The organism is Sporichthyaceae bacterium (genome assembly GCA_036269075.1).
Taxonomy (GTDB): domain Bacteria; phylum Actinomycetota; class Actinomycetes; order Sporichthyales; family Sporichthyaceae; genus DASQPJ01.
The window spans coordinates 57,365-114,913 of record DATASX010000045.1 but is presented as its reverse complement, the minus strand read 5'-3'; the positions used below and the strand labels follow the sequence as shown (position 1 = coordinate 114,913).

Sequence of the window (57,549 nt, the reverse complement as noted above, 5' to 3'; positions counted from 1 at the left end):
GCCGTCGACGCGCTCAGCGAGCGTGAGCAGGTGCTGGTCCGGCTCTACTACTTCGAGGCGTTCACCCTGGCCGAGATCGGTCAGGTGCTCGGCGTCACCGAGAGCCGCGTGTGCCAGATGCACGCCAAGGCGGTCATCGCGCTGCGGGCCGCGCTCGCCTGATCACCCGCCCCAACGCGGGCGCGGCCGCGACGGCCAGGCCACCTCCGGTCGCCGCCCCGCCCGCGACGACCAGCCGCCGCACCCGGCCTGCCGGCCGTGCTGGCTGCCGCGCGACACCGGCACCCCGAGCCTCTGCCTGCGTCGCCGCTGTCTGCGTCGCCCAGCCCGACTCAGCTCCCGGAATCGGACGGTCCAGGAACGGCAGCAGCACGGGCGCGTTCGGCGCCCGCAGCAGGCTCATCGGGTCCTCGTAGCGGCCTGCTCTGCGCAGCCCCCAGTGCAGGCAGGACGTCGCCCCGCAGTGCCCCGCCGGCGGCTGCAGGACCCCGACCGGGGCCCCGGCGGCAACCCCCGCGCCGACCAGGACCAGGGGCGCGACCGGCTCGTACTCGGTGCTCGTCGTCGCCCCGTGCCGCACCACGACCACAGCCCGCCCGCCGACCGGACCGGCGAAGGCGACCGTCCCCGCCCCGGCCGCGCGCACCACCGACCCGGGCGCCGCCGCCAGGTCCACACCTCGGTGACCCGCACCGTACGGCCCGAGCGGCCGAGCGAACGGCCGCACCACCACGATCGGCCCCAGCAGCGGTGGCTGCCAGGCGCGCGCCCCGGCAACCGCGACCCCCGGGACCACCAGGACCGCAGCTGCCACGGCCCCGAGAGGCAACGCGTGCGCCATTCCGCGATCGTCGTCCGGGCAGCACCGCACCGCCGGCGCCGGCGCGCCGGCTGTGGACACCGCAGCCCTGTGGACAGGCCGACGCGGCTTCATGGTCGCAATGTCGTAGACTTCCGTCGGCGGCTCGGACCTCTGGGCCGTACTTCGCACGTCCTCCGGATGTCTCGAAGCCCCCTGGGGGCTCCGTCGGCACGCCGGTGCGCGCTCTCGGTCGGCTGTTCGCAGCCGGAGCTCGCGTCGGGACGTCAGGGCGTCGGTCGCCGACCGGCGCGTCGAACCGAGAGACGTCTGCCGGTAGCGGCAGGCAAACAGGAGAGAACACCCATGGCCGTCGTCACGATGCGCCAGCTGCTCGAGAGCGGTGTCCACTTCGGGCACCAGACTCGCCGCTGGAACCCGAAGATGAAGCGTCACATCTTCACCGAGCGCAACGGCATCTACATCATCGACCTCCAGCAGTCGCTGTCGTACATCGACCGCGCCTACGAGTTCGTGAAGGCCACCGTCGCGCACGGCGGCTCGATCATGTTCATCGGCACCAAGAAGCAGGCCCAGGAGGCGATCGCCGAGCAGGCGACCCGCGTCGGGATGCCGTATGTCAACCAGCGTTGGCTGGGCGGCATGCTCACCAACTTCTCCACGGTGCACAAGCGGCTGCAGCGCCTCAAGGAGCTCGAGCTCCTCGACTTCGACGACGTGCCCGGTTCGGGCATGACCAAGAAGGAACTGCTCGGCCTGCAGCGCGAGAAGGAGAAGTTGGAGAAGACCCTCGGCGGTATCCGGGACATGGCCCGGGTTCCGAGCGCGGTCTGGATCGTCGACACCAAGAAGGAGCACATCGCAGTCGGTGAGGCCCGCAAGCTGGGCATTCCGGTCGTGGCGATCCTCGACACCAACTGCGACCCGGACGAGGTCGACTACAAGATCCCCGGCAACGACGACGCGATCCGGTCGATCAACCTGCTCACCCGGGTCGTCGCCGACGCGGTCGCCGAGGGCCTGATGGCCCGCTCCGGTGGCTCGCGCAATGACGAGAAGCCCGCCGGGCAGGTGGCGACCGACGAACCGCTGGCCGAGTGGGAGCGCGAACTGCTCACCACCACCGAGGTGGCGGCCCCTGCCGAGCAGCCCGCCGCTGAGGCGCCTGCCACTCAGGCGCCCGTTGCTGAGGCGCCTGCTGCTGAGGCGCCCGCTCCTGAGGCGCCTGCTCCTGAGGCGCCTGCTCCTGAGGCTCCTGCCGCCGAGCAGCCCGCCGTCGAGGCGCCTGCCACTGAGGCGTCTGCCGCCGAGGTCCCCGCGACCGAGGCCTGACCGAGTTCGCGCGGGTCGGGTCCGCCCGGCCCGCGCACTTCGGACCGACTGTCCCCAGCACCGAGTACAGAAGGATTAGGACGAGCATGGCCGATTTCACCGCCGCGGACGTCAAGAAGCTCCGCGAGTCGACCGGCGCCGGGATGATGGACTGCAAGAAGGCGCTCGAGGAAATGGACGGCGACTTCGAGAAGGCCATCGACCACCTGCGGACGAAGGGTGCAGCGAAGGCCGCCAAGCGCAGCGCCGAGCGCACGGCGAATGCCGGGCTGATCGCGGCTGCCGGCAATGCGCTGGTCGAGCTGAACAGCGAGACCGACTTCGTCGCGAAGAACGAGCAGTTCCAGGCGCTGGCCGACGAGATCGTCGCGCTGGTCGACTCCTCCGGCCTGTCCGACCGGGAGTCGGTGCTGGAGGCCAAGCTGGCCGACGGCCGCACCGTGCGCGATGCGATCGTCGGCACCGGTGCGGTCATCGGCGAGAAGCTGGAGCTGGGTCAGGTGGCGCGGTTCGACGGCGACGTCGCGATCTACATGCACAAGAAGAGCGCCGACCTGCCCCCGGCGGTCGGCGTGCTGGTGGCCTACAGCGGCGGAGACGTCGGGGCCGCCCGCGGTGCTGCCATGCAGATCGCCGCGATGCGCCCGCTGTACCTGACCCGCGACCAGGTCCCGGCCGACATCGTCGAGCACGAGCGGCAGATCGCCGAGGCCACGGCCCGCGAGGAGGGCAAGCCCGAGGCGGCCCTGCCCAAGATCATCGAAGGCCGGGTCACCGGGTTCTTCAAGGACGTCGTGCTCCTGGAGCAGTCCTCGGTGCAGGACAGCAAGAAGAGCGTCAAGGCGATACTCGACGAGGCAGGCGTGAACGTCACCGCGTTCGCCCGGCTCGCGGTGGGCGGCGCCTGACCGGTGTCGCGGATCGGGTGCAGCCCGACTACCCGGCGCCGTCGAACCACACGAGCGAAGAGGGGCATCACGTGCCGGAAGCAGCAGGATCACCCAGCTACCGGCGCGTGATGCTCAAGCTCTCCGGCGAGGTCCTCGCCGGCGAGAAGGGCATCGGCGTCGACACCGGCGTCGTGTCCGCGATCGCCGCCCAGGTGGCGGAGGTGTCGATCGAGACCGGTGTCCAGATCGCCCTGGTGCTCGGTGGTGGGAACTACTTCCGTGGCCGTGAGCTGTCCGAGGCCGGCATGGACCGGGGCCGCGCCGACTACATGGGCATGCTCGGCACCGTCATGAACTGTCTGGCGTTGCAGGACTTCATCGAGAAGTGCGGCGTCGAGACCCGGGTGCAGACCGCGATCACCATGGGCCAGGTCGCCGAGCCCTACGTCCCGCGCCGCGCGGTGCGCCACCTGGAGAAGGGCCGCATCGTCATCTTCGGTGCCGGGCTCGGCCAGCCGTTCTTCTCCACGGACACCACCGCCGCGCAACGTGCGCTGGAGGTCGGCTGCCAGGCCGTGCTGATGGGCAAGCAGGGCGTCGACGGGGTCTACGACGCCGACCCCAAGACCCATCCCGACGCGGTGCGGTTCGACACGCTGAGCTACTCGGAATTCCTGGCCCGCGGGCTCAAGGTCGCCGATGCGACCGCGATCAGCCTGTGCCGGGACAACCTGCTGCCGATCGTCGTGTTCGACCTCTTGAGTGAGGGAAACATAGGTCGCGCCGTCCGGGGTGAGAAGATCGGGACGGTCATCGGCGGGGATGCCCACTGATGCCGTCGGCGCCCGGGAATCGGCACAGCATGACTAGGAGTCAGAAATGATCGACGACATCCTGCTCGAGGCCGAGGACAAGATGGAGAAGGCCGTCGAGGTGGCCAAGGAGGACTTCGCGGCGATCCGTACCGGCCGGGCCAACCCGGCCATGTTCGCCAAGATCATGGTCGACTACTACGGCACCCTGACGCCGGTGAACCAGCTGGCCTCCTTCACCACCCCGGAGGCCCGGATGGTCATCGTCGCGCCTTACGACAAGGGTTCGCTCGGCGCGATCGAACGCGCGATCCGCGACTCCGACCTCGGCGTGAACCCCGGCAACGACGGTTCGATCATCCGCGTCGTGCTGCCGGTGCTGACCGAGGAACGCCGCAAGGAGTACATCAAGGTCGCCCGGAACAAGGCCGAGGACGCCCGGGTGTCCGTCCGCAACATCCGCCGCCATGCCAAGGACAACCTGGAAAAGATGATCAAGGACGGCGACGCCGGCGAGGACGACGTACGTCGCGCCGAGAAGCACCTGGAGGAAGTGACGCACCGTCACGTCGCCAGCGTGGACGACATGGTGAAACACAAGGAAGCCGAACTGCTCGAGGTCTGAGGCCATGACGAGCCGGACCCGACCGATGCTCTCCGTCACGCAGGCGCGCCGGTGAGCGCCCCGGAGCAGGCACCGCCGGCAACTGACGGCGCGTCAGGCAAGAGCCGAGCCGGCCGCAACCTGCCCGCGGCGATCGGCGTCGGGGTGACCATGGGCACCGCGGTGATCGTGTGCCTGGCAACCAGTCGTAAGGCCTTCGTCGGACTGGTCGCCCTCGCGATCCTGATCGCGCTCTGGGAGTTCAACGCGGTCCTGGCTCAGCGTGGCATCCGGATCCCGTTGGCCCCGCTGGCGATCGGTTCGGTGGCGAGCCTGGTCGCGGCTGAACGTGGCGGTACCGAGGCGCTGGTGGTCGGCTTCGCGCTCACTGCGTTGGGCGCCATCGGGTGGCGCCTGGCCGAGGGACCCGCCGGGTTCGTCGCCGACGTGACGGCCTCACTGTTCACCGCCGCCTACCTGCCGCTGCTGGCCGGCTTCGCGATCCTGATGGACGCCGAGCGCGACGGGCCACGCCGGGTCGCCACCTACGTGATCCTGGTCGTGTGCAACGACGTGGGTGGCTACGCCGCGGGCGTGATGTTCGGCAAGCATCCGATGGCACCGCGGATCAGCCCGAAGAAGTCCTGGGAGGGCATGGGCGGTTCGCTGCTGACCTGCGCCCTCGGCGGCGCGATCTGCATGTCGGCGATGCTGCACGGCCACTGGTGGCAGGGCGCCCCGCTGGGCCTGGCGCTCGCGGTCGCGGCCACCCTCGGCGACCTGGGCGAATCGCTGCTCAAGCGCGACCTGGGCGTCAAGGACATGGGCAGCCTGCTGCCCGGGCACGGCGGGATCATGGACCGCCTGGACTCGCTGCTGGCCGCCGCCCCGGTGGCCTGGCTCCTGCTCGCCGGCTTCCACGCCCGCTGACGCGCCCCCTACCCAACGCATCTTCTGTCGTGTCAGGCGCCCTACCCGGCGCCGGAAGGGCGCGGGACACGACAGAAGATGCGTCCTGTCGGGGTGGGGTCAGGCCAGGAGGCCGGGGGCAGGGAAGGCCGCGGTCAGCTCGGTGACTTCCTTACGCACCCGGGTGATCGTGTCCTCGTCCCCTCGCACGGCCGCGGACACGACCTCGTCGAACCAGCCGGCGATCAGCTCCATCTCGGCCGGGCCCATGCCGCGTGAGGTGACCGCCGGGGTACCGATCCGCACGCCGGAGGGGTCGAACGGCTTGCGCGGGTCGTAGGGGACGGTGTTGTAGTTGGTCTCCAGCCCGGCCCGGTCCAGCGCCTGCGCGGCCGGCTTGCCGGCCAGGCCCTTGCTGGTCAGGTCGATGAGCACCAGGTGGTTGTCGGTGCCCCCGGAGACCAGCTCGAACCCGCGGGCCGACAACCCTTCGGCCAGCGCCTTCGCATTGCTCACGATGGCCGCCGCGTAGCTGCGGAACTCATCGGTGGCGGCCTCGTGCAGCGCGGTGGCGATCGCGGCAGTGGTGTGGTTGTGCGGCCCGCCCTGCAGCCCCGGGAACACGGCCTTGTCGATGGCCTTGGCGTGCTGCTGGTCGCACATCAGCATCGCGCCGCGCGGCCCCCGCAAGGTCTTGTGCGTGGTGGTGGAGATCACCGGGGCATGCCCGACCGGCGACGGGTGCGCGCCCCCGGCCACCAAGCCGGCGATGTGCGCGATGTCGGCGGCCAGCACGGCGTCGATCTCGCGGGCGATCTCCGCGAACGCCGGGAAGTCGATCGTCCGGGGGACCGCGGTCCCGCCGCAGAAGATCAGCTTCGGACGCTCGGCCAGCGCGATCTCGCGAACCTCGTCCATGTCGACGCGACCGGTGTCGGCGCGCACGCCGTACCGGACCGGGGTGAACCAGGTGCCGGTGGCCGAGACCGACCAGCCGTGGGTCAGATGCCCGCCCATCGGCAGCGCCATCCCGAGGACCTTGTCGCCGGGGGAGAGGAACGCCAGGTAGACGGCCAGATTCGCGGGCGAGCCGGAGTACGGCTGGACGTTGGCGTGGTCGACGCCGAACAGCGACTTGGCGCGCTCGACCGCGAGGGTCTCGATCTGGTCGATGACCTGCTGGCCCTCGTAGTACCGGCGGCCCGCGTAGCCTTCGGAGTACTTGTTGGTCAGCACGGTCCCGGTGGCCTCCAGGACCGCCCGGGACACGTAGTTCTCCGACGGGATCAGCTTGATCGTGTCGGCCTGCCGGCGTTCCTCGGCCGCGATCAGCGCAGCGAGTTCGGGGTCGGATTCCCGCAATGTCGGGTCGGCGCTCACTGGTGGACCCTCGCTTCGCGAGGGTCCACCAGTGAGCGAAACGCTGCTCCCTCAATTCGTTCGCTCGCAAGCTCGCTCACGTGTCCTCCTGGCGTTGGCGAAGGTGCGGAGCCCAGGCGCACGGCCCCGCCAGACATGCTCCCCGGCGGTCGATTCCGCCCGTGGCGCCAGTCGCGATGAAGGCAACGCTACCGGCCTGGGAGAATGACTGCTCGACATGCCTGCTCCGGGAGAACTGACCTTCACCGCCCCGCGGCGGGGTAAGCCCCCGCGGCACCTCGCCGACCTCGACGCCGCGGCGCGCAAGGCCGTGGTCACCGAACTCGGCCAACCCGGTTTCCGGGCCGGACAGGTTTCCCGCCACTACTTCGTGCACCGCAGCGCGAGCCCGGCCGACTGGTCCGACGTCCCGGAGCGGGCGCGCGCGCCGTTGGCCGAGGCGTTGCTGCCGCAACTGCTCGACCCGCTGCGCTCGCTGGTCTGCGACGACGGCCTGACCCACAAGACGGTCTGGCGGTTGTTCGACGGTGCCCAGGTGGAGAGCGTCGTCATGCGCTATCCGGACCGGGTCACTGTCTGCGTGTCCTCGCAAGCCGGCTGCGGCATGAACTGCCCGTTCTGCGCCACCGGCCAGGCCGGCCTGACGCGCAACCTGTCGGCCGCCGAGATCGTCGACCAGGTCGTCGCCGCCGCCCGCGCGCTGGACACCGGAGCGCTGGCCGGGGGCCCCGGCCGGGTGTCGAACGTCGTGTTCATGGGCATGGGTGAGCCGTTGGCCAACTACGAGGTGGTCACCTCGGCACTGGCTCGGCTCATCGAACCCGCGCCGGATGGGATGGGCCTGTCCCGCCGGTCGATCGTGGTCTCAACCGTCGGCCTGGTCCCGGCGATCGAGAAGCTGGCCGACTCGGGCCTCGGCGTGACCCTGGCCCTCTCGTTGCACGCCCCGGACGACGAATTGCGCGACACGCTGGTCCCGGTCAACCGGCGCTGGCCGGTGGCCGAGACCGTCGGCGCGGCCCACGCCTACTGGAGGAAGACCGGCCGTCGTGTCTCGATCGAGTACGCGCTGATCCGCGACGTGAACGACCAGGCCGATCGGGCCGAGCAGTTGGGCCGCCTGCTGGTTGCGGCAGGCCGGGCCGAAGGTTCGTCCTGGGTGCACGTCAACCTGATCCCGCTGAACCCGACCCCGGGCTCGCAGTGGACCGCCTCCCGCCGCCGCGACGAGGCGACGTTCGTCCGGGTGCTGCAACGGCACGGTGTCGCGGTGACCGTCCGCGACACCCGGGGCCGCGAGATCGACGGCGCCTGCGGGCAACTGGCCGCCACCACCCCGGGTCCCGGGTCATGAAGACTCCCGCGGAGGCGCTGGGCCGTCACCTGACCGACTGGTTCGCCGGGCACGCGATGTACTCGATCTCGCCGGGACCGGAGGCGTTGGACCGGGTGCCCGGACTCGACGTCGTCGAGGTCGCGCCGGGCCCGGCCTTCGGGCTGGTCAGCTACGTCAGCCTGGGGTGCTGGGCGGCGGTGCAGAAGCGCGGTGCCGGCGTCGAGTTCGTGCTCACCGCTCGCGAGCCGGACCCGGCCCACGTGGCCACGGTCACCGCGGCGGCGGTCGCGCACTGCGGCACCCCGGCCGGGCGGTTGGACCGGGGCAGTGTGGTCCCGCTGGGCCGGGCCTGGTCGCCCGGCTCGGAGTGCGATCACTTGCTGGTCACGCTGCCCTACCCGTACGGCCCGAACTTCGAGTTCTTCAGATGGGGCCGCAACAGCACCCGGATGCTCTGGCTGCTGCCGATCACCGCGGCCGAGGCGGCGTTCGTCGCGGTCGAGGGGGTCGAGGCGTTGGAGGCTCGCCTGGAGGCGATGGGCCTACCGTTCGCGGATCCGGTGCGCCCCTCCGTGGTGTGAACCGCACTCGGCACGCGAGGATGACGCCATGGGTGCCTACTCCGATGCTTTCCGACGTGCGATCGACGACCGCGACGGTTTCTGGACGGAAGCAGCGGCTGCTCTGGACTGGGTCCGTGCCCCGCAAGTGGTGCTCGACGAGTCGGCCGCCCCGTTCGTGCGCTGGTTCCCCGACGGAGAACTGAACACCTGTCACAACACACTGGACCGGCACGTCGACGCCGGCCGTGGGGAGCAGGTCGCGCTGATCCACGACAGCGCGGTCAGCGGGGCCGTCCGCAAACTGACGTATCGCCAGTTGCGCGACGAGACCGCCCGGTTCGCCGGCGCACTACGGGCGCAGGGCGTGCGCAAGGGCGACCGTGTCGTGATCTACATGCCCATGGTCCCCGAGGCCGTCGTCGCGATGCTCGCCTGCGCCCGGCTGGGCGCCGTGCACTCGGTGGTGTTCGGCGGGTTCGCGCCGCGTGAGTTGGCCGCGCGCATCAACGACGCCGAACCGGTCGTGATCGTGGCTGCCTCGTGCGGGATCGAGCCGACCCGGATCATCGAGTACAAGCCCATGCTCGACGAGGCGATCGAGATCGCCGAGCACAAGCCGTCCGCGTGCGTGATCCTGCAACGCGAGCAGGCCCCGGCGAGGATGACCGACCGGGATGTGGACTGGCACGAGGTGATGGCCACCGCCGAGCCGGTCGAATGCGTCACCGTGGCCTCGACCGACCCGCTCTACATCCTCTACACCTCCGGCACCACCGGACGGCCGAAGGGGATCGTGCGCGACAACGGCGGGCACGCCGTCGCACTGCTGTGGAGCATCAAGAACGTCTTCGACGTGCACCCGGGCGAGGTCTGGTGGACGGCGTCGGACGTGGGATGGGTCGTCGGGCACTCCTACATCGTCTACGCGCCGCTGCTGCTCGGGGCGACCACGGTCCTCTACGAAGGCAAGCCGGTCGGCACCCCGGACGCCGGTGCCTTCTGGCGGGTCATCGCCGAGCACGGCGTGATGTCCCTGTTCACCGCGCCGACGGCATTCCGTGCCATCAAGCGCGAGGACCCCGAGGCCAAGTTGATGGGGGAGTACGACCTGTCGCGGTTGCGGGCCCTGTTCCTGGCCGGTGAACGGCTCGACCCGGACACCTACCGGTGGGCGACGGAGAAGCTCGGCGTCCCGGTGGTCGACCACTGGTGGCAGACCGAGACCGGCTGGCCGATGGTGGCCAACCCGCTCGGGCTGGAGCGGCTGGAGTTGAAGGCCGGCTCGCCGTCGGTTCCGATGCCGGGCTGGGATGTCCAGGTGCTCGACGGCGCCGGCAACCGGTGCAAGCCCGACGAGGAGGGCGCGATCTGCGTCCGGCTCCCGCTGCCGCCCGGCTCGCTGCCGACGCTGTGGAACGACGACGAGCGCTTCCAGTCCTCCTACTTGTCGGCCTACCCCGGCTGGTACCTCTCCGGCGACGGCGGCTACGCCGACTCCGACGGCTACGTCTACGTGCTCGGTCGCACCGACGACGTCATCAACGTGGCCGGCCATCGCCTGTCCACCGGGACCATGGAGGCCGTGCTGGCACAGCACCCGGCGGTCGCCGAGTGCGCCGTGATCGGGGTGTCCGACGAGCTCAAGGGCCAGGTGCCGCGGGGTTTCGTCGTGCTCAAGGCCGGCGTTGTCGTCGACGAGGCGGAACTGGCGGCCGAGTTGATCGCCGCGGTGCGTCGCGACATCGGGGCGGTGGCCGTCTTCAAACAGGTGGATGTCGTTCCCGCGCTGCCCAAGACCCGGTCCGGCAAGATCCTTCGCAAGACGATGCGAGGCATCGCCGACGGCCGCAACGAGCCGGTGCCCTCGACGATCGAGGACGCCTCGGTCTTGGACAAGCTGCGACCGATCCTGCGAGGTTGAAAGGTAAGACGTTGGAATCCTCCACCGCCGCGGCCGTGCTGGCCGCGGCACCGAAGCAACTGTTCATCGACGGGACCTGGCGCGACGCCTCCGGCGGCCGCACGCTCGATGTCGTCGACCCGGCCACGGAACTGACGCTGTGTCAGGTCTCCGACGCCGGGCCCGGTGATGCGCTCGCGGCACTGGGTTGTGCCGCGGCGGCCCAACGGAGCTGGGCCGCCGTCGCGCCGCGCGAACGGGGCGAACTGCTGCGTCGGGCCTACGAGGCCGTGCTGGCCGCCCGCGACGACCTGGCGCTGCTGTTGACCCTCGAACAAGGTAAACCGCTGGCCGAGGCCGCGGCCGAGGTGGCCTACGCGGCCGAGTTCTTCCGGTGGTTCGCCGAGGAGGCGGTCCGGGTCGCCGGCGACTTCCGGCTCAGCCCGGACGGGCGCACCCGGGTGCTCACCATGCAGCAGCCGGTCGGGCCGTGCCTGTTCGTGACCCCGTGGAACCTGCCGCTGGCGATGGGCGCCCGCAAGATCGCCCCGGCGCTGGCCGCCGGGTGCACGGTGGTCGTCAAACCGGCCGAACAGACCCCGCTGTGCATGCTGGCCCTGGTGCGGATCCTCGCCGAGTGCGGGCTGCCCGCCGGCGTCGTGAACGTGATCGTCTCCGCCGACCCGGCCGGGGTCACCAACCCGCTGCTGGCCGACCCGCGGCTGCGCAAGCTGTCGTTCACCGGGTCGACCGCGACCGGGCGGATGCTGCTGGCCCGGGCCGCCGACCAGGTGCTGCGGGTCTCGATGGAACTCGGCGGCAATGCCCCGTTCCTGGTGTTCGCCGACGCCGACGTGGAGTGCGCGGTCGAGGGCGCGATCCTGGCCAAGATGCGGTTCAGCGGACAGGCGTGCACCGCGGCCAACCGCTTCCTGGTCGACAACCGAGTGGTCGAGGACTTCGCCGCCCAACTGACCGAGCGGATGTCCGCTCTGGTGGTCGGCCCGGGCACCGAGCCCGGCGTCGACGTCGGCCCGCTGATCGACGAAGCCGCGGTGGCGAAGGTCCAGATGCTGGTCGACGACGCCGTGGCCAAGGGCGCGCGGCTGCTGCTCGGCGGCAAGCCGCTGCCCGGGCCCGGCCACTTCTACCCGCCCACGGTGCTGGCCGACGTCCCGGACACCGCACGGATGCTGAAGGAGGAGGTCTTCGGCCCGGTCGCCCCGATCCGCGCGTTCGCCTACGACGCCCAGGCGATCGAGGAGGCCAACGCCACCGAGTACGGCCTGGTCGCCTACGCCTGGACCGCCGACCTGGACCGCGCCCTGCTGCTGGCCGAACAGCTCGATGTCGGGATGGTCGGCATCAACCAGGGTCTGGTCTCCAACCCGGCCGCGCCCTTCGGCGGCGTCAAGCACTCCGGACTGGGCCGCGAAGGCGGATTCGAAGGCATCGGGGAGTTCCTGGAGACCAAGTACGTGGCGCTGTAGACGGCCCAGGACATGTTCGGGAGTCCGGGCCTGGACCGCTCGAAATTGTCGGACGCCCCACGTACCGTTCCGGACATGGCTGAACTTCCCGAGATCGAGGCACGGCTTACCGCCGTCGAGGCTCGTCTGGACGTCGTGGCCGCGGATGCCGCGGCGACGCGGCATCTGGCTGCTGCTCGCGACCGCGACCTCGCCGACTTCGGAGTGAAGGTCGATGCGAACCGGGCGGTCATCAGCGCGCTCGGCGAGCAGACGGCCGCCCGCTTCGACCGCCTGGAGGAGCGCTTCGACGGCCTGGAGGGGCAGATGCACGCCGGGTTCACCCAGATGCGGGCCGGGTTCGACCAGGTAGCCGGTGGGTTCGAGCACATCGGCGGGTTGCTCGACGAGCTGGTTCGACGCGAGCCGCCCACCGGATGAGAGCGTGCAGTGGCGGACGACCTCCGGCGGCCGCCTCGTCGGGCCGCCGGAGGACTGTCAGGTCTCGCCCTACTTGTGGGCCAGGTCCGCGCAGGCCAACTTCGGCGGCTTTGCCTCGTCCGTAGCGGCTCCCGCGGGCCGCTTGAGGTGAATCACCACCGACTTGGCCGACGAGTTGGCCTTCATCGTGCTGCTCGCGGACGCCGAGCCGGCGCCCTTCGGCGTGACGGCCACCGGTGTCAGCCAGATCTCGTTCGGCGGGGCCATCGGGCCCTTCGGGTCGAACTGGAAGTGCGTGCCGCCCTCGGCGGTCGCGCAGGGCTGGTTGTGCACGTGTGCGACGTAAACCGCCTTCGGATCCAGCCCGGTCGCGGCCAGGCTGACCTTCGTGCCCGCCGCCGAGATGACCATCTTGGCCGTGCCGGTGATGGCAGCGGTGCCCGCCGGCGCATCGGCGACATTGGCGAACGTGCCGGAATAGCTGCCGGCCGCCAGTGCGGCGGCGGCAGGGCCGCCGGCCGCCGGGCCGGGCGGATCCGGAACGACTCCGGCATGCGCGGCGGCAGGGCCGAGCGCCCCGACGGCTGCGAGCGCCAACGCGGCGGTCACCGCCCGCGCCCCGATCCGTACCGAAAGATTTCCTGTGACCGTGTTCGAGAAGCGCCGTGCCCGCATGTCGATCGCCTCCACGAGGTAATTAACCAACGATCGTTGTCAATCTACGCAGGTTGGTATATCTCACCGACTCGGCGCTGCGCCAGACCTGAGCCGTCAATCCGGCCGCCGACCGGGAAGAATGGGTCCCGTGACCTCGACCGCCGACCGCCGCGACGTCGTCCTGCTCGGCTCGACCGGCTCGATCGGCACCCAGGCCCTCGACGTGGTCCGGCACGCCCCCGAGCGGTTCCGCGTCGTGGGGCTCGGGGCCGGGGGCGGCAACGTCGAGTTGCTGGCCGCGCAGGCGCTCGAGTTCGACGTCGACGTGGTCGCGGTGGCCCGGGCCACCGCCGTCGGTGACCTGCAGTTGGCCCTCTTCGCCGCCGCCCAGCGCGCCGAGTTCTCCGCCGGTCAGGCGCGGCTGCCGAAGATCCTGGCCGGCCCGGACGCGCTGACCGAGCTGGCCGGGTGGGGTTGCGACGTCGTCCTGAACGGGATCACCGGCAGCATCGGCCTGGCCCCGACCTTGGCCGCGCTGACCGCCGGCCGGACGCTCGCGCTGGCCAACAAGGAGTCGTTGATCGTCGGTGGCCGGCTGGTCACCACGGCTGCCCGTCCCGGCCAGATCGTCCCGGTCGACAGCGAGCACTCGGCGATCGCCCAGTGCCTGCGCGGCGGCGCCCGCGGCGAGGTGTCCCGGTTGGTCCTGACCGCCAGTGGCGGTCCGTTCCGCGGTCGCCGAGCCGCCGATCTGGTCGCCGTGACCCCCGAGCAGGCCCTGGCGCACCCCACCTGGCAGATGGGCCCGGTGGTCACCATCAACTCGGCGACCCTGGTCAACAAGGGCCTGGAGCTGATCGAGGCTCACCTGCTCTTCGACGTCGCGCTGGACGCGATCGAGGTCGTCGTCCACCCGCAGTCGATCGTGCACTCGATGGTGACCTTCGCCGACGGTTCGACGATCGCCCAGGCCTCGCCGCCGGACATGCGGTTGCCGATCGCGCTCGCCCTGGCCTGGCCGGACCGAGTACCCGGAGTGGCGCCGGCGTGCGACTTCAGCGCCGTGCGCCGCTGGGACTTCGAGCCGTTGGACACCGAGGCGTTCCCCGCGGTGGAACTCGCCCGGGAATGTGCCCGCGTGGGCGGTACGGCGCCGGCGGTCTTCAACGCGGCCAACGAGGAGTGCGTGGCCGCGTTCCTGGACGGGTCATTGGCTTTCCCGGAGATTGTCCGGACGGTGGCCGCCGTCGTGTCGGATCATCAGAACGTGCCGGACGCCGGCACGCTGTCGCTCTCCGACGTGCTGGCGGCCGAGTCGTGGGCCCGCGTGCAGGCGCGGCGTAGGGTCGGGAGCATGAGCGCGCAATGAGCACAGCGGGGGGTGGCGCGGGATGGCGCTGATCGGTGTGCTGCTTTTCGTCTTCCTCCTGGTCCTGTCGGTCGCGATCCACGAGTTCGGCCATCTGCTGACCGCGAAGGCCTTCGGGATGAAGGCGACCGAGTACTTCATCGGGTTCGGTCCGAAGATCTGGTCGTTCCGGCGCGGCGAGACCGAGTACGGGCTCAAGGCGCTGCCGGCCGGCGGCTACGTGAAGATCGTCGGGATGACCGACCTCGAGCAGGTCGCCGAGGCCGACGCCCCGCGGGCGTTCTTCAAGTTCGCCTCCTGGAAGCGGCTGGTCGTGCTGTCCGCCGGGTCGATCTCGCACATGATCACGGCGTTCGTGATGTTCATCGTGGTGCTTTCCGCGTTCGGTTCCTCGGTCGCCAGCACGACGATCGGGACGGTGCAGCCGTGCATGCCGGCCGGCTCCACCTCGAGCGACTGCACCGCCGCCGACCCGGCCTCCCCGGCCAAGGCTGCCGGGTTGCAGTCCGGGGACAAGGTCCTCGTCGTCGGCACGACGAACATCACCAACTGGGAGCAGGCGGCGCGCGCGATCCGCGCGGCCGGGGCCGGCCCGCTGGCGATCACCGTCGAGCGCTCCGGCCGGCAGCTCACCCTGAACCCTGACCTGATCGCCCGGTCGCGCCCGGACCTGGACAACCCGGAGAAGAACGTCACCGTCGGCGTCCTGGGCATCGAGCCGAGCGAGCACACCGTGCGCGCCGGGCCGTGGGCCGGCATCAAGGGCTCCGGCCGGCTGATCGGGGAGACCGCCAAGGCCAGCGTCCTGGCCCTGGCGCACATCCCGGCCAAGATCCCGAACCTGATCTCCTCCCTCGACGGCGGCCACCGCGACCAGCAGGGCCTGGTCGGCGTGGTCGGCGCGGCCCGGATCTCCGGGGAGACGTTCTCCACCCAGCACGCCACGATCGGCGACCGCCTGTCCAGCGTGCTGATCAACGTGGGCGCACTGAACGTGTTCATCGGCCTGTTCAACGCCCTTCCCCTGCTGCCTCTCGACGGTGGCCACATGGCGGTGGTCGGCTACGAATCGGTGCGCCGGCGGCTGTACCGGCGGATCGGTCGCGCCGACCCGGGCAGGGTCGACATGACCAAGCTCCTGCCGATGGCGTATGCATTTCTCGTGGTCCTCGTCGGGTTGACGGTCCTGCTGGTCGCCGCGGACCTGGTCAATCCGGTCAAGCTCAGCTGAGAGGTTTTTCGTGACGGTTTCGCTCGGCATGCCGGCCCCGCCCGCGCTGCAACTGGCGACGCGGCGCAAGTCCCGGCAGATCCGGGTCGGCTCGGTGCTGGTCGGCGGCGAGGCCCCGGTCTCGGTGCAGTCGATGTGCACGACCTTGACCGCGGACGTCAACGCGACCCTGCAGCAGATCGCCGAACTGACCGCCGCCGGCTGCCAGATCGTGCGGGTCGCGGTGCCCAGTCAGGACGACGCCGACGCGCTGCCGGAGATCGCCCGCAAGTCCCAGATCCCGGTGATCGCCGACATCCACTTCCAGCCCAAGTACGTCTTCGCCGCGATCGAGGCCGGTTGCGCCGCGGTCCGGGTGAACCCGGGCAACATCAAGAAGTTCGACGACAAGGTCGGCGAGATCGCCCGGGCGGCCAAGGCTGCCGGGTGCTCGATCCGGATCGGCGTCAACGCCGGATCGCTCGACCCGCGCCTGCTGGCCAAGTACGGCCGGGCCACCCCCGACGCGTTGGTGGAGTCCGCGTTGTGGGAGGCCTCGCTCTTCGAGGAGCACGACTTCCACGACTTCAAGATCTCGGTGAAGCACAACGACCCGGTCGTGATGATCGACGCCTACCGCAAGCTGGCCGCGGCCTGCGACCACCCGTTGCACCTCGGCGTCACCGAGGCCGGGCCGGCCTTCCAGGGCACGATCAAGTCCGCGGTCGCGTTCGGCGCGCTGCTGTCCGAAGGCATCGGCGACACGATCCGGGTCTCGCTGTCCGCGCCGCCGGTCGAGGAGGTCAAGGTCGGCAACCAGATCCTGGAGTCCCTCGGGCTGCGCGAGCGGGGCCTGGAGATCGTCTCGTGCCCGTCCTGCGGCCGGGCCCAGGTCGACGTCTACACCCTCGCCGAGCAGGTCACCGCCGGCCTCGACGGCCTGGAGGTGCCGCTGCGGGTCGCGGTCATGGGCTGCGTGGTCAACGGCCCGGGTGAGGCCCGCGAGGCCGACCTCGGAGTCGCGTCCGGCAACGGCAAGGGCCAGATCTTCGTCCGCGGCGAGGTCATCAAGACCGTGCCGGAGGCCGCCATCGTCGAGACCCTGATCGAGGAAGCCCTGCGACTGGCGCAGGAGATGGGCGCGGCCGGCGTAGCCTCGGGGGAGCCCACGGTCTCGGTCGGCTGACCGAGGCGGGGCGGGTGATCGGCCGGCCGGAAGGAGTCGACCTTGCTCGACACCCTCTCGGTCCGCGTGCTCGGGCTGGCCGACCTGACGGCCGCGGTCCGGATCGCCGAGCGCGACCCGGTCGCCAACGTGTTCATGCTCTCCCGGTTGCAGGCCATGCGCCGCGGCGGCTCCTACGCGGCCGGCGAACTGTGGGGGCACCAAGTCGCCGGCGAGCTGCGCAGCCTGTGCTTCCTCGGCGCCAACGTGGTCCCGGTCGAGGCCGACGAGACCTCGTTGTTGGCCTTCGCCGAACGCGCTTCCCGGATACCCCGGCGCTGCTCGTCGATCGTCGGCCGCTCCGCACAGGTGCTCCGGCTCTGGGAACTGCTCGAGCCCACCTGGGGACCGGCCCGCGACATTCGACCGCGCCAACCCCTGCTGCAGCTGGACCCGACCGCCGGCGACGTTCGCCCTGACCCGGGCGTGCGGCGTGCCGAACCGGGCGACCTGGCCGCGTTGGTCCCGGCCTGCATCGCGATGTTCACCGAGGAGGTCGGGGTCTCGCCGCTGCTGCTCGACGGAGGAGCGATGTACCGCGCCCGGGTGCGGGAACTGGTCGAGGCCGGGCGCGCCTACGTCCGCGTCGAGAACGGCGAGGTGGTGTTCAAGGCCGAGGTCGGCACGGCGGTGCACGGGGTCTGCCAGATCCAGGGCGTGTGGGTGAACCCGCGCTATCGACGGCAGGGATTGGCGGCGCCCGGGATGGCCGCGGTAGTGGCCTTGGCGCGCGACCACGTCGCTCCGGTGGTCAGCCTCTACGTCAACGACTACAACCACGCCGCGCGCGCCGTGTACGAACGGGTCGGGTTCCGCCAGGTCGGCGAGTTCGGTTCGGTGCTGTTCTGATGGCGGGAGCCGGCCCGCCGTGGTGCTGATCGAACCCATCGACCTGCTCGCCACCGCGAGCGACTCGGCGGCCGTCCAGGCGGCAGCGCTCGGGCCCGTCCCCTCCGACCGGTTCGCCGTCCTCACCCGGCATGTGCGCTACCCGGACTTCGCCGCCTTCGGCGCGCTGGACTGCGGCCGGTTGGTCGGCTTCGCCTACGGGGCGCAGTGTGTTCCGGGGCAGTGGTGGTTCGACCAGATCAGTCGTGGCCTGTCCGCGACCGGCCACGGCGCCTGGTTGCCCGATGCCTACGCGGTCACCGAACTGCATGTGCTACCCAGCCATCACGGCGCCGGTGTGGGGTTCCGGCTGTTGACCACGTTGCTGGCCCGGACCCCGGCGTCGGTGGCGCTGCTGTCGACCTACGACACCGAGTCGCCCGCACGGGTCTTCTACCGCCGGTTGGGCTTCCGCGACCTGGTGACCCGGTTCCGGTTCGACGTGACGCCGCAGCCGTTCGCGTTGATGGGCGCTGTACTGCCGCTCGCGGCGGTAAGCGCCGACGGGGCGGGATCATCCGTGGAAATGCCGCAGCCGGCGGCCGAATCGTCCTAGGCTGGGCGGGGCACTTCTGTCCGGCGCCGTCCCGGCCCGCGTGGTTTTCCAGGCCGAACGGTCGGGCACCGACCAGGCCATGGGGGACCACCGATGAGCGAGCCGACGAGGAACCGCACGGTGCAGTGGTGTGCTGCTGCGATGGCCGGGGTCCTGGTCGGCCTGGTTCCGCTGTTCGACGACAGTCCGCCGGCCCGCGTGCTCGCGGTGCTGCTGGTCGCGGCCTCGATCCCGTTCGGCCTGCTGCGGCAGCGCCAGCCCTGGGTTTGGGCCCTGATCGTCGCGTGGCCGACGGTCACCCTCCGCTTCTCCCAGGCGGGCTGGCACTCGATCTTCCTGGTCGTCTACTCGATGGTCGGTGTCTACCTGGGCGACTGGATCGTCCAGTGGTGGACCGAGGCGCACCCGCCCGCGCGCCACAACCCGGCGGACAACGCCGGCGGCGAGGTCGCGGCCGACGGCTCGCGGGTAGCCGCCGACGGCCTGCCACCGGAAATGCCGGGCCGCTTCTGACCCCCGGGCCACCGGTTGCTCGGTCCGGGCGGACGCTCAGGCCGGCGGCGGTGCCGGGCTCGCGGTGGGGGTCGGGTCGCTGACCAGCCCCGGGAATCGGGGCGCGGCGTGCTGCCAGGCGGTCTGCTGGACCGCGATGTCCTGCAACGACCGGGCGGCGAACGTCCGGGTCTCCGCGGTGCTCGCCGCGATCAGGTCACCGAAGGCCAGGGCCACGTCGCGTTCCAGGTCCGCCGCGACCTTCGCCGCAGCCGCGGCGCCCTGGACCGGGGCTTCGGGACGGTAGGCCGGGGCCGCCTCAGTGGGTGTCCCGCCGGCCGCGATGACCAGGGCCCGCAACCTGTCGCGGCGCGCCCGGTGCGCGTCCAGCGCGCTCAGCCCGTCGTCGCGGGCGTCACCGGTCAACTGCCCGAGCACCAACCCGTACCCGTAGATCGCGGCGTGCTCGGCGGCCAACGCCTGCTGCAGGGCCGCCGGCGAACTGCTCACTCGACCGCTCCCGGGGTCTTCGCGGGCACCGGCTTCCGAGTCTTCCTCGGCGCCGGCTGTGCTGTGGGCGCCGGCTGTGCTGTGCGCGCCAGCTCGGTGAGCACCGCGCTGTGCGCAGCCTCGCACCCCCCGATCGAGGCGAGCAGTCGGGCCAACTCGGGCCCGTGGGCGTTGCCGCAGTCGCCGATGCGGGCGTTGGCTGCGGCGCGCTCCGCCCCCGCCAGGCCGGCCAGAGCCGTCGCCGAAGCGCCGGCAGAGGGGGTCGGGGTCGGGGTCGCCGCGGGAGCCGGGGCCGGTGCGGTGCCACCGGCGGCAGCCAGGTGCCCGCCATGGTCGGCGCGCAGCGGAGCGAGCTTCACCGCCAGCTCCGGGAACTGCGCGAGCACGGCGTCGTACTGGGTGATCAGGCCCGCCTCGACCGACCGCAACCCGGCCAGCAGACCCGGGTCCGGATCGGCCGATCCATTCCCGCCGCTTCCGCCGCCGTTCGGGGAGGCCGACCTGGACTTGGAACAGGCGCTGGCGGCCGCCAACACCGCCGTCGAGAGCGCAGCGCCCAGCAGCGTCCGACGCGTGGGTCCGGGCGCCGAGCAGGCGGCGGCGCCGCGGTCGAGGGAGTGATCGCGGTCGTCGGGCACTCGGGGACGCTACCAATGCCTGCCGGGCCGGTCGGGCGGACCCGCCGCCACTTGCGGAGCACTAGTGTTGCGGCGGATGCCACATTCCGCACGGGCCCGCCGACCCGGATCGGTCCCCAGGAGAGAGCTCCGATGAGCGACAAGCACGAGGCCAGGCGGTTGACAGCCGCGTTGCGCCCGCTGTGCGACGCCGCGGGCCTGGACCTCGAGGACCTGGCGGTTGCGCCGGCCGGACGGCGGAGCGTCCTGCGAATCGTCGTCGACCGCGACGGGGGAGTCGACCTCGACGCGGTGGCCGAGATCAGCCGCGAGATCTCGACCGCGTTGGACTCCGACGGGCTGATGGGCGACGTGCCCTACGTGCTCGAGGTCAGCAGTCCCGGCGTCGACCGGCCGTTGACCGCGCCGGCGCACTGGCGGCGCGCGGTGGGCCGGTTGGTTGCGGTGGACCTGCGTGCCGGTGGCAGCGTGGCGGGACGGTTGACCGGCGGCGACGAGAGCGGCGCGGACCTGCTGGACGAATCGGGGGGTACCACCCGGCGCGTGGAGTACGCGGAGGTGGCCCGGGCGCGGGTACAGGTGGAGTTCTCGCGGGTCGGGTCGGGCGACGCGGATCCGGCGAATATCGAGGAACTCGACGGAGAGGAGGTTCGCTGAGATGGACATCGACATGAGCGCCCTGCGCGCGCTGGAACGGGAGAAGCACATCTCGTTCGGTCTCCTGGTCGAGGCCATCGAGGCGGCCCTGCTCATCGCCTACCACCGCACCGAGGGCTCGCAGCAGCATGCCCGCGTGGTGCTGGACCGCGCCAACGGACACGTCATCGTGTGGGCGCAGGAACAGGACGAGGACGGCACGCAGGTCGGCGAGTACGAGGACACCCCGAGCGACTTCGGCCGGATCGCCGCCACGACAGCGAAGCAGGTGATCCTGCAGCGTCTGCGCGACGCCGAGGACGAGATGACCTACGGCGAGTACCTCGGCCGCGAGGGCGACATCGTCTCCGGCGTGATCCAGCAGGGCCGCGACCCCAAGGCGGTGTTGGTCGACCTCGGCCGTGTCGAGGCGATCCTGCCGCCGCAGGAGCAGGTGCCCGGGGAGGACTACACGCACGGCTCGCGCATCAAGTGCTACGTGGTCGGGGTTCGCAAGGGAATGAAGGGACCGTCGGTGACGCTGTCCCGGACCCATCCGAACCTGGTCCGGCGATTGTTCGCCCTCGAGGTCCCGGAGATCGCCGACGGGACCGTCGAGATCGCCGGGATCGCCCGCGAGGCCGGGCACCGGACCAAGATCGCGGTGCGTTCCACCAAGCCGGGTGTCAACGCCAAGGGCGCGTGCATCGGCCCGATGGGCGCTCGCGTCCGCAACGTGATGAGCGAACTGCACGGCGAGAAGATCGACATCGTCGACTGGTCCGACGACCCGGCCGAACTCGTCGCCCATGCGCTCTCCCCGGCCCGGGTCAGCCACGTCGAGGTCGTCGACGCCACCGCGCGCGCCGCCCGGGTGGTCGTGCCCGACTACCAACTGTCGCTGGCCATCGGCAAGGAGGGCCAGAACGCCCGCCTGGCCGCACGGTTGACTGGTTGGCGCATCGACATCCGGCCGGACACCCAGGGCACCGACCCGTCCGGTGCCCCCGTGGACCCGGTTGACGGGGTCGCCGATGCGGACGCCGACGGGCAACTCGACCGGGACCCGGCCGACGGTTGAGCCGGGCGGCCGGCCACCGCGCCGACCGCCGGATGCGCCCGTCCACCGGCGGCGCGCTAGACTGGCCTTGGTCCAACGCACGGAGCCGAGTCCCGGCGTGCCCACAGTGAGGTCGAAAGTCGTTGACTCCGACCCGTCTCTGTGTGGGATGTCGTGAACGGTGCGGCGCGTGGGACCTGCTGCGGGTAGTCGCGGTGCAGGGTGTTTGTGTCCCTGATCCGCGGCGTCGACTCCCCGGTCGCGGAGCTTCCGTGCATCCGGCCGTCGAATGCCTGAACCTCGCCCTGCGTCGTCGGGCGTTCCAGCGAGCCCTCCGGGTCGCCGGTGCGCTGGACACCTCGGCCCTGGAGGAATATCTCCGGGTCCGCTGCGCCGGCGGGCCACAGCAGTAGCACCGAGTACAGCTCCACGCGATGTCAACTCGATTTCGGCAACTCGATTTCGGGCCGTAGGAACACCGTGAAGGCAGGTCGAATGCGATGAGCGCTCGATGAGCACGCAGCGATGAGTACCGGCACCAGTTAGCGGTCCGCGGCCCAAGCCCGGACCAGAGGGAGAACAGTGGCCAAGGTCCGGGTCTACGAACTCGCCAAGGAGTTCGGCGTAGAGAGCAAGGTCGTCATGGCCAAGCTCCAGGAACTGGGGGAATTCGTCCGTTCGGCGTCCTCGACGATTGAGGCGCCGGTCGTGCGCAAACTTCAGGAAGCTTTCCCGGGAGAGGCGCCGGCGAAGCCGGCCCGTCGACCGGCGGCCAGACCGGCTGCACCGGTCGAGGCGGCACCGCCCGTGGTGGAACCGGTGACGGCAGCCCCGGCTCCGGCCGCAGCGGGGCCGGCCGCACCCCCGGCACCGTCCGAGGTGGTCAGCGCACCGGCTGCCCCGCTCGCGCCCACGCACTCGGCCTCGGCTCCCATGCCGACCCGGCCGGCGCCCGGGCCCGCGGCACCGGCCCCCGCACAGGCTCCGGCCGCACAGGCACCGGCGGCTCCGCCCGCGGCCTCGCGTCCGGCACCCAACGCTTCGGACGACTCGCGGCCGGGCGCGCCGCGTCCCGGTCCGGCCCGGGCTCCCGGACCGCGTCCGGGCAACAACCCCTTCTCCTCCTCGGCCTCCGGCATGGCTCGGCCGCAGTCCCGGCCGCGGCCGGGTACGCCCGGTGGTCCGGGCGGCTCCGGCGCGCCTGCCTCGCCCGGGGGTCCGCGTCCGGCGGGCGCCGGTGGCCCGCGGCCCAGCGGCGTCGGTGGCCCGCGTCCGGGTGCCCCCACCCCCGGTTCGATCGGTGCTCGCCCGAGTGGACCCGGCGGTGGTCCCGGCGGTCGTCCCGGCGGTCCGGGGGGCCGGCCGGCCGGTGCCGGCGGTGCCCCGCGTCCCGCTGGTGGCCCCGGCGGTCGTCCGGGTGGCGGTGGCTTCGGCGGTCGTCCGGGTGGTCCCGGCGGTGGCGGTGGCGGCTTCGCCGGTCGTCCGGCCGGACCTGGCGGTGGCGCCGGCGGTGGTGGCTTCGCCGGTCGTCCGGGTGGACCGGGCGGTGGCGCCGGTGGGCGTGGCCGCGGCGGAACCGCGGGTGCCTTCGGTCGGCCCGGTGGGCGTCCCACCAAGGGCCGCAAGTCGAAGAAGCAGCGGCGTCAAGAGTTCGACAACATGCAGGCGCCGTCGATCGGTGGCGTGCAGCTTCCGCGTGGTCAGGGCCAGACGGTCCGGTTGCCGCGCGGCTCCTCGTTGACCGACTTCGCCGAGAAGATCGGGGCGAACCCCGCCTCGTTGGTCGCGGTGATGATGCACCTCGGTGAGATGGTCACGGCCACCCAGTCGGTGAACGACGAGACCCTCGAACTGCTCTCCCAGGAGCTCAACGTCGTCCTGGAGATCGTCAGCCCGGAGGACGAGGACCGCGAGCTGCTCGAGACCTTCGACCTGTCCTGGGGCGAGGACGAGGGCGGAGAGGAAGACCTGGTCATCCGACCGCCGGTCGTCACCGTCATGGGTCACGTCGACCACGGAAAGACGAAGCTGCTGGACGCGATCCGCAACACGAACGTGGTGGCCGGTGAGGCGGGTGGCATCACCCAGCACATCGGCGCCTACCAGGTCATCGCGCACGAGGGCGAGGACCGGCAGCGGCGGATCACTTTCATCGACACCCCGGGACACGAGGCCTTCACCTCGATGCGTGCCCGTGGTGCCCAGGTCACCGACATCGCCGTGCTGGTGGTGGCGGCCGACGACGGCGTGAAGCCGCAGACGATCGAGGCGTTGAACCACGCCCAGGCGGCCGGTGTGCCGATCGTGGTCGCGGTCAACAAGATCGACAAGGAGGGCGCCGACCCGGCGAAGGTGCGCGGTCAGCTCACCGAGTACGGGCTGGTGGCCGAGGAGTACGGCGGCGAGACGATGTTCGTCGACGTCTCGGCCAAGCAGGGCATCAACATCGACGGGCTGCTCGACGCGATCATCCTGACCGCCGACGCAGCCCTGGACCTGCGGGCCAACCCGAACCAGGACGCGCAGGGCGTGGCGATCGAGGCACACCTGGACCGCGGTCGTGGTCCGGTGGCCACCGTGCTGGTCCAGCGCGGCACGTTGCGTCCCGGCGACTCGATCGTCGCGGGCGATGCGTTCGGTCGCGTCCGGGCGCTGCTCGACGAGCACGGCCAGGTGCTGACCGAGGCCGGGCCCGCCCGGCCGGTCATGGTGCTCGGCCTGACCTCGGTGCCCGGTGCAGGCGACAACTTCCTGGTCGTCGGCGAGGACCGGGTGGCTCGGCAGATCGCCGAGCGGCGTGAGGCGCGCGAGCGCAACGCGCTGCTGGCCCGCCAGCGCAAGCCGCGGGTGGCGCTGGACACCTGGCAGGACGCCCTCTCGCAGCAGCAGCGTTCCGAGCTGCTGCTCATCATCAAGGGCGACGTGTCCGGTTCGGTCGAGGCCCTCGAGGACGCGCTGCTCAAGATCGAGGTGGGCGACGACGTGTACCTGCGTGTCATCCACCGCGGGGTCGGTGCGATCACCGAGTCCGACGTGACCCTGGCGTCTGCCTCGAGTGCGGTGATCATCGGCTTCAACGTCCGGGCCGAGGGCAAGTCGCGCGAACTCGCCGAGCGCGAGGGCGTCGACATCCGCTACTACACGGTCATCTACCAGGCCCTGGAGGAGGTCGAGGCGGCCCTCACCGGCATGCTCAAGCCGGAGTACGAGGAGATCCAGCTCGGCACCGCCGAGGTCCGGGCGGTGTTCTCCTCGTCCAAGTTCGGCAACATTGCCGGGTGTCTGGTCCGCAACGGCACCATCCGCCGTGGCACCAAGGCCCGTCTCATCCGCGACGGGGCGGTGGTGGCACCGAGCCTCACGATCGACTCGCTGCGTCGGGAGAAGGACGATGCCACCGAGGTCCGCGAGGGCTTCGAGTGCGGTATCAATCTCGGGAACTTCAACGACATCAAGGTCGACGACGTCATCGAGACCTACGAGATGCGGGAGAAGCCGCGCGGCTGAGGTTTCCATCTTCTGCCGTGTCGCGCCCCCCTCAGAACGATCGAAGGGCGCGCGACACGGCACAAGTTGAGACGGTCGTGGGGCGTGACGGCGGAGGACGCGTGTTCGTCGGCAGCCTGAGCATCGACATGCTCCTGGGCGATGTGCATTCGCTGAAGGACAAACGCGGCGTGGTTCGGCCGATCCTGGCCGAGCTGGTCCGCAAGTACCCGGTGTCCGCCGCCGAGGTGGGCGATCAGGATCTGCATCGTCGTGCCCTGCTGGGTGTCGCCTGTGTCGCGGGCGAGGCCCAGCACTGCCGGGACGTGCTCGACTCCTGCGAGCGACTGGTCGCGGGCCGACCGGAGGTCGAGATTCTGAGCGTGCGTCAGAAGCTTTACGGAGAGGACGACTGATGAGTTCGGCGGCGCTGCAGGCGCGGGCCCGCAAGTTGGCGGACCGGATCAAGGTGATCGTCGCCGAGACCCTGGAGCTGAAGGTGAAGGACCCGCGGCTGGGATTCATCACGATCACCGACGCCCGGGTGACCGGCGACCTGCGTGAGGCCACCGTGTTCTACACGGTCTTCGGCGACGACGACGCCCGCACGGCCACGGCCGCGGCGTTGGAGAGCGCCAAGGGCGTGCTGCGCACCGAGGTCGGTCGCCAGACCGGCGTGCGGCACACCCCCTCGTTGGCGTTCGTGGCCGACGCCCTGCCGGACACCACTCGCACTTTGGACGCTGCGTTGGCCCGGGCCGCGGCCGCCGACGCGGAGGTGCAGCGGCGGGCCGAAGGGGCGGACTACGCCGGCGAGCCTGACCCGTACCGACACCCGGCCGTCGAGGACGACGAGGCCGTCGAGGCCGACGAGGCCGTCGAGGCCGACGACCTCGGCGGCAGGTGAACGCCAAGCAACCCGGCCCCGGCGGGATTGTCGTCGTCGACAAGCCGGCCGGCTTGACCTCGCACGACGTGGTCGCCCGGGTGCGGCGACTGGCCGGCACCCGGAAGGTCGGGCATGCCGGGACGCTGGACCCGATGGCGACCGGTGTGCTCATCGTCGGAATCGAGCGCACCACCCGACTGCTCGGCCACCTGGCCGGCGGGGAGAAGTGCTACGAGGCCACGATCCGATTCGGTGAGAGCACCGACACCGACGACGCGACCGGCACCTCGACCGGCCGGCACGACCCGACCGGGCTGTCGGCCGAGGCTGTGCGGGCCGCGGCGGTGCAGTTCACCGGCACGATCATGCAGGTGCCCGCGCAGATCAGCGCTATCAAGGTGGCCGGGGAACGGGCGTACAAGCGCGTGCGGGCCGGTGAGGACGTCGAACTGACGGCACGTGAGGTGACGGTCAGTCAGTTGGACCTCGGCGAGCTGCGCCCGGCCGACGGGATGCTCGACGTCGACGCCGTCATCACCTGCTCGTCCGGCACCTACATCCGGGCGTTGGCCCGCGACCTCGGCGCGGCGCTCGGCTGCGGTGCACACCTGACCCGGCTGCGGCGGACCCGGGTGGGGCCGTTCGGGATAGCGCAGGCCCGCACCCTCCAGGAGCACCAGGACGAGCTCGCGGTGGTCCCGTTGGACCGGGTCGCCGAAGTCTCGTTCCCGGTGCGCCGGCTGGACGCGACCGCGGCGTCGATCATTGCCCACGGTGGCTGGATCCCCGCCGCCGAACCGGCGCCGGAGGGTGCGGTGGCCGCCTTCGACCCGACCGGACGATTCATCGCGCTGCTCGGCGACTCCCGGGGCCGGTCCTGGCCGACCACCGTGTTCGTCGGTCCGGACGACCTCCAGCAACTGCGGCCGAGCGCCGATCCGACGTCCGGAACGGACCTCGCCGAGTCCTGAGGAAAACCGGCGACCAGGGGCGCGCCCTCGGCGTTCCCGCCCACATCGCTCGGGCGGCTCAAGCCGCTGGGAGTGGTCCTGGCACGGCGCTAACTTCGTTCGGTGAACCCTTCGGCCAAGACGCGCGTCCCGGTATCCGGCCGGGCCCCGGAAGTTTTGGCGTCTTCCGGCAACGGCGCGCCCGGCGGCGGCGCGGGGTATCCCTACCTGCTCCGCGTGGCCAACACCCGGTGGTGGCATCCACTCGCGGGCTCGACTGTGCTTGTCCTGGTCTGGGGAATCCCGGCGACGGTGCTGGTCCAGATCCTCTCCACGGTATTCGGAGCGGACGCCGACCGGATGAGCACGGCGGCCGACGTGACCGCTGTGGGACTGCAGATCGCTCTGCTGATTCCCGGCGCCGTGGCGGCGGTGGTCCTGGTGCACCGGGTGCGCCCGGGAGTGCTGCTGTCGGCCTCAGGTCGTCCGCGAGCGGGCCTGTTCGTCGTCGGGTTGGCTGTCGCGACGCCTGCGTTCATCCCGATGGTGCTGGCGAAAAGAGCGGAGTTCGCCGCCGAGCCCGACCCCATCGCCGGGGCGGCCGGCTGGATCGGTTGGCAGGCCTTCCTGCCGTTGTTCGCGGCGATCGTGTTGGTCCTCCCGTTCCAGGCGGCCGCCGAGGAAATCGTCTTCCGGGGGTACCTGACCCAGGCGGTGGCGACCTGGACCCGCCGAGTCTGGCCTGCGGCGTTGGCAAGTTCGCTGATGTTCGTCGCGGTGCACCCGATCCACGACGTGTGGTCCTTCGCGGACAAGCTCTTCTTCGGTCTCGCGATGTTCTGGTTGACCTGGCGCACCGGTGGTCTGGAGGCCGCGATCGCTCTCCACGTGGTCTACAACCTCCTGCTCGTAGTCGCGGTAGCCGCCGACGGCCGGGTCACCGAGATGCTCAAGGACTCCCGGACCGACGCCCTCGGGGGGCTCACCAGCATGGGCGGGACAGCGGTCGCGGTGGCGGCCTTGGACTGGTGGTTCCGACACCGCGCAGCCGTGGTGCGAACGGATTCGGAAGGGGGGGCCCGTGCTCGAGCAGCGGCATGACGCAGCGACCCGGGAGCGGTTCGGCGCGACCGAGGTTTCGGCGCGTTCACTCGCACCGGATCTGGCGCGGGGGGCGATGCTGCTCCTGATCGCGCTGGGCAACGCCCATCTGTTCCTGTACCAACACCGCCCGGTCGGCCTGCACGCCTACCCCATCCCGGAGTCGACCGCCGAACGGCTGGCCGTACTGATCCCGATAACCTTTTTCGACGGTCGCGAACTTCCGTTGTTCGCGTTCCTGTTCGGCTACGGGGCCGTGCAGTTGTCGCGTCGACACACCCGCGAGGGTGCCGACCAGCACACCGTCCGGAGCCTCATCCGGTGGCGCGGCTGGTGCATGATCCTCATCGGGTTCTTGCACGCGGTACTGCTGTTCGGCGGGGACATCATCGGGGCCTACGGGCTGGTCGCCGTCGCGCTGGCCGGCGTGCTGGTCCGGACCAGCGACCGGAAGTTGCTGATCGCGGCGGGTCTGGGCATGGTGCCGATCGGCGCCGTCGCCGCGTGGTCGTATGCGTCCCGACCCCACGGCCAGGAGTACTACCTGCCGTCCCTGCAGTCGCTGGCGGCGACCGGTTGGCTGCGCGGGGTCGGGGGCCGGCTCTCCGATTGGCTGACGTTCGGTATCCCCACGGCGCTGTTCCTGGCGGCGCCGCCCGTCCTGCTCGGCGCCTGGGCGGCCCGGCGACGGATCCTCGACGAGCCGGAACGGCATCGCCGGCTGCTGCTCCGGGTGACGGTCATCGGCCTGGGACTGGGCTATCTGGGCGGTCTGCCGTTGGCGGTGCAGGCGGCTTCCCTGCCGCTGAACTGGTCGCCCTCGACGAGCATGGACCTGGCGGGGGTGGCGCACACGGTGACCGGGTACGCCGGCGCAGTCGGCTATGCCGCGTTGGCCGGACTCCTCGCGATCCGATTCCGCGACCGGCCGGGCCGGGTGGTCACGGCCCTGGCCGCGTGCGGCCAGCGGTCGATGACCTGCTACATCCTGCAGTCCGTGGTGTTCGTCGGGGTACTGGCCTCCTACGGCGGAGGCCTCGGCAACCGACTGGGGCTGTTGTCGACCGCGGTTCTGGCCATCGCGACCTGGGCGCTGAGCGTCGTGGTGGCCGAGGCCATGAGCCGGCGGGGCTACCGAGGCCCGGCCGAGGTCCTCCTCCGGCGCCTCACCTACCGACGGTTCCGGACGCCGAACCTGCCCTGACCGCAGGTCCGCCGGGCGGGCTCGTTGGCCGGCCCCGGGGAAGTCGAGTAACCGGATCAGGACGCAGGTCCATACGATGGCCCGGATTCGGTATTCCTTGGCGGGAGGCGGCTTGCGGGTCTGGCGCGGGCTGCGCGACGTCGCCGACGTCGGTCCAACCGTGGTTGCCGTCGGAGTGTTCGACGGGGTCCACCGGGGGCACCGGATGCTCGTCGAGCGGGCCGCTGCGCATGCCGCCGAGCTGGGGCACGTGCCGGTCGCGCTCACCTTCGACCCGCACCCGATGGCCGTGGTGCGCCCCGAGCGTGCCCCGCTGCTGCTGACCACCCTGGAGGACCGGCTGCGGCTGCTCGGCGAGGCCGGGGCGCAGGCGGCGCTGATCATCCCGTTCACGCCCGCGGTAGCCGCGGCCTCGGCCCGGGAGTTCGCCCACACGGTGCTGGTCGAGACCCTGCGGACCTCGGTGGTGGTGGTCGGTGCCGACTTCCACTTCGGCGCCAACGCCTCCGGCGACGTGCCCGGCCTGCAGGCGCAGGGCAAGGAGTTCGGCTTCACCGTCGACCCGATCGACGTCCAGCGGGACTCGGTGGCGCGGCTGTCCTCCACCCGGGCCCGCGAGTTGCTCGCGGCCGGCGACGTCGCCGGCGCGGCGGAGATCCTGGGCCGGCCGCACAGCCTGACCGGCCTGGTGATCAGCGGTGAGCGGCGCGGACGCGAGCTGGGCTTCCCGACGGCGAACCTGGCCTGCCCGCCCGGCCTGGCCGTCCCGGCCGACGGCGTCTACGCCGGTTGGCTGGCCCGGCCGGGGGAGCCCCGGATGCCGGCGGCGATCTCGGTCGGTTCGAACCCGACGTTCGAGGAGGGCCTGGAGCGTCGTGTCGAGGCCTACGCCATCGACCGCGACGACCTGGACCTCTACGACCAGCGGGTCACCGTCGAGTTCGTGGCCCGGCTGCGCGGGATGGAGTCCTTCGACTCGGTCGAGACCTTGGTGGCGCAGATGGACCAGGACGTCGCCGACACCCGGGCGCTGCTGGGCCCCACGCCGACCGGACCGGGCTGACCGGCCGCCCGCCGCGGACCGGCCAGGGGGCCGCTGGTCAGGAGTTGCGTCACCCACTGGTAACCTTCACGCTGCCGTAACTTTCGGCCGCGGATCGAGAGCGCCCGGGTGGACCTGCCCCGGAGCACCGCGCAGCGACCCCTGAGGAGTTGTGAGTTCCAGCTATGCCGCTTGACAGTGCCCAGAAGAAGTCGATCCTCACCGACTATGCGCTCTCCGAGAACGACACGGGCTCCCCGGAGGCGCAGGTCGCGCTGCTCACCAAGCGCATCTCGGATCTGACCGAACACCTCAAGAAGCACAAGCACGACCACCACAGCCGGCGCGGCCTGCTGCTGCTCGTCGGTCGCCGTCGCCGCCTGCTCCAGTACCTGTCCCGGACCGACATCGCGCGCTACCGCTCCCTGATCGAACGGCTCGGGCTGCGCCGCTAGTTCCGCCCGTCGGATTTTCCACCGATGAAACTGACACCGAAGGAGCGGTCGGCGCTGCGGGCCTCCCGCCGCCGGTCCTCGGTAGTGGCCCCCGGATCCTGCATAACGGAACCCCGTGTGCCTCGATCGAAGACCGGTCGCTTGGCCCCTAGGCACCCGGCCGCCTCCGTCACCTAAGGAGGGGGCGCCCATGGAGGGTCCCGAAATCACATTCGCCGAAGCCCGTCTGGACAACGGACCGTTCGGCACCCGCGTCGTCCGGTTCGAGACCGGCCGACTTGCCAAGCAAGCCGCAGGTAGTGCCGCCGTCTATCTGGACGGCGACACGATGGTGCTGTCGGCCACGACCGTGGCCAAGTCGCCGCGGGAGGGTCTGGACTTCTTCCCGCTGACCGTCGACGTCGAGGAGCGGATGTACGCCGCCGGGCGTATCCCCGGCTCGTTCTTCCGCCGCGAGGGGCGTCCGTCCGAGGACGCGATCCTGACCTGCCGGCTCATCGACCGGCCGCTGCGGCCGACTTTCGCCAAGGGCCTGCGCAACGAGATCCAGATCGTGGAGACGGTGTTCGCGCTGGACCCCGACGACCTCTACGACGTCGTCGCGATCAACGCGGCCTCGATGTCCACGCAGCTGTCCGGCATCCCGTTCTCCGGACCGATCGGCGGCGTGCGCGTCGCGCTGATCGACGAGCGTTGGGTGGCGTTCCCGCGCCACTCGGAGCTGGCGCGTGCGGTCTTCGACATGGTCGTCGCCGGGCGGGCGCTCGACGACGGTGACGTCGCCATCATGATGGTCGAGGCCGAGGCCACCACCGAGACGATCGACCTGATCGCCGGCGGCGCCACCGCGCCGACCGAGGAGGTCGTCGCGGCAGGCCTGGAGGCCGCGAAGCCGTTCATCGCCGCGCTGTGCGCCGCTCAGGTCGAGGTGGCGAGCAAGGCGGCGAAGCCGACCGCCGAGTTCCCGATCTTCCTGGACTACCAGGACGACGTCCTCGAAGCGGTCACGACCGCGGCGTCGGCCGAACTGTCCGCGGCGCTGGCGATCGCGGGCAAGCTGGAGCGCGAGGCGGAGCTCGACCGCGTCAAGGCCGAGACCCTGGCCAAGCTGGCCGTGCAGTTCGAGGGCCGCGAGAAGGAACTGTCCGCCGCGTTCCGGTCGGTCACCAAGAAGGCCGTCCGGGCCCGGATCGTCAAGGACAAGATCCGCATCGACGGCCGTGGGCTGCGCGACATCCGGCAGCTCACCGCCGAGGTCGAGGTCATCCCGCGGGTGCACGGGTCGGCTCTGTTCGAGCGTGGCGAGACCCAAATCCTGGGCGTGACGACGCTGAACATGCTGCGCATGGAGCAGCAGATCGACACGCTCAACCCCGAGACGAAGAAGCGCTACATGCACAACTACAACTTCCCGCCCTACTCGACCGGTGAGACCGGTCGCGTGGGTTCGCCGAAGCGGCGCGAGATCGGCCACGGTGCGCTCGCCGAGCGCGCAATCCTGCCGGTGCTGCCCAAGCGCGAGGAGTTCCCCTACGCGATCCGGCAGGTCTCCGAGGCGCTCAGCTCGAACGGCTCGACCTCGATGGGATCGGTGTGCGCCTCGACCCTGTCGCTGCTCAACGCCGGCTGCCCGCTCAAGGCACCGGTGGCGGGCATCGCGATGGGTCTGGTCTCCGAGGGCGGCGAGTACGTGACGCTGACCGACATCCTCGGCGCCGAGGACGCGTTCGGCGACATGGACTTCAAGGTCGCCGGCACCCGGCAGTTCGTCACCGCGCTGCAGTTGGACACCAAGCTCGACGGCATCCCCGCCTCGGTGCTGGCAGGCGCGCTGACCCAGGCCCGTGAGGCCCGGCTGCACATCCTCGACGTGATGGCTGAGGCGATCGAGGGTCCGGACGAGATGAGCGACTACGCGCCGCGGATCATCACGATCAAGATCCCGGTCGACAAGATCGGCGAGGTGATCGGCCCGAAGGGCAAGATCATCAACCAGATCCAGGCCGACACCGGCGCCGAGATCTCGATCGAGGACGACGGCACCATCTACGTCGGAGCGACCAACGGTCCGGCTGCCGAGGCCGCGCGGAACACGATCAACGCAATCGCCAACCCGACCATGCCGGAGGTCGGCGAGCGTTACCTGGGCACGGTGGTCAAGACCACCACGTTCGGCGCGTTCGTCTCGCTGGTTCCCGGCCGCGACGGCCTGCTGCACATCTCGCAGTTGCGCAAGCTGGCGGGCGGCAAACGGGTCGACAACGTCGAGGACATCGTCGCCGTGGGCAGCAAGCTGCTGGTCGAGATCGCCGAGGTCGACCCGCGCGGCAAGCTGTCGTTGATCCCGGTGGTCGAGGGCGAGGAGCCCGCCGGCAGCGCCGACGAGTGACGGCCAGGAATCTGACGTCCGGCCAGCAGCGTCCGGGGTCCACCCGGACGCTGCTGGCTCCAGGCCCGGACTCCGGTGGGGTGCGCCGCACCGTGCTGCCCGGTGGCCTGCGGGTGCTGACCGAGCAGATGCCGTCCGTGCGGTCGGCGACGTTCGGCATCTGGGTGGCAGTCGGCTCGCGGGACGAGACGCCCAGCCTGGCCGGTGCCACGCACTATCTCGAGCACCTGCTGTTCAAGGGCACCCGGCGTCGCAATGCGTTGGCGATCTCGGCGGCCCTGGAGGCCGTCGGCGGCGACCTGAACGCGTTCACCAGCAAGGAGTACACGTGCTACCACGCACGGGTGCTCGACGCCGACCTGCCGCTGGCGATCGACGTGATCGTCGACATGGTCACCTCCTCGCTGATCTCCTCGGCCGACGTCGACGCCGAACGCGACGTGATCCTCGAAGAGATTGCGATGAACGAGGACGACCCCTCGGACGCGGTGCAGGAGGCGTTCGCGGGCATGCTGCACGGCGACTCCCCGCTGGGGCGTCCGATCCTCGGCACGGTCGACTCCATCCGCGGCCTGAACCGGACCGCGATCGCCGGCTACTACCGCCGGCGCTACGTGGCCCCGAACATCGTCGTCACCGCCGCCGGGAATCTGACCCACAATCAGGTCGTCCGGCAGGTGCGGTCGGCGTTCAACAAGGCCGATGCGCTGGGCAACGACTCCGCCCCCGCGGCCGTGCGGCACGGGGTGGCCCGGCAGGCCGCCCGGCCCGGCGTGCGGGTGCTGAACCGGCCCACCGAGCAGGCCAACCTCGTGCTCGGGATGCCCGGGTTGGCGCGCAACGACTCGCGCCGCTTCGCGATGGGGGTGCTGAACTCCGCGTTGGGCGGTGGCATGAGCTCGCGGCTGTTCCAGGAGGTCCGGGAGAAGCGCGGGCTGGCCTACTCGGTCTACAGCTACACCGCGCAGTACGCCGACGCCGGCGCGTTCTCCATCTACGCCGGTTGCCTGCCGCAGAAGATCGACGACGTCCTCGACGTCTGCCGCACCGAACTGGCGGCGGTCGCCGAGAACGGCATCACGCCCGAGGAACTGGCCCGCGGCATCGGCCAACTCAAGGGCGGCTACGTCCTCGGGCTGGAGGACACCGGCCAACGAATGTCACGGCTGGGCAAGTCCGAGGTCGCCTACGGCGAACTGCTCCCGGTCGATGAGGTGCTGGATCGGTTGGACTCGGTGACCCTCGACGAGGTCGCCGCCGTGGCCCGCGAGCTGCTGGGCGCCCCGCAGACCCTGGCGGTGGTCGGCCCGTTCGAGCCCGACAGAGATTTCGGCGGGCAGGCATCGTGAGCGACTGCGAGGAGCGAGGAACGGGCGAGGAGCACGAGCGAACCCAGGAGGCACCGTGACGATTCGGGTCGGGGTTCTGGGCTCGGCCGGCCGCATGGGTCAGGAGACCTGCCTGGCGGTCGAGGGCGCGGACGACATGGAGCTGGTGGCCCGGGTCGACCAGGACGACCCGATCGGCGGCCTGGTCGACGCCGGGGCGCAGGTCGTCGTCGACTTCACCCACCCCGGCGTGGTCCTGGGCAACCTCGAGTTCACGATCACGAACGGCATCCACGCGGTCGTCGGAACCACCGGGTTCGACGAGGTTCGGCTGGACATGGTCCGGGGCCTGCTGGCCGCAAATCCGAAGGTCGGGGTGTTGATCGCGCCGAACTTCGGGATCGGCGCGGTACTGATGATGCGCTTCGCCGCGCAGGCCGCCCGGTACTTCGGCTCCGCCGAGATCATCGAGCTGCACCACCCGGACAAGGCCGACGCGCCCAGCGGCACCTCGGCGCGCACCGCCGAGCTGATGGCCGCCGCGCGTGCCGAGGCGGGCCGGGGACCGATGCCAGACGCCACCCGCACCGGCCTGCCCGGGGCTCGCGGGGCGAAGGTCGAGGGCGTGCCGATCCACTCGTTGCGGGTGCGGGGCCTGGTCGCGCACCAGGAGGTCATCCTCGGCGACGTCGGCGAGACGCTCACGATCCGGCACGACTCGTTGCACCGGTCCTCGTTCATGCCCGGGGTACTGCTCGGGGTCCGTCGGTTGGCCGCCGGCGTCCCCGGGCTCACCGTCGGACTGGAGAACTTTCTCGACCTTTCGTGAACCCCACAGCACAAATGGCACAGCGTCAGATCGCCAATTGATCACTGAACGCATTCGCCTGATTTCTTTGCGTTGAAGCAAGGGCGGCGTGGCCGACGCTTCGGACAAATCAGGTGGCACACACGCCGTCCGATCTTCGGAAAAGTTCCGATGTGTCCGACGCGGCGGATATTGTCCAGGCAACCCACCCCAGCGATCGGTGATCGCCTTACCGAACAAGGATTCACATGCCGCTCCGCGTTCCTCGTCGTGCCGCCGCGTTGATTGCTGCGCCGGCCCTGCTCTCCAGTGGGGTGCTCCTCGCGAGCCCCACGGCGCGCGCCGCGGGTTCGGAGGTCCCGGCCTACAAGGGCTCGGCGATCGCGCTGCACGTCCAGGTCGGGGTGGGCGGTACCACGATCATCGACTCGCTGCTGCCGGGCGGCGTGAAGTTCCCGACCGGCGGTGCGGGCAGTGTGCTCACGTTGCCCGAGGAGCTCTCCCAGGTCGCGACCTTGAAGGTGCTCAACGAGTCCTCGGATATCGACGGGCACGGTTCGCTGCACTCGAACGCGCACACGGCCTCGCTCGGCGTGCTGGGCGGCCTGCTCGGTGCCCGGGTGCTCAACGCGGACTGCTCAGCCGACCGCAGGAACGTCGTCGGCGACTCGCAGGTGCTCGGCCTGGAGCTGGGTGGCCAGCAGATCCCGGTCGACCCGGGCCCCAACTTCAAGGTGGAAATCCCCGACTCGTTGAAGGCGCTGCTGTCCGGCGGCATCTACGTCAACGAGCAGCGGGAGCTGCCCGGCGGCGAGCTGCAGGTCCGGGCGCTGCACGTGCACCTGGTCGTCGCGCCGGCGGCGTTGTCCGACGCGCTGAGGTCGACGATCGCCGAGGTCCGCCAGCTGGCCCAGCAGGTGACCAACGCCGTCGAGAAGGCCACCGGCAAGACGCTCGAGCAGCTCGTCGGCTCGGACTCCACGCTCGGCAACGTCCGGCACGGCGCACAGTCCGACCAGTCGGCCCGACGGGACTACGCCGCCCAGCACCCGGCCGCGACCGCCCACCAGGGCGGCGCCCAGGCCGTCGCGCGCCCGGCAGCCCCAGCAGCTCCGGCAGCCCCCGCGGCTCCGGCAGCCCCAGCAGCTCCGGCAGCCCCCGCGGCTCCGGCAGCCCCAGCGGCTCCGGCAGCCCCCGCCGGCCCGCAGCAGGGGAGCAGCGCCACCACCACCGACAAGGCCGACGGCGCCTCGATCTCGCGCCATCCGGCAGCCGACGACTCGACCGAGCCTTCGTCGGCCGGCATGGACAGCCGTGCTGAGCGGGGCGCCAAGGACTCCGCCCCGGCCCAGGAGGCGCCGGCCGCCGATCCGGCCGCGACCCCGAAGCCGAGCGCCGCCCCGGCGGTGGCCACCAAGGCGACGCCCAAGCCCACGACCGCCCCGAAGGCCGACACCGCGCCGCAGGCTGATTCGGCCCCGCAGGCCGACGCCCAGCCGGCGGCGGGCGAGCCGGCCGCGATCCACCAGGACTCGCCGGGCGCGTACTACGGCAACCAGACCAAGTCCGACCCGAGCGCACTCTCGCGGGAGAGCACCCGCGCCGACGTCCGGGCGCACGAGAAGTCCGACGGCAGCGACCTGACCGCGCCGCAGCGCGCCGCAGCCCCGACCGCGCCCCGCCCGGCTGCGGAGAACATCAACGGACTGGTCGGCGTCGACGTGGTGGTCAGCCAGGTCGACTGCACCGGGGCCGAGGTGGTCGAGGCCGCCCACGTCCCGCACGACCTGCCGAGCACCGGCGCCAACGGCCATGCCATGCGCAACACCGGTGCCGCGGGTCTCGCCCTGCTGGGCCTGGGCGCCACGGTCGTGACCATCGCTCGGCGCCGTCGCCAGGGGCTGCACCGCGGCTGAGACCGATCGATCGGGAGCCACTGCGGAAACTGTCAGTGGCTCCCGGCAAGATCTGTTCTCGGACCGAGGGGCGTTATGACTGTGACAGAGGTGGCCGTGACATCGGCCGGGGGCGACACCGCGAGTGCTGCCGATGAGGTGGTGTTCCGCAGCGCGATGACGGTGGAGTTGGTCAAGGCCAATGCGGCGGACGCGGACGTGCTGTTCGCGGCCCGGGTCTCGACCAAGGGGGAGGCCTCACGGGCCGACGTCGACTCCGACGCGTCGCGCTCGGCCGGGCTGATCCGGTACTTGATGCGCGATCGGCACGGCAGCCCGTTCGAGCACAACTCGATGACGTTCTTCGTCGAGGCGCCGATCTTCGTGTTCCGCGAGTTCATGCGGCACCGGATCGCCTCGTACAACGAGGAGAGCGGCCGATACCGGGAGCTGCGTCCGGTGTTCTACGTCCCCGGCCCGGAGCGCATGCTGCGTCAGGAGGGCAAGCCCGGCGCGTACCACTTCGTCGACGGCACCCCGGAGCAGCACGCGCTGGTCACCCGGCTGACCGAGGACTCCTGCCGGGCCGCGTACGCCGCCTACCAGGAGATGCTCGCGGCCGGGATCGCCCGGGAGGTGGCCCGGATCGTCCTGCCGGTCACGACGTTCTCGTCGATGTACGTGACCATGAACGCCCGGGCGCTGATGAACTTCCTGTCGTTGCGCACCAAGCGCGAGGACTCCGCGTTCCCCTCGTTCCCGCAGCGGGAGATCGAGATGGTCGCCGAGGAGATGGAGCGGCGCTGGGCCGAGCTGATGCCGCTCACCCACGCGGCGTTCGACGACAACGGCCGGGTCGCCCCCTAGTGCTGGGTCGGTCCGACCGGTGAGCGGGGCAGTTGTCCGCTGTCGAGGCGGGTCATGCGGGATACTTCGAACATGTCCAGTTCAGCGGTGAGCGCCGCCACCCCGTTCGGTCGGGTGCTGACGGCGATGATCACGCCGTTCGACGCCCACGGTGAGCTCGATCTCGACGGCACCGCGCGGCTCGCGGTCGAGTTGATGGACGCGGGCCACGACGGCCTGGTCCTCAACGGCACCACCGGCGAGTCGCCGACCACGACCGACTCCGAGAAGGAGCGGGTCGTCCGGGCGGTCGTCGAGGCCGTCGGCGACGGCGCGGTGATCATCGCCGGCGTCGGCACCAACGACACCCGGCACACGGTAGAACTGGCGCGGGCGGCCGAGAAGGCCGGGGCGCACGGTCTGTTGGTCGTGACCCCGTACTACAACAAGCCGCCGCAGGAAGGCCTGTACGAGCACTTCCGGACCGTGGCCGACTCGACCGGCCTGCCGGTGATGCTCTACGACATCCCGGGGCGCTCCGGCGTGCCGATCGCCGGCGAGACGCTGATCCGCCTGGCCCACCACGACCGCATCGTCGCCGTGAAGGACGCCAAGGACGACCTCGGCGCCTCGAGCGTCGTGCTGGCCGCCACCGACCTGGCGTACTACTCGGGCAGCGACATGTTCAACCTGCCGCTGCTGTCCATCGGCGCGGTCGGCTTCGTCAGCGTGGTCGGCCACCTGGTCGGCCCGCGCCTGCGGCGACTGGTCGAGGCCTACACGTCGGGCGCGACCGTCGAGGCGACCGCTCTGCACCGCGAACTGCTGCCCGTCTACGAGGGCATCTTCCGCACGCAGGGCACGATCCTCGTCAAGGCCGCGCTGGCTTTGCAGAGCCGCCCCGGGGGCGGCGTACGACTACCGCTGGTCCCGGCCACGCCGGCCCAGATCGAGCAGTTGCGGACGGACCTGGTCGCGGGCGGGGTCCCGCTCGGCTCTGGCTGAGCGGCGACCGCGGTTTCCGCGGTGGATCAACAGACGGGAATTCGACAAGTGAACGTAAGTCGCACGGTGTGCCCGGTCGCCCCGAACCGTGAGGCTGCCGTATGAGCCACCCGCACCCGGAACTGCCCGCACCCGGGCCCCTGGCCCCGGGCGGACTGCGGATCGTCTCGTTGGGTGGCATCGGCGAGATCGGTCGCAACATGACCGTGTTCGAGAACAACGGCCGCCTGCTGATCGTCGACTGCGGCGTGTTGTTCCCGGAGGCTCACCAACCCGGCGTCGACCTGGTCCTGCCGGACTTCTCGGCGATCGCCGATCGTCTCGACGACGTCGAGGCGATCGTGCTCACCCACGCCCACGAGGACCACATCGGCGCGGTGCCCTACCTGCTGCGCCGCAAGGCCGACATCCCGCTGGTCGGGTCGAAGCTAACCCTGGCGCTGGTCGAGGCCAAGCTCGCCGAGCACCGCATCCGGCCGTACACGCTGCAGGTAGTCGAGGGCGACCGCGAGCGGTTCGGACCGTTCGACTGCGAGTTCCTCGCGGTCAACCACTCGATCCCGGACGCGATGGCGGTGGCCATCCGGACCTCGGCGGGGCTGGTGCTGCACACCGGCGACTTCAAGATGGACCAGCTGCCGCTCGATGGCCGGCTCACCGACCTGCCGGGATTCGCGCGGCTCGGTGCCGAGGGCGTCGACCTGTTCATGGTCGACTCCACCAACGCCGAGGTTCCTGGGTTCATCCCGAACGAGCGCAACATCGGCCCGGTGCTCGACCGGGTCTTCGGCAAGGCCTCGCGGCGCATCATCGTGGCCTGCTTCGCCTCGCACGTGCACCGCGTCCAGCAGATCCTGGACACGGCGCACGCGCATGGCCGCAAGGTCGCGATGGTGGGCCGGTCGATGGTGCGCAACATGGGCGTCGCGCGCGACCTGGGCTACCTGCACGTCCCGCCCGGCCTGCTGATCGACATGAAGGCCATAGACGAGTTGATGCCCGAGAAGGTCCTGCTCCTCTGCACGGGCTCGCAGGGCGAACCGATGTCGGCGCTGTCGCGGATGGCCAACCGCGACCACGCGATCAGCATCCTCGCCGACGACACCGTCGTGCTGGCCTCCTCGCTGATCCCGGGTAACGAGAACGACGTCTTCCGGGTCGTGAACGGGCTGACCCGCCTCGGCGCGAACGTGGTGCACAAGTCCAACGCGATGGTCCACGTCTCCGGCCACGCCTCGGCCGGCGAGCTCATCTACTGCTACAACCTGGTCAAGCCGCGCCACGTCATGCCGGTCCACGGCGAACCGCGGCACCTGCGCGCCAACGCCGAGCTGGCAATGCTGACCGGCGTCCCGGCCGAACGGATCGTGATGGCCGAGGACGGCGTGGTGGTCGACCTGGTCGACGGTTCGGCCCGCATCGTCGGTTCGGTGCCGTGCGGGTACGTCTACGTCGACGGACTGTCGGTCGGCGACGTCACCGAGGCCTCGCTGAAGGACCGGCGCATCCTCGGCGAGGAAGGGTTCGTCTCGGTCTTCGTGGTCCTCGACGCCAGCACGGGCAAGATCACCGGGGGCCCCGAGGTCTCGGCGCGCGGCTCGGGGATCGACGACGCGGCACTGCAGGGGGTGCTGCCCCGGATCGTCGAGGCGTTGCACGGTGCGGCCACCGGCGGCGTGGACGACCAGCACACGCTGCAGCAACTGATCCGCCGGGTCGTCGGCAAGTGGGTCAACGAGACCTACCGGCGTCGCCCGATGATCGTGCCGGTCGTCGTCCTGGTGTAGCGCACGCCGGTCACCACGGCGCCCTGACGGCGGCGTGGCTCAAGTGGTCTGTGGGGCATTTGAGATTAAAGTGGCGCCATGGCTACACGTGTGCCCAAATCCACGCCGGCCGCCAAGCGCAAGGCTTCGGCCGGGCGAGGCGGTTCCGCCCGGCCGGTCAAGGGATCTGCGGGCAGCGTGCTGGACCCGCCGGGCACCGCGAACACGCGGTTGCGCCGGGTCGCCGTCTCGACCATGAAGGTCAACCCGGTATCCGGGCTGATCATGGGGCTGTGGGTGCTCGTCGAGAGCATCTACCTGGGCATCGCCCGCGGGATCGGCAAGGTCATCCGCAGCGTCAACCGTTCGGCGCGGGAACTCGATCCGGAGCACCGCCGCGACGGCTTCGGCCTGAGCCTGGTCGGCCTGGCCGTGGTGGTCGCCGCCGGTGAGTGGTGGGGCCTGCACGGCTTTGTCGGTGCGGTGGTCCGCGCGGTGGTTTCCGGCAGCCTCGGCTCGGTGGGCCTGGTGGTGCCGCCGGCGCTGATCGCGTTGGGCGTCCATGTGTTGCGCAACACCGGCGACGGCTCGGCCGGAGGCCGGGTCACCGTCGGCACCTCCTGCCTGGCGTTCGGCATCTGCGGCTTGGTCGAACTGCACGACGGCATCCCGCGCCCGCAGGAGGGCACCGGGGCCATGCACCGGGCCGGCGGCATGATCGGCTACCTGGCCGCCGGGCCCCTGGCCGCGGCGACGGCCTCCGCGGTGGCCGCGGCACTGTTGGTCCTGCTGTCCGTCTTCGGTCTGCTGGTGGTAACCGCGACCCCGGTGCGCCAGGTGCCCGAGCGCCTGCGGGCGTTGGCCACGCCGCTGCTCGGCCCTCCGGGGGAATGGGAGCCGGCCCACAGCGAGGCCTACGGCGACGGCGACGTCCCCTACGACCAGGAGGCCGACCGGGCGCCACGGCGTGGTCGCGGCCGCAAGCCCGGCACGGACGGGGAGATCCCGTTCGACACCCCCGTCCTCACACCGGTGCCCCGCCCGGCTCGTCGCGTGCCCGCCCCGGGCCCGCCCGCGGACGACCTGCTCGTCGACTTCCCGGCGCCGCCGAAGCCGAGGCCCGCGCCGGTCCCCCCACCCGCCCCGGGGCCCGTGCCCGCGACGGTCGTGGACTCGACCACGGACAAGCCGACCGACGTCATCGGCGTCACCGCGCCGCCCGCCGGCGGGACCGGCGAGGACAGCGGCTACCGCCTACCTGTCCCGACCGCCTTGTCCGCGGGCACCGCGCACAAGGCACGCACCGCCGCCAACGACCACGTCGTCGGGCAGCTGACCGGTGTGCTCGAGCAGTTCGACCTGGACGCCGAGGTCACCGGATTCACCCGTGGCCCGACGGTCACCCGGTACGAGGTCGAACTCGGCCCCGGCGTGAAGGTCGAGAAGGTCACCAACCTAAGCAAGAACATTGCCTACGCCGTCGCCAGCGCCGACGTCCGGATCCTCTCGCCGATCCCCGGCAAGTCCGCGATCGGCGTGGAGATCCCCAACGCGGACCGCGAACTGGTGTCCCTGGGCGACGTGCTGCGCTCGCCCACCGCGACCGACAACCCGCACCCGATGCTGGTGGCGTTGGGCAAGGACGTCGAGGGCGGCATGGTCTGCGCCAACCTCGCGAAGATGCCGCACATCCTGATCGCGGGTGCCACCGGCGCCGGCAAGTCCAGCTGCATCAACGCGCTGATCGTCTCGATCCTGATGCGCGCCACCCCGGACCAGGTGCGGCTGATCCTCATCGACCCCAAGCGGGTCGAGCTGACCGCGTACGAGGGCGTCCCGCACCTGATCACCCCGGTGATCACCAACCCGAAGCGAGCGGCAGACGCCCTCGGCTGGGTCGCCCGCGAGATGGACATGCGCTACGACGACCTGGAACACAGCGGCTTCAAGCACATCGACGACTTCAACTCCGCGGTACGCGAGGGCAGGCTCATCCCGCCGCTGGGCAGCGAGCGGATCTACAAGCCGTACCCGTACCTGCTGGTGATCGTCGACGAGCTGGCCGACCTGATGATGGTCGCCCCGCGCGACGTGGAAGGCCACATCCAGCGGATCACGCAGCTGGCCCGCGCCGCCGGCATCCACCTGGTGATCGCCACGCAGCGACCCTCGGTGGACGTTGTCACCGGTCTGATCAAGGCCAACGTCCCGTCGCGGCTGGCGTTCGCGACCTCCTCGCGGACCGATTCGCAGGTCATCCTCGACCAGCCGGGCGCGGAGAAGCTCGTCGGACAGGGCGATGGCCTGTTCCTGCCGATGGGCGCCAGCAAGCCGATCCGGGTCCAGGGCGCGTTCGTGCCCGAGAAGGAGATCGCGGCGGTCGTCAAGCACTGCAAGAAGCAGATGGAGGCGGTCTACCGCGACGACGTCACCGTCCCGGCGGCCTCCACCAAGGAGATCGACTCCGAGGTCGGTGACGATCTCGACCTGCTCTGTCAGGCCGCCGAACTGGTGATCACGTCGCAGTTCGGCTCGACGTCGATGCTCCAGCGCAAGTTGCGGGTCGGCTTCGCGAAGGCCGGTCGGCTCATGGATCTGATGGAAAGTCGCGGGATCGTCGGGCCCAGCGAGGGCTCGAAGGCTCGCGACGTGCTGATTCCCGCGGACGAGGCGCCCGATGTGGTCGCCGGATTGCGAGGCGAGTGAGTGATGGACGAGCCGATCGTCGAGGAGACGAACCCGGAGCAGAGCCAGGCCCAGCGCCGCTGGGAGGGCATGATCCGCGTCAGCAAGTCGCGAACCGAAGCCGGCAGCTCATCGGCCCGGGTCCAGCAACTGGTCGCCGAACCGGCGACCGGTGGGCCGCCCCGCGTGCACTCGGCCGGCGAGGCGCGCGCCGGGGGCCGGCGCTGGCAGCCGGAACCCGCCGACTGGACCTCCACGGTGTTCGGGATCGAGCTCCCGCACGACCCCGACTGCCCGCTGTACGACGACGAGCCGGACGAGCCGGAGTACGCGGCGGACGAGAACCCTCCGGCCGAGGCGCCCGGTGCCTTCGAGGGGGAGGCGCCGGCGCCCCCGGTCGACGAGGTTCCGGAGGAGCCGGTCGATGAGCCGGTCGATGAGCCGGTAGCCGAAGCGGCCGTGGCCGAGTGGATCCCGTTCACGCCGACCGACCCCTGGGGCCCGCCCCTCGATGCGGCGGAGTTCATCGACCCCGAGGACGACGAGGTCGTCGGCGGGGTGGTGCTGATCCCGGTGGCTGAGGCGGAGCCCGCGGAAGCTGATGTTTCGGGTATGAGAGTTGACACTCCGGGTATGAGAGTGCCCCGCCCGATCATCGATGATCGGGGTGTCACGGCGGCGGAGCACCCCGTCATCGACGCGGCAGACCTCGATCTCGTCGCCGTTCAACTCGAGGTCCTCGCCCAGGGACTGTCGAATGCGATCGACGAGCGGTACACCGAGCTTGCGGTGGTCGTCCCGCCCCGGAGCGAGCCCCGTCCGGCTGCCCAGGCGCGCGTGCCCGGCAGCCGCCGGGAGTCCGACCCGGTCATGCCGTCGACCGGCATCGGCGCGACGCTGGCCGCAGCCCGGCAGTCGGCCGGCCTGACCCACGACCAACTGGCCCGGATCACCCGGATCGGCGTGGCCCGCCTGGTCGAGTTCGAGAACGACGACTACTCCGGCTGCGGCGCCGACATCTTCGCCCGCGGGCGGTTGGACAGCATCGCCCGCGCGGTCGGGGTCGACCCGGAACCGCTGCTGCAGGAGTTCGACGCCAGGTACGGCGGCGTGCACACCGTGACCTACGGGGTCGGCGGCCGGCCGCAGATTCGGATGCCGCGGAACTGGACTCTGGTGCTGCTGTGCGCGCTCGCGGTGGCTGGGATCTACCCTGTCGCGTTGCTTGTGGTGGCCGTGCTCGGCTGACCCGGGCGTGCCCTGGCGGTGCGGGTGGCTGGAGTGGTCCCGAATGCCGCGTAGGCTGGTGAATTGTGACTTCGCGCCCGCGTCGACCGCGTCCGGCGGACGCGGTGGTGCGCCGTACCGCGCGCCGCCGCGAACCCCGTCCGGTCGTGCAGGCACCCGTCGAGGTGTCGGCCACCCCGACCGTGTCCCTGGTGACCCTGGGCTGTGCCCGTAACGAGGTCGACTCCGATGAGTTGGCGGGCCGGTTGGCCGGGGCGGGCTGGGTCGTCGGCGACGACCCGGAGCGCGCCGACGTGATCGTCGTCAACACCTGCGGCTTCGTCGAGGCTGCGAAGAAGGACAGCATCGACGCCCTGCTGGCCGCCTCCGACATCGTCGACGGCGCGGCCGGTCGGGCCGTCGTCGCCGTGGGCTGCCTGGCCGAGCGCTACGGAGCGGAGTTGGCTGCGGCGCTGCCCGAGGCGCGCGTCCTGGGCTTCGACGACTACGGCGACATCGGCTCCCGGCTGCGCGACGCGGTGGCCGGCGTCTCGCACGTCGCGCACACCCCCCGCGACCGCCGCGCGCTGCTGCCGCTGACCCCCGTCGACCGTCCGGCCGCCGCCGGTGGCGTCTCCGTTCCCGGGCATGCACCAGCCGGCACCGACCCGGTCGCGGACCTGCTGGCCTGGGCCGGCCCGGGCAGCGGCCCGCGTCCGCTGCGTCGTCGGCTCGACGGCGGGCCGATGGCCCCGCTCAAGCTGGCCTCGGGCTGCGACCGGCGTTGCGCGTTCTGCGCGATCCCGTCGTTCCGCGGCGCGTTCCTGTCCCGGCCGCCGGTCGAGGTGCTCGAGGAGGCGGCCTGGCTGGCCGCGGGCGGGGTCCGCGAGATCGTGCTGGTCTCGGAGAACTCGACGTCATACGGCAAGGACCTCGGCGAGCTGCGCCTGCTCGAGCGACTGCTGCCGCGGTTGGCGCAGATCGAGGGCGTCGAACGGGTGCGGGTGAACTACCTGCAGCCGGCGGAGATGCGCCCGTCGCTGGTCGACGTGCTCACCGGCACCCCCGGTGTGGCCCCGTACTTCGACCTGTCCTTCCAGCACTCGTCGGCCGACGTGCTGCGGCGTATGCGCCGCTTCGGCGACACCGACCGGTTCCTCGAGCTGATCGACAGCATCCGCTCGCGGCAGCCCGGCGCCGGGATCCGGACCAACGTCATCGTGGGCTTCCCCGGCGAGACCGAGGCCGACGTCGTGGAGCTGGAGCGCTTCCTCAGTGCCGCCCGCCTCGACGCGGTCGGCGTGTTCGGCTACTCCGACGAGGACGGCACCGAGGCGGTCGCGTTCGACGGAAAGGTCGACGAGGCGGAGATCCGCGATCGGCTCGAGCGGATCACGCGGCTGGTCGAGCAGGTGGCCGAGGACCGGGCCGCCGACCGGGTCGGTGACGAGGTGATCGTGCTGGTCGAGTCGACCGAGGGTGGCGACTACCCGGGGGACGACCGGTTCGGGCCCGCGGTCGCGGAGGGCCGCGCGGCGCATCAGGCGCCGGAGGTCGACGGCGGGGTGGTGCTGGTCGGGCCGTTCGAGTCGCGCGTCGGGGAGTTCGTGACCGCCCGGGTGGTCGGGAGTTTCGGGGTGGACCTGGTGGCCGAGGCGGTCGGGGTGAGCGGCGGCGCACTCGCCGGCGCGCTGGCCGGGGCGGTCGGGTGAGTGCCCTGACGCAGGATCATCTGGCTGACCCCGTCTCGCGAGTCGGCGCCGCCAACCTGGCAAACGGTCTGACGGCCCTGCGTCTGCTGCTCGTCCCGGTTTTCGTTGTCGTGCTGTTCCACGGCGGCGGGCACGTCCACTCATGGCGCTGGTTCGCCTGGGTGGTGTACGCGGTGGCCGCGGTCACCGACACCCTCGACGGCCGGGTGGCCCGCAGCCGCGGGCTGGTGACCGACTTCGGGAAGATCGCCGACCCGATCGCGGACAAGGCCCTGTCCGGCGCCGCGTTGATCGGGTTGTCGACGCTGGGCGACCTGCCGTGGATCGTCACGATCATCGTGCTGGTCCGGGAGATCGGCGTGACGCTGCTGCGGTTCTGGGTCATCCGCCGCGGCGTCATCGCGGCCAGCCGCGGTGGGAAGCTGAAGACGATGCTGCTCGGCTTCGGCACCGGTTTCTGGATCCTGCCGTTCACCGGCTTCGGGCACGACATCGCTCGGGTGCTGATGACCGCCGCGGTCGTGGTCGCCTTGCTCACCGGCTACGACTATCTCTTGCGCGCTCTGCGGCTGCGCCGGACGGCCCCGGTGGTCTGAGCTGCCATGACCCGCGTCGAGCTGCTCACCGTCGGCGACGAACTGCTGTCCGGACTGGTGCTCAACTCGAACGTGGCCCGGGTTGCTGACGCGCTCGGCTCGCTCGGGCTCGGCCTGTCCATGGTCTGCGACGTGGCGGACGACCTCGACGAGATCGTCGCGGCGCTGCGGGCGGCCACCGCGCGGGCCGACATCGTGCTGTGCAGCGGCGGGCTCGGCCCGACCTCCGACGACCTGACCCGCGACGCGCTCGCGGCAGCGGCCGGGGTGGACCTGGTCCGCGACCCGACGCTGATCGACGTGATCCGGTCGCGGTACGCGCAGTGGAACGTCGTCCCGACCGACGTGGCGCTGCGGCAGGCCGACGTCCCGGTCGGGGCCGAGGTCGTGCCGAACCCGCAGGGGAGCGCGCCCGGCCTGCGGATGGAGCTCGCCGGCGCGGTCGTGATCGCCTTGCCCGGCGTTCCTCGCGAGCTGGTCGCCATGCTCGACGAGCAGGTGGTGCCGTACCTGGCCAAGACCGTCGCCACGCAGCGACGCGAGACCCGGACCGTGCGGGTGGCGCTGGCCGGCGAGTCGACGATCGCGGCGGCGCTGGCCGACCTCGAGGCGCGCGGCGCCGTGCGGTTCGCGTACGTCGCCGCCCCCGGCGACGTCGCGGTGCGGCTCACCGGCGACCCGGAACTGGTTGCCGAGGCGACCGAGCAGGTCGTTGCGCAAGTCGGCGATGCCGCGTACTCCACCGACGGCCGCAAGATGCCGGAGGTCCTGCGCGACCTGCTGCTGGCTGAGGGCGGCACGGTGGCCGTGGCGGAATCGGTCACCGGCGGCATGGTCGGTGCCGCGCTCACCGACCCGTCCGGTGCCTCGGCCACGTTCCTGGGCGGGGCACTGGTGTACGCCACCGCGGCCAAGGCCGAACTCGGCGTACCCGCCGACCTGCTGGCCGAACGGGGCCCGGTCGATCCGGACGTGGCCGCGGCACTGGCCGCCCGGGTGCGCGCCCGGCTGGGCGCCCGGTACGGGCTGGCCACCACTGGCGTGGCCGGGCCGGACCCGGTCGATGACGTTCCCGCGGGCACCGTGTACGTAGCGGTCGACTCCGACAAAGGTTGTGTCGTCGCCCGGCTGGCGCTGCCCCCGAGCCGCGACCTGGTCCGTGAGTTGTCCGTGGTGCACGTCCTGGACCTGCTCCGGCGGCACCTGCTCGACCTGCCGCTACTCGATGCCCCCGCGTCGCGACCGGTCCGCGCGACCCGGAATTGATGACGCCTGTCAGCAATTAGGAACGTTCGATGAAGAACACGTTCCGGACACATCGCAAGAGGGACGGTCGGCGAGTACCTTTGTGACAACTGGCACGCGGACAAGGTCGGAAGGAAGGCCGGACGTTGATCCTGCTGAGACTGCTCGTGGGGGACGTGCTGCGTTCCCGCCGGCAGGCCCAGGGCCGGACCCTGCGTGAGGTCTCCGGCTCCGCCCGCGTGTCGCTCGGGTACCTCTCCGAGGTCGAGCGTGGGCAGAAGGAAGCGTCCTCCGAACTGCTTGCCGCCATCTGCGAAGCACTCGGCGTGCGCATGTCCGACCTGATGCGTGACGTCAGCGACTCACTCGCCGTGGCCGAGACCGTCCCGGCCAACGTGCTGCCACTGGAGCCGATCTCGGTCTCCGACGCGGCCGACCAGACCGTGGTCGCGGCCTGACGCTGCCGGCGCGCACCTGAGCCCGGTTCAGGTCCGTAGGCGCAGCCCGCGGGGGGTCGCCCGGAACCCGGCCGCCTCCAACGCGCGACCCAACGCGGAATCGCCCACGGCGCCGCCGTCGGCCCGCTCGACGGTGAGCTTGCCCAACGCGCCTTCGCGCACCGCCAGCGCGAGGGCGTCGGCGGCGGGTTGCAGGCGCTCATCGGCCGCCGGCCAGGTCAGCAGCGAACGCCCACCGCGCTCCACGTAGAGCACGAGGGCGCCGTCGACCAGCACCACCAGCGCGCCCGCCTTCCGGCCCGGCTTGTGGCCCGAGGCCGCCTCGTCCGGCCGGGCCGGCCAGGGCAGTGCCGCGCCGTACGCGTTGGCCGGATCGGTGGCGGCCAGCACCAGCGCCCGCGGTCGGGCATCGGCTGTCGCGGGCTGGGCCCGGACCCGGTCGATCGCCCCGGGGAGTGCGAACTGCGCCGCGCCGAGCCCGGCCACCACGTACCCCCGGCTGCACCGCCCGGCCTCCTCGAAGGCCTTCAGCACCCGGTAGGCCGCGGCGAATCCGCCCGGCAGTCGCTCGGCGACCACCGCGCCACGGGTCAGCACCCCGTGCCGGTCGAGCAGCACGTCCGCGGCGGCCTGGGCACATCGGGTCGGGTCGGCGGTCGGTTCGGGCAGCAGTGACCACCGGCCGGCCACCGTCGGCGGGCCGGACCGGGTCGGCATCACCGGGCGCCCGAACCCCTGCCGGCGCCCCGCGTACCGGGGGCGTGGTGCCGCCGGGCGGCTCCGTGAGCCCCCCCGGGAACCGAGCAACGTGCGCAACGGGGCCAGGGTGTCGTTGGTCAACCGGCCTGCCCAGACCAGGTCCCAGATCGCGTTGGCCAGTGCCGTGTCGTCCGTGGCGCCGACCCGGTCGGACAGTTGCCGGAAGAACAGTGCGTGGCCGGCGGCCAGGGCTTCCAGCACCGCGCCGGGCAACTGGCCCTCAGCGGCGGCCGGGTCGACCGCGGGCAGCAGCAGCGGCGCACTGTCGGCCAGATACAGGCAGACCCAGCCGTCGTCGCCGGGCAGGGCGCCGCGCCCGGCCCAGAGCACCTCGCCGGCCGCGGTCACCTCGTCGAGCATCGCCGGGCGGTAGTCGGCGACCCGGGCGGGCAGGATCAACGTCTCCAACGCCGAGGCCGGGACCGCGGCGCCCTGCAACTGGTCGACCACCCGCAGCAGCCCGTCGATCCCACGCAACGAATCGGACCCGAGGTGTTGCCAGGTGGGCAGGAACCGGGCCAGCGCGACCTGCTCGACCGGCTCGATCTCCTTGCGCAGCAAGGCGATCGACAGCCTGCGCAGCCGGCGCAACACCTCGGTGTCGCACCACTCCGCGCCCGCGCCGCCCGGCCGGAACTCCCCGGCCACCACCCGTCCGCCGGCCTGCAGCCGGGTCAACGCGGCCCGGACGACAGCCGTGCCCAGACCGAACTGAGTCGCGACATCGCCGGTGGTGAACGGCCCGTGCGTGCGGGCCCACCGGGAGAGCAGGTCGCCCAGCGGATCGGCCACCGGCTCGGTGAAGGCCACCGGAACCCCGACCGGCAGGGCCACGCCGAGCGCGTCGGACAGCCGACCGGCGTCCTCCACCGCCGCCCAGCGCTCGATCCCGGCGATTCGGACCCGGATTGCCCGGCGCGTGGCCTCCAGCTCCGCCAGCCAGGTCGGCGTGCCGCCGCGAGCGATCGCTTCCTCGGTCGTCAGCGGGCCGAGCCACCGCAGCAGGTCGGCTACGCCCTCCAGCGTGTGGACCTGACGTTCCGTCACCAACCGTTGGAGCTCGCCTTCGACCCGCTCGATCGCCTCTGCCTCGAGCAGTTCCCGCAGGTCGGCCGCGCCGAGCAGTTCGGCCAGCAACGTCGAGTCCAGGGCCAACGCGGCCGCCCGGCGCTCGGCCAGCGGCGAGTCGCCCTCGTAGATGAACGCCGCCACGTACCCGAACAGGAGCGAACGCGCGAAAGGGGAGGGCATCGAGGTCTCGACCTCGACCACGCGTACCGAGCCCTTGGCGATGTCCGACATCAACTCGGTCAGGCCCGGGACGTCGAACACGTCCTGCAGGCACTCCCGCATCGTCTCCAGCAGGATCGGGAACGTCGGGTACTGCGCGGCGACCGACAGCAGCGACGCGGCCCGCTGCCGCTGCTGCCACAACGGCGAACGCCGCCCCGGGTCGCGGCGGGGCAGCAGCAGCGCCCGGGCCGCGCACTCGCGGAACCGGGCCGCGAACAGGGCCGAGCCGCCCACCTCCTGGGTGACCGCGGCCGAGACGTCGTCCGGGTCGAGGACGGCGGAGAGGCTGCCGTCGTCGGGCAGTTCGTCGATGTCGGGCAACCGCAGCACGATGCCGTCGTCGGCGTGCATCGCCTGGACGTCGATACCGAACTGCCGACGAAGACGCCCGGAGATCGCCAACGCCCACGGCGCGTGCACCTGGGCGCCGAATGGGGAGTGGATGCAGAACCGCCAGTCGCCCAGTTCGTCGCGGAACCGCTCCACGACGATGGTCCGGTCGTCGGGCACGTGACCGGTCGCCGCCCGCTGCTCGTCGAGATAGGCCAGCAGATTCTTACCGGCCCAGTCGTCCAGGCCGCACCGACGTAGGCGTTCGGTCGCGGTCGCGGTGTCCGACCGGATCAACTCCCGCTGGAAGGCGCCCAGCGCCCGACCCAACTCGATCGGGCGGCCCAGCTGATCGCCCTTCCAGAACGGCAGCCGACCCGGCTGCCCGGGCGCCGGCGAGACCAGCACCTTGTCGTGGGTGATGTCCTCGATCCGCCAGCTCGAAGAGCCCAGCGTGAACACGTCGCCGACCCGCGACTCGTAGACCATCTCCTCGTCGAGCTCCCCGACCCGGGAGGCCTTCTCCCCGACCAGGAACACCCCGAACAGGCCGCGGTCGGGGATGGTGCCGCCGCTGGTGACGGCCAGCCGCTGCGCGCCCGGCCGGGACCGCAGCGTGCCGGTCACGCGATCCCAGACCAGCCGCGGGCGCAGCTCGGCGAACGCGTCGGACGGGTAGCGGCCGGCCAGCATGTCGAGCACGGCGTCGAACGAACTGCGCGGCAACGCGGTGAACGACGCGGCGCGGGTGACCAGCGCGAGCGCGGCCTCGACGTCCCACTCGTCCATGGCCACCATCGCCACCAGGTGCTGGGCCAGCACGTCCAACGGGTTGCGCGGCACCCGGATCGCCTCGATGCTCCCGGCCGCCATTCGTTCGGACGTGACCGCGGCCGGCACCAGATCGCCCCGGTGCTTCGGGAACATCACCCCACGGCTGACCGCGCCCACCTGGTGGCCGGCCCGGCCGATGCGTTGCAGGCCGGCGGCGACCGAAGGCGGCGACTCGACCTGCACGACCAGGTCGACGGCGCCCATGTCGATGCCCAGTTCGAGGCTGGAGGTCGCCACCACGGCCGGCAGCCGCCCGGATTTCAGCTCCTCCTCGGTGATGGCCCGCTGCTCCTTGGACACCGAGCCGTGGTGGGCCCGGGCCAGCACCTCGCCCGCCCCGCGCGAGGCTCCGGAGGCCGCGAGCACCTGGGCCGGTTGGACCGACTGAGCGCCCGGCAGGCTCTCCCCGGCCCGTTCCGCGGCGATCTCGTTGAGCCGCTGGGTCAACCGCTCGGCCAGCCGCCGGGAGTTCACGAACACGATCGTGGAACGGTGCGCGGCGATCAGGTCGTGGATGCGCTCCTCGACGTGCGGCCAGATCGAGTTGCCCGGCTTCCCGTCGTCGCGCATCCCGCTGCCGGCCAGTTCGCTCATGTCGGGCACCGGCACGACCACGGAGACCTCGACGGTCTTCTCCGACGGTGGTTTGACCACGGCCACCTCGGCCGCGCCGCCGAGGAACCGGGCGACCTCCTCGACCGGCCGGACGGTCGCCGACAGGCCGATGCGTTGCGCCGGCCGCCCCAGCAAGGCGTCCAACCGCTCCAGCGACAACGCCAGGTGCGCGCCGCGCTTGGTGCCGGCGACCGCATGGACCTCGTCGATGATCACCGTCTCGACGCCGGACAGCGACTCCCGGGCCTGCGAGGTCAGCAACAGGAACAGCGACTCCGGAGTGGTGATCAGGATGTCCGGCGGACGGGTTCCCAGCCGCCGCCGGTCGGCCGCCGAGGTGTCGCCGGTCCGCATCCCGACCTCGACCACCGGCTCCGGCTGGCCCAACCGCACCGCCGCCTGCCGGATCCCGGCCAGCGGCGCCCGTAGGTTTCGCTCGACGTCGACCGCCAATGCCTTCAGCGGTGACACGTACAGCACCCGGCAGCGTTGGCTGCGCTCGGCCGGCGCCGGGTTCGCGGTCAGCCCGTCCAACGCGGCCAGGAACGCCGCCAACGTCTTTCCCGACCCGGTCGGCGCCACCACCAGCACGTTCCGGCCCGCCCCGATCGCGTCCCAGGCCGCGGCCTGCGCCGCAGTCGGCGCGTGGAACGCGCCCCGGAACCACGCCTGGGTGGCCGGGGCGAACCGGTCCAGCGCGCCTCCAGGATCCGGCGGAGTGGGATCGGGCGTGGGTTGGGTCACGAAGCCATCCTGCATCGCGGGGCCGACAGTTTGCCGTCCGTGAGTTTGTGGGTGGGCGGCAGGTAGCGTGCCCGGCCATGGGAGGGACACAGATCGGGCAGGAGTCCGTCGCGCCGCAGACGGCCCCGGCGCCGCCGGTTCTGGTCAGCGCGCGCGGGCTGACCAAGTCCTACGGGTCGTTCACGGCCGTGTCCGGGATCGACTTCGACATCCCCGCCGGGCAGTCCTTCGGCTTTCTCGGCCCGAACGGCGCCGGAAAGTCCTCGACCATGCGGATGATCCAGTGCGTGTCGCCGCCGACCGCGGGGTTTTTGCGGGTGTTCGGGGAGGACCCGGTCGCCGCCGGGGCCCGGATCCGGGCTCGACTGGGCGTGGTCCCGCAGGAGGACACGCTCGACAACGACCTGACGGTGCGGGAGAACCTGCTGGTCTACGCCCGCTACTTCGGCATCGGCTGGTCCGCGGCGCGGGCCCGGGCCGCGGAACTGCTGGAGTTCGTGCAGCTGACCGACCGGTCCGACGCCCGCGTAGCGACGCTGTCGGGCGGGATGAAACGGCGGTTGACCATCGCTCGCTCGCTGGTGAACTCACCACAGTTGCTGCTGCTCGACGAACCGACCACCGGGCTGGACCCGCAGGCCCGCCATTCGGTCTGGGACCGGCTGTCCCGGCTCAAGCGGGAGGGCGTGACCCTGGTCCTGACGACCCACTACATGGACGAGGCCGAGCAGTTGTGCGACCGGCTCGTGGTGCTGGACGGCGGGCTGATCGTGGCCGAGGGGTCGCCGCGCGAGCTGATCGAGCGGTACAGCTCGCGGGAGGTCGTCGAGCTGCGGTTCGCCGGCGACGTGCCGCCGGTCGAGACCTACGTCGACCTGGCCGGTCGGGTCGAACGGGTGGCCGACCGGGTCCTGCTCTACGTCGAGGACGGCGACACCGTCGCCGCGGCGGCCGCCCATCGGAGCCCGCCCGCGGCGAGCGTGCTGGTGCGGCGGTCCGGCCTGGAGGACGTATTCCTGCGGCTCACGGGCCGGACGCTGGTCGACTGATGGTCCGTCGCTGCCTGGGAGAGGCCGTCTTCCTGCGCCTCACGGGTCGGGGACGAAAGTTGGTCGACTGATGCCCACCGTCGCGCCGGCCGGGCGTGCCCTGCACTATTTCGTGGTCCAGTACCGCCGCTGGTGGCGGACCTCGTTGCTGATCAGCTTCATCAACCCCGCGCTGTACCTGGCCGCGATGGGGGTCGGGCTCGGCGGGCTGATCGACCACGGCGGGTCGGCCGCGCCGTTGGGCGGGCACAGCTACCTGGCGTTCCTGGCCCCCGGGCTGCTGGCGGCCACCGCCATGCAGACCGCAGTGGGGGAGAACACCTGGCCGGTCGGCAACGCGATGCGCTGGTCGCGGTCCTACGTGGCGATGGTGGCCACACCGCTGCGGCCGTCCGACGCTATGGCCGGGCACGTGTTGTTCGCCGGCGCCCGGGCTGGGCTCGGCGCGGGCGCCTTCCTGGTGGTCGCCGCGCTGTTCGGGGCGCTGGACTCGCCATGGGCTGTCGCGGCCTGGCCGGTCGCCGTCCTGTGCGGATTGGCCCACGCCGCGCCGGCGGCGGCGTTCAGCGTCGGTCGCACCCATGATCAGGCCTACGCGGCACTGCAGCGCTTCGTGGTCATCCCGTTGTTCCTGTTCTCCGGCGTCTTCTTCCCGATCAGCCAGTTGCCGGCAGTGCTGCGGGTCGTCGCGTGGGCGACCCCGCTGTGGCACGGCGTCGCGCTGTGCCGCGACCTGTGCCTGGGACAGGCGCACCCGCTGCCCGCGCTCGGCCACGTCGCGTACCTGGCCTGCTGGGCGCTGGTCGGGGGATGGCTCGCCGCGGCGGCCTATCGCAAGGCGTTGGCCACATGAGCGAGCTTGCGAGTGAATCAACGTCACAGTGCCCGCCACCACGGGCCCGCACGGGGCGGACGGAGGCACGGCGATGACCGCGACGTTGCCGGTCCGCACGTCGCGGTTCGCGGCCCGGTACGTGATGGAACGGAACATGCTCAACAACCGCCGGTGCTGGGCGGCGTACGTGTCCGGCTTCTTCGAGCCGATGTTCTACCTGCTGTCGCTGTCCGTCGGGGTCTCGCACCTGGTCGGCGACGTCACCGGGCCCGACGGGCGGCCGATGTCGTACCAGGTGTTCCTCGCCCCGGCGATGCTGGCCGCCTCGGCGATGAACGGGTCGGTGCTGGACTCGACGTACAACCTGCACCACAAGCTGCGGCATGCCAGGGTGTTCGAGGCGATCCGGGCGACCCCGCTAGGGCCTCGTGACATCGCGGTCGGGGAGATCGTGTCGGCGACGATCCGTGGCGGCACCTATGCCGTGTTCTTCGTGGCGGCGATGGCCGCGCTCGGCCTGGTGCGCTCGGCGTGGGCAGTGCTCGCGGTGCCCGCCGCGTGGCTGATCGGAGCCGCATTCGCCTCGATCGGCGCGGCGGCGACGACCTACGTACGGCACTGGGGCGACCTGGAGTGGGTCTCGGTGGTGCTGCTGCCACTGTTCCTGTTCTCGGCCACCTTCTACCCGCCCAGCCGTTGCCCGTCCGGGGTCCGGCCGCTGCTCGAGCTGAGTCCGCTCTACCACGGGGTGGTCGTCGTCCGGGGCCTCACGACCGGGGTGGTCGGTCCCGGACTGCTGTGGCACGTGGCCGTCCTGCTGGGGCTGGCAGCCGTCGGGACCACAGTGGCGGCACGCCGTCTCGACCGGATCCTGTGCGACTGAGCGAGGCACCTCCGCCGACCGGTACGATCGACGTCGCGCCGCGGGCTCCGAGGCGTGTCCGTGGTCTTGTTTCGTGGGAGTTGTCGTGGCCGGTGGTAAGCAGTCAAAGACTTCGCGTGCGTCAGTCCGCGCCGGTGCGGGTTCCGCCTCGGGTGCGGTCTCCGCGCTGGGTGAGGTCAAGTACGTGATCCCGTTGAACAGTGGGCGCAACGCGTATGTCCGCAACATCACCACCGGGCGGACCCCGAACCTGAAGACCAACTCCGACGCCTTCGTCGAGGAGATCCGCACGCTGGCCGTCGCCGGCCACGGGGCGAAGATCCGCGCTGAGCTCGAGGTGCTGGCCTCCGAGCAGCCCGGCGACGGTTGGGACGCGACCCTGAAGCGGCTGGAGGACGCGGAGGCGCTCTCCGCACCGGCCTGATGCTGATCCTCGACCGCCCCTCGACGTCGTCGAGGGGCGGTTCGTTTTTGCCCGGAGGTTGCGGCACGGTGGGGTCATGCGGCTGACGGAGTTCTGGTCCCGGATGAACGACCAGTTCGGGCCGGGTTACGCCGAGTCCTTCGCCCGCGACTATGTCGTGGCCCAACTCGGGGGGCGCACGGTCGAGCAGGCGTTGGCGGCCGGGGTCGACGTCCGGACCGTCTGGCGGGCGGTGTGCGCGGCGATGGAGTTGCCGGAGTTCCCTCCGGAGGCTCCGAAGGCACGTCGCTGAGCGCCATCACGTGATGTGGTCGTCCGTGACGGACGTCGTCGCGGCGGCCTGCGGGGCCGCGGAACTCGAGCACCGACTTCCACCGGTGTGTCGACTAGGATCGAACGGGTGTTCGATCTAAGTTTTGTGCATCGAGGTGGCCCGGTCTTCGGCGACCGGGCGACGGGACGACGGAAATTGTCGGACCCGCCGCCTAACGTCCGGTGCCAGGAACAGCGCACCTCGCGCACCCGACGACACGAACAGGTGGGGAAATGCCTGCAGCAGCAGACCGCGACAAGGACAAGGCACTCGACTCGGCGCTGACCCAGATCGAGCGACAGTTCGGCAAGGGCTCGATCATGCGTCTGGGCGACGACGCACGAGCACCGGTCGAGGTCATCCCGACCGGGTCGGTGGCCCTCGACGTGGCGCTGGGCATCGGTGGCCTGCCGCGTGGTCGCGTCGTGGAGATCTACGGCCCGGAGTCCAGTGGTAAGACCACGGTCGCGCTGCATGCGGTGGCCAACGCACAGCGGGCAGGTGGGGTGGCCGCGTTCATCGACGCCGAGCACGCCCTGGACCCGGAGTACGCCAAGAAGCTCGGCGTGGACACCGACAACCTGCTGGTCTCCCAGCCGGACACCGGTGAGCAGGCGCTGGAGATCGCGGACATGCTGATCCGCTCCGGGGCCATCGACATCATCGTGATCGACTCCGTGGCCGCC

General features: G+C 71.4%; 54 protein-coding genes and 1 riboswitch (2 of these 55 only partly in view). Of the genes, 47 read left to right on the top strand and 7 right to left on the bottom strand.

Features of this window, described 5'->3' with window-relative positions; all coding sequences use genetic code 11:
* Positions 1–162, top strand: partial view of an RNA polymerase sigma factor WhiG gene (whiG, locus tag VHU88_09230; GenBank protein HEX3611853.1) — the final stretch only. 633 nt of this gene lie to the left of the window's left edge; only the last 162 of its 795 coding nucleotides appear in the window; the start codon falls outside the window, past its left edge; the stop codon is at positions 160–162.
* On the opposite strand, the gene VHU88_09225 is transcribed toward whiG, so the two are convergent.
* Positions 134–841, bottom strand: a complete 708-nt coding sequence (locus tag VHU88_09225) for a peptidoglycan DD-metalloendopeptidase family protein (protein HEX3611852.1) — start codon at positions 839–841, stop codon at positions 134–136. The two genes, whiG and VHU88_09225, sit on opposite strands and share 29 nt — an antisense overlap.
* A 324-nt stretch (positions 842–1,165) precedes the next feature.
* Between VHU88_09225 and rpsB the strand changes: the two genes are divergently transcribed.
* The 5 genes from rpsB to VHU88_09200 all read left to right on the top strand — a co-directional run bounded on the left by rpsB (position 1,166) and on the right by VHU88_09200 (position 5,388).
* Positions 1,166–2,152 (top strand): 30S ribosomal protein S2, encoded by a 987-nt coding sequence (gene rpsB, locus VHU88_09220; GenBank protein ID HEX3611851.1) that lies wholly within the window; start codon positions 1,166–1,168, stop codon positions 2,150–2,152.
* Between the two features lie 86 nt (positions 2,153–2,238).
* Positions 2,239–3,060, top strand: coding sequence for a translation elongation factor Ts (gene tsf, locus VHU88_09215; protein ID HEX3611850.1), 822 nt, complete (start codon positions 2,239–2,241; stop codon positions 3,058–3,060).
* Between the two features lie 110 nt (positions 3,061–3,170).
* On the top strand, positions 3,171–3,875 hold the full coding sequence (pyrH, locus tag VHU88_09210) for a UMP kinase (GenBank protein HEX3611849.1): 705 nt from the start codon (positions 3,171–3,173) through the stop codon (positions 3,873–3,875).
* Between the two features lie 46 nt (positions 3,876–3,921).
* Entirely contained in the window at positions 3,922–4,479 is a 558-nt protein-coding gene (frr, locus tag VHU88_09205) for a ribosome recycling factor (GenBank protein HEX3611848.1), read from the top strand.
* Between the two features lie 51 nt (positions 4,480–4,530).
* Positions 4,531–5,388, top strand: a complete 858-nt coding sequence (locus tag VHU88_09200; protein ID HEX3611847.1) for a phosphatidate cytidylyltransferase — start codon at positions 4,531–4,533, stop codon at positions 5,386–5,388.
* A gap of 99 nt (positions 5,389–5,487) precedes the next feature.
* On the opposite strand, the gene glyA is transcribed toward VHU88_09200, so the two are convergent.
* Complete coding sequence (glyA, locus tag VHU88_09195) at positions 5,488–6,747, bottom strand: serine hydroxymethyltransferase (GenBank protein ID HEX3611846.1); 1,260 nt, start codon at positions 6,745–6,747, stop codon at positions 5,488–5,490.
* 103 nt (positions 6,748–6,850) lie between these two features.
* A riboswitch (ZMP/ZTP riboswitch) is annotated at positions 6,851–6,932 on the bottom strand.
* A 32-nt stretch (positions 6,933–6,964) separates the two neighbouring features.
* Between glyA and rlmN the strand changes: the two genes are divergently transcribed.
* The 5 genes from rlmN (at position 6,965) to VHU88_09170 (ending at position 12,456) form a co-directional block, all read left to right on the top strand.
* Positions 6,965–8,101, top strand: a complete 1,137-nt coding sequence (rlmN, locus tag VHU88_09190) for a 23S rRNA (adenine(2503)-C(2))-methyltransferase RlmN (GenBank protein ID HEX3611845.1) — start codon at positions 6,965–6,967, stop codon at positions 8,099–8,101.
* Positions 8,098–8,664 (top strand): suppressor of fused domain protein, encoded by a 567-nt coding sequence (locus tag VHU88_09185; GenBank protein HEX3611844.1) that lies wholly within the window; start codon positions 8,098–8,100, stop codon positions 8,662–8,664. The genes rlmN and VHU88_09185 overlap by 4 nt, the downstream gene beginning before the upstream one ends.
* A gap of 28 nt (positions 8,665–8,692) precedes the next feature.
* Positions 8,693–10,567 (top strand): propionyl-CoA synthetase, encoded by a 1,875-nt coding sequence (locus VHU88_09180; protein HEX3611843.1) that lies wholly within the window; start codon positions 8,693–8,695, stop codon positions 10,565–10,567.
* Positions 10,568–10,578: 11 nt separating this feature from the next.
* The gene (locus VHU88_09175; protein HEX3611842.1) at positions 10,579–12,036 is read left to right on the top strand and encodes an NAD-dependent succinate-semialdehyde dehydrogenase; all 1,458 of its coding nucleotides are present in this window, start codon (positions 10,579–10,581) and stop codon (positions 12,034–12,036) included.
* A 75-nt stretch (positions 12,037–12,111) separates the two neighbouring features.
* Positions 12,112–12,456, top strand: a complete 345-nt coding sequence (locus VHU88_09170; protein HEX3611841.1) for a hypothetical protein — start codon at positions 12,112–12,114, stop codon at positions 12,454–12,456.
* Between the two features lie 69 nt (positions 12,457–12,525).
* Here the strand turns inward: VHU88_09170 and VHU88_09165 are convergent, their stop codons facing one another.
* On the bottom strand, positions 12,526–13,161 hold the full coding sequence (locus VHU88_09165; protein HEX3611840.1) for a hypothetical protein: 636 nt from the start codon (positions 13,159–13,161) through the stop codon (positions 12,526–12,528).
* 100 nt (positions 13,162–13,261) lie between these two features.
* On the opposite strand from VHU88_09165, the gene dxr reads away from it, so the two are divergent.
* From dxr to VHU88_09135, 6 genes are all read left to right on the top strand, one after another.
* Positions 13,262–14,482: a 1-deoxy-D-xylulose-5-phosphate reductoisomerase gene (gene dxr, locus VHU88_09160; protein ID HEX3611839.1), complete on the top strand. Its 1,221-nt coding sequence runs from the start codon at positions 13,262–13,264 to the stop codon at positions 14,480–14,482.
* Positions 14,483–14,504: 22 nt separating this feature from the next.
* Positions 14,505–15,713, top strand: coding sequence for a site-2 protease family protein (locus VHU88_09155; protein HEX3611838.1), 1,209 nt, complete (start codon positions 14,505–14,507; stop codon positions 15,711–15,713).
* A gap of 10 nt (positions 15,714–15,723) precedes the next feature.
* Positions 15,724–16,878 (top strand): flavodoxin-dependent (E)-4-hydroxy-3-methylbut-2-enyl-diphosphate synthase, encoded by a 1,155-nt coding sequence (gene ispG / locus VHU88_09150; protein ID HEX3611837.1) that lies wholly within the window; start codon positions 15,724–15,726, stop codon positions 16,876–16,878.
* Between the two features lie 42 nt (positions 16,879–16,920).
* A complete protein-coding gene (locus VHU88_09145) occupies positions 16,921–17,766 on the top strand; it encodes a GNAT family N-acetyltransferase (GenBank protein HEX3611836.1) in 846 nt (281 codons plus the stop codon).
* Positions 17,767–17,785: 19 nt separating this feature from the next.
* Positions 17,786–18,361, top strand: a complete 576-nt coding sequence (locus VHU88_09140) for a GNAT family N-acetyltransferase (GenBank protein ID HEX3611835.1) — start codon at positions 17,786–17,788, stop codon at positions 18,359–18,361.
* A 93-nt stretch (positions 18,362–18,454) separates the two neighbouring features.
* On the top strand, positions 18,455–18,874 hold the full coding sequence (locus VHU88_09135) for a hypothetical protein (protein HEX3611834.1): 420 nt from the start codon (positions 18,455–18,457) through the stop codon (positions 18,872–18,874).
* A gap of 36 nt (positions 18,875–18,910) precedes the next feature.
* Here the strand turns inward: VHU88_09135 and VHU88_09130 are convergent, their stop codons facing one another.
* Positions 18,911–19,363 (bottom strand): ferritin-like domain-containing protein, encoded by a 453-nt coding sequence (locus tag VHU88_09130; GenBank protein HEX3611833.1) that lies wholly within the window; start codon positions 19,361–19,363, stop codon positions 18,911–18,913.
* Complete coding sequence (locus tag VHU88_09125) at positions 19,360–20,001, bottom strand: hypothetical protein (protein HEX3611832.1); 642 nt, start codon at positions 19,999–20,001, stop codon at positions 19,360–19,362. Before VHU88_09125 ends, VHU88_09130 begins: the two co-directional genes overlap by 4 nt.
* Positions 20,002–20,133: 132 nt before the next feature.
* Between VHU88_09125 and rimP the strand changes: the two genes are divergently transcribed.
* The 3 genes from rimP (at position 20,134) to VHU88_09110 (ending at position 22,110) form a co-directional block, all read left to right on the top strand.
* Positions 20,134–20,658, top strand: coding sequence for a ribosome maturation factor RimP (rimP, locus tag VHU88_09120; GenBank protein HEX3611831.1), 525 nt, complete (start codon positions 20,134–20,136; stop codon positions 20,656–20,658).
* A gap of 1 nt (position 20,659) precedes the next feature.
* Positions 20,660–21,718 (top strand): transcription termination factor NusA, encoded by a 1,059-nt coding sequence (nusA, locus tag VHU88_09115; protein ID HEX3611830.1) that lies wholly within the window; start codon positions 20,660–20,662, stop codon positions 21,716–21,718.
* A 143-nt stretch (positions 21,719–21,861) separates the two neighbouring features.
* The gene (locus VHU88_09110) at positions 21,862–22,110 is read left to right on the top strand and encodes a YlxR family protein (protein HEX3611829.1); all 249 of its coding nucleotides are present in this window, start codon (positions 21,862–21,864) and stop codon (positions 22,108–22,110) included.
* A gap of 306 nt (positions 22,111–22,416) precedes the next feature.
* On the opposite strand, the gene VHU88_09105 is transcribed toward VHU88_09110, so the two are convergent.
* Entirely contained in the window at positions 22,417–22,836 is a 420-nt protein-coding gene (locus VHU88_09105) for a hypothetical protein (protein HEX3611828.1), read from the bottom strand.
* Between the two features lie 520 nt (positions 22,837–23,356).
* On the opposite strand from VHU88_09105, the gene infB reads away from it, so the two are divergent.
* The 21 genes from infB (at position 23,357) to VHU88_09000 (ending at position 48,784) form a co-directional block, all read left to right on the top strand.
* Positions 23,357–25,204: a translation initiation factor IF-2 gene (infB, locus tag VHU88_09100; protein HEX3611827.1), complete on the top strand. Its 1,848-nt coding sequence runs from the start codon at positions 23,357–23,359 to the stop codon at positions 25,202–25,204.
* Between the two features lie 101 nt (positions 25,205–25,305).
* Entirely contained in the window at positions 25,306–25,599 is a 294-nt protein-coding gene (locus tag VHU88_09095; GenBank protein HEX3611826.1) for a DUF503 domain-containing protein, read from the top strand.
* Positions 25,599–26,090, top strand: coding sequence for a 30S ribosome-binding factor RbfA (rbfA, locus tag VHU88_09090; protein ID HEX3611825.1), 492 nt, complete (start codon positions 25,599–25,601; stop codon positions 26,088–26,090). Before VHU88_09095 ends, rbfA begins: the two co-directional genes overlap by 1 nt.
* Positions 26,087–27,043, top strand: coding sequence for a tRNA pseudouridine(55) synthase TruB (gene truB / locus VHU88_09085; protein HEX3611824.1), 957 nt, complete (start codon positions 26,087–26,089; stop codon positions 27,041–27,043). The genes rbfA and truB overlap by 4 nt, the downstream gene beginning before the upstream one ends.
* 102 nt (positions 27,044–27,145) lie before the next feature.
* A complete protein-coding gene (locus tag VHU88_09080) occupies positions 27,146–28,123 on the top strand; it encodes a type II CAAX endopeptidase family protein (GenBank protein HEX3611823.1) in 978 nt (325 codons plus the stop codon).
* Positions 28,104–29,327 carry a DUF418 domain-containing protein gene (locus tag VHU88_09075; GenBank protein ID HEX3611822.1) on the top strand — a complete coding sequence of 408 codons (1,224 nt, stop codon included), beginning with the start codon at positions 28,104–28,106 and terminating at the stop codon, positions 29,325–29,327. Before VHU88_09080 ends, VHU88_09075 begins: the two co-directional genes overlap by 20 nt.
* Before the next feature lie 112 nt (positions 29,328–29,439).
* Positions 29,440–30,390: a bifunctional riboflavin kinase/FAD synthetase gene (locus VHU88_09070; protein HEX3611821.1), complete on the top strand. Its 951-nt coding sequence runs from the start codon at positions 29,440–29,442 to the stop codon at positions 30,388–30,390.
* Positions 30,391–30,554: 164 nt separating this feature from the next.
* Positions 30,555–30,824 (top strand): 30S ribosomal protein S15, encoded by a 270-nt coding sequence (rpsO, locus tag VHU88_09065; GenBank protein ID HEX3611820.1) that lies wholly within the window; start codon positions 30,555–30,557, stop codon positions 30,822–30,824.
* A 190-nt stretch (positions 30,825–31,014) separates the two neighbouring features.
* Complete coding sequence (locus VHU88_09060; protein HEX3611819.1) at positions 31,015–33,213, top strand: polyribonucleotide nucleotidyltransferase; 2,199 nt, start codon at positions 31,015–31,017, stop codon at positions 33,211–33,213.
* Positions 33,210–34,562, top strand: coding sequence for a pitrilysin family protein (locus tag VHU88_09055; GenBank protein ID HEX3611818.1), 1,353 nt, complete (start codon positions 33,210–33,212; stop codon positions 34,560–34,562). Before VHU88_09060 ends, VHU88_09055 begins: the two co-directional genes overlap by 4 nt.
* Before the next feature lie 55 nt (positions 34,563–34,617).
* On the top strand, positions 34,618–35,370 hold the full coding sequence (dapB, locus tag VHU88_09050; protein ID HEX3611817.1) for a 4-hydroxy-tetrahydrodipicolinate reductase: 753 nt from the start codon (positions 34,618–34,620) through the stop codon (positions 35,368–35,370).
* Between the two features lie 227 nt (positions 35,371–35,597).
* On the top strand, positions 35,598–37,265 hold the full coding sequence (locus VHU88_09045; GenBank protein ID HEX3611816.1) for a choice-of-anchor P family protein: 1,668 nt from the start codon (positions 35,598–35,600) through the stop codon (positions 37,263–37,265).
* A 90-nt stretch (positions 37,266–37,355) separates the two neighbouring features.
* Positions 37,356–38,111, top strand: coding sequence for an FAD-dependent thymidylate synthase (gene thyX, locus VHU88_09040; GenBank protein ID HEX3611815.1), 756 nt, complete (start codon positions 37,356–37,358; stop codon positions 38,109–38,111).
* A gap of 72 nt (positions 38,112–38,183) precedes the next feature.
* Positions 38,184–39,095: a 4-hydroxy-tetrahydrodipicolinate synthase gene (dapA, locus tag VHU88_09035; GenBank protein HEX3611814.1), complete on the top strand. Its 912-nt coding sequence runs from the start codon at positions 38,184–38,186 to the stop codon at positions 39,093–39,095.
* Positions 39,096–39,196: 101 nt separating this feature from the next.
* The gene (locus tag VHU88_09030; GenBank protein HEX3611813.1) at positions 39,197–40,882 is read left to right on the top strand and encodes a ribonuclease J; all 1,686 of its coding nucleotides are present in this window, start codon (positions 39,197–39,199) and stop codon (positions 40,880–40,882) included.
* A 78-nt stretch (positions 40,883–40,960) separates the two neighbouring features.
* Positions 40,961–43,567, top strand: a complete 2,607-nt coding sequence (locus tag VHU88_09025) for a DNA translocase FtsK (protein ID HEX3611812.1) — start codon at positions 40,961–40,963, stop codon at positions 43,565–43,567.
* Positions 43,568–43,570: 3 nt separating this feature from the next.
* Positions 43,571–44,794 carry a helix-turn-helix domain-containing protein gene (locus tag VHU88_09020; GenBank protein ID HEX3611811.1) on the top strand — a complete coding sequence of 408 codons (1,224 nt, stop codon included), beginning with the start codon at positions 43,571–43,573 and terminating at the stop codon, positions 44,792–44,794.
* Between the two features lie 107 nt (positions 44,795–44,901).
* A complete protein-coding gene (locus tag VHU88_09015; GenBank protein HEX3611810.1) occupies positions 44,902–46,485 on the top strand; it encodes a radical SAM protein in 1,584 nt (527 codons plus the stop codon).
* Positions 46,482–47,081 carry a CDP-diacylglycerol--glycerol-3-phosphate 3-phosphatidyltransferase gene (gene pgsA / locus VHU88_09010; GenBank protein HEX3611809.1) on the top strand — a complete coding sequence of 200 codons (600 nt, stop codon included), beginning with the start codon at positions 46,482–46,484 and terminating at the stop codon, positions 47,079–47,081. The genes VHU88_09015 and pgsA overlap by 4 nt, the downstream gene beginning before the upstream one ends.
* A gap of 6 nt (positions 47,082–47,087) precedes the next feature.
* Positions 47,088–48,347: a CinA family nicotinamide mononucleotide deamidase-related protein gene (locus VHU88_09005; GenBank protein ID HEX3611808.1), complete on the top strand. Its 1,260-nt coding sequence runs from the start codon at positions 47,088–47,090 to the stop codon at positions 48,345–48,347.
* Between the two features lie 125 nt (positions 48,348–48,472).
* Complete coding sequence (locus VHU88_09000; GenBank protein HEX3611807.1) at positions 48,473–48,784, top strand: helix-turn-helix transcriptional regulator; 312 nt, start codon at positions 48,473–48,475, stop codon at positions 48,782–48,784.
* Positions 48,785–48,811: 27 nt separating this feature from the next.
* Here the strand turns inward: VHU88_09000 and VHU88_08995 are convergent, their stop codons facing one another.
* Positions 48,812–53,359 carry an ATP-dependent helicase gene (locus VHU88_08995; protein ID HEX3611806.1) on the bottom strand — a complete coding sequence of 1,516 codons (4,548 nt, stop codon included), beginning with the start codon at positions 53,357–53,359 and terminating at the stop codon, positions 48,812–48,814.
* 77 nt (positions 53,360–53,436) lie between these two features.
* Here VHU88_08995 and VHU88_08990 point away from each other — a divergent pair, with 77 nt between their 5' ends.
* The 6 genes from VHU88_08990 to recA all read left to right on the top strand — a co-directional run.
* Positions 53,437–54,408 (top strand): ABC transporter ATP-binding protein, encoded by a 972-nt coding sequence (locus tag VHU88_08990; GenBank protein HEX3611805.1) that lies wholly within the window; start codon positions 53,437–53,439, stop codon positions 54,406–54,408.
* Between the two features lie 70 nt (positions 54,409–54,478).
* Positions 54,479–55,261: an ABC transporter permease gene (locus tag VHU88_08985; protein HEX3611804.1), complete on the top strand. Its 783-nt coding sequence runs from the start codon at positions 54,479–54,481 to the stop codon at positions 55,259–55,261.
* A 73-nt stretch (positions 55,262–55,334) separates the two neighbouring features.
* Positions 55,335–56,126: an ABC transporter permease gene (locus tag VHU88_08980; protein HEX3611803.1), complete on the top strand. Its 792-nt coding sequence runs from the start codon at positions 55,335–55,337 to the stop codon at positions 56,124–56,126.
* A gap of 73 nt (positions 56,127–56,199) precedes the next feature.
* On the top strand, positions 56,200–56,550 hold the full coding sequence (locus tag VHU88_08975) for a hypothetical protein (protein HEX3611802.1): 351 nt from the start codon (positions 56,200–56,202) through the stop codon (positions 56,548–56,550).
* Between the two features lie 76 nt (positions 56,551–56,626).
* Positions 56,627–56,842, top strand: a complete 216-nt coding sequence (locus VHU88_08970; protein HEX3611801.1) for a DUF3046 domain-containing protein — start codon at positions 56,627–56,629, stop codon at positions 56,840–56,842.
* A 254-nt stretch (positions 56,843–57,096) separates the two neighbouring features.
* Positions 57,097–57,549, top strand: partial view of a recombinase RecA gene (gene recA / locus VHU88_08965; GenBank protein ID HEX3611800.1) — the beginning only. It continues 600 nt past the right edge of the window; only the first 453 of its 1,053 coding nucleotides appear in the window; it begins with the start codon at positions 57,097–57,099; its stop codon lies off the right edge, out of view.

Bases quoted from the DNA above. Each gene is read 5' to 3' on its own strand.
- VHU88_09225 (HEX3611852.1), bottom strand. From the start codon at position 841: ATGGCGCACGCGTTGCCTCTCGGGGCCGTGGCAGCTGCGGTCCTGGTG.
- rpsB (HEX3611851.1), top strand. From the start codon at position 1,166: ATGGCCGTCGTCACGATGCGCCAGCTGCTCGAGAGCGGTGTCCACTTC.
- tsf (HEX3611850.1), top strand. From the start codon at position 2,239: ATGGCCGATTTCACCGCCGCGGACGTCAAGAAGCTCCGCGAGTCGACC.
- pyrH (HEX3611849.1), top strand. From the start codon at position 3,171: ATGCTCAAGCTCTCCGGCGAGGTCCTCGCCGGCGAGAAGGGCATCGGC.
- frr (HEX3611848.1), top strand. From the start codon at position 3,922: ATGATCGACGACATCCTGCTCGAGGCCGAGGACAAGATGGAGAAGGCC.
- rlmN (HEX3611845.1), top strand. From the start codon at position 6,965: ATGCCTGCTCCGGGAGAACTGACCTTCACCGCCCCGCGGCGGGGTAAG.
- VHU88_09185 (HEX3611844.1), top strand. From the start codon at position 8,098: ATGAAGACTCCCGCGGAGGCGCTGGGCCGTCACCTGACCGACTGGTTC.
- VHU88_09180 (HEX3611843.1), top strand. From the start codon at position 8,693: ATGGGTGCCTACTCCGATGCTTTCCGACGTGCGATCGACGACCGCGAC.
- VHU88_09170 (HEX3611841.1), top strand. From the start codon at position 12,112: ATGGCTGAACTTCCCGAGATCGAGGCACGGCTTACCGCCGTCGAGGCT.
- VHU88_09155 (HEX3611838.1), top strand. From the start codon at position 14,505: ATGGCGCTGATCGGTGTGCTGCTTTTCGTCTTCCTCCTGGTCCTGTCG.
- VHU88_09135 (HEX3611834.1), top strand. From the start codon at position 18,455: ATGAGCGAGCCGACGAGGAACCGCACGGTGCAGTGGTGTGCTGCTGCG.
- rimP (HEX3611831.1), top strand. From the start codon at position 20,134: ATGAGCGACAAGCACGAGGCCAGGCGGTTGACAGCCGCGTTGCGCCCG.
- nusA (HEX3611830.1), top strand. From the start codon at position 20,660: ATGGACATCGACATGAGCGCCCTGCGCGCGCTGGAACGGGAGAAGCAC.
- VHU88_09105 (HEX3611828.1), bottom strand. From the start codon at position 22,836: ATGCCGGAGGCCGAGGAGGAGAAGGGGTTGTTGCCCGGACGCGGTCCG.
- infB (HEX3611827.1), top strand. From the start codon at position 23,357: ATGCAGGCGCCGTCGATCGGTGGCGTGCAGCTTCCGCGTGGTCAGGGC.
- rbfA (HEX3611825.1), top strand. From the start codon at position 25,599: ATGAGTTCGGCGGCGCTGCAGGCGCGGGCCCGCAAGTTGGCGGACCGG.
- rpsO (HEX3611820.1), top strand. From the start codon at position 30,555: ATGCCGCTTGACAGTGCCCAGAAGAAGTCGATCCTCACCGACTATGCG.
- VHU88_09060 (HEX3611819.1), top strand. From the start codon at position 31,015: ATGGAGGGTCCCGAAATCACATTCGCCGAAGCCCGTCTGGACAACGGA.
- VHU88_09045 (HEX3611816.1), top strand. From the start codon at position 35,598: ATGCCGCTCCGCGTTCCTCGTCGTGCCGCCGCGTTGATTGCTGCGCCG.
- dapA (HEX3611814.1), top strand. From the start codon at position 38,184: ATGTCCAGTTCAGCGGTGAGCGCCGCCACCCCGTTCGGTCGGGTGCTG.
- VHU88_09030 (HEX3611813.1), top strand. From the start codon at position 39,197: ATGAGCCACCCGCACCCGGAACTGCCCGCACCCGGGCCCCTGGCCCCG.
- VHU88_09025 (HEX3611812.1), top strand. From the start codon at position 40,961: ATGGCTACACGTGTGCCCAAATCCACGCCGGCCGCCAAGCGCAAGGCT.
- VHU88_09020 (HEX3611811.1), top strand. From the start codon at position 43,571: ATGGACGAGCCGATCGTCGAGGAGACGAACCCGGAGCAGAGCCAGGCC.
- VHU88_09005 (HEX3611808.1), top strand. From the start codon at position 47,088: ATGACCCGCGTCGAGCTGCTCACCGTCGGCGACGAACTGCTGTCCGGA.
- VHU88_08990 (HEX3611805.1), top strand. From the start codon at position 53,437: ATGGGAGGGACACAGATCGGGCAGGAGTCCGTCGCGCCGCAGACGGCC.
- VHU88_08985 (HEX3611804.1), top strand. From the start codon at position 54,479: ATGCCCACCGTCGCGCCGGCCGGGCGTGCCCTGCACTATTTCGTGGTC.
- VHU88_08980 (HEX3611803.1), top strand. From the start codon at position 55,335: ATGACCGCGACGTTGCCGGTCCGCACGTCGCGGTTCGCGGCCCGGTAC.
- VHU88_08970 (HEX3611801.1), top strand. From the start codon at position 56,627: ATGCGGCTGACGGAGTTCTGGTCCCGGATGAACGACCAGTTCGGGCCG.